This is a genomic window from Rhodoferax sp. GW821-FHT02C08 (assembly GCF_059421805.1).
In genome coordinates this window covers 55,396-111,562 of the sequence record NZ_JBWKVR010000013.1, presented here as the reverse complement: position 1 = coordinate 111,562, position 56,167 = coordinate 55,396, and the positions used below count along the sequence as shown (strand labels likewise).

Genomic DNA, 56,167 nt, shown 5'->3' with positions numbered 1-56,167 from the left:
GTTTGACGAACCCTTGTCCAATCTGGATGCCCGGCTGCGACGCTCCATGCGGGAAGAAATCCGCGGACTGCAGCAACGCCTGGGCCTGACCGTGGCCTATGTGACGCACGACCAGAGCGAGGCCCTGGCGGTCAGCGACCAGATCATCGTGATGGACCAGGGCCTGGTCGCGCAAGCCGGTACGCCTTCGGATCTGTACGAACGCCCCTGCAGCGAATTTGTGGCGGGCTTCATGGGCGAAGCGATGTTGTTTCCAGGCCAGGCATTGGCCGATGGCAGCGTCCAGGTGGGAACACTGCGCCTGAAAGCCCTGCACCCGGTCCAGCCAGGCCCTATCAAGGCAGCCATCCGGCCCGAAGCCTGGACGGTAGGCCAGCCCAGCGAAGGCGGACTGGCGGGCGTGATCGCCAAAAAAGCCTATCTGGGCAGCATCTACGAGCTGACGGTGGATACCGGCCTGGGCCCCATCTTTGTGGTTTCGTCGGACATCGTGTCGGACTGGAAGCTGGGCGATGCCGTGTCCCTGAGCCTGCCCGCCCGCGGCATCTCGGTCGTACCCGCCTGACGGCGCCAGCACACATCGGCTGAACATGCTTTATCCACGCCGGCGCACCATCGCGGCTTTGGCCGCCTGTTTCTCTGCACTGCTGTTGCCGATACCGGCGCAGTCCAAGCCCTCTACGGGCTTGGTGTTTGGTCTGATATCGCCCAGGGCCTCGGACGAAACGCGAACGCATTGGGAGCCGTTCGTGAAGCGACTGGGCCTGGCTGTCCAGCAAGCGATACAGCTCAAGATTTACGAAAGCCAGAGCGATATCGTCCAGGCCTTCATTGCCGGCGAAATCGACATTGCCTGGATGGGCAATTTCCCGGCGCTGGAGATCGTGGAAAGTGGTGTGGGCGAAATATTTGCCCAAATGGTCACGCAAGACGAAAGCGTTGGCTACAAGTCCATCTTGGTGGCGCAACGCGATAGCCCCGTGCAGACGCTAGAACAGGTGCTGCAGCAGGCCAAAAGCCTGCGCTTCGGTGACGGCGATGCCAAAAGCACCTCCGGCTATCTGGTGCCGCTGTACTTCGCGTTCCATAAAAGCGGAATCAACAACCCCAAGGCGATCTTCCGCTCCGTGGAAGTCGGCAGCCACCAGCAAAACCTGAAGAAAGTGGCCCAAGGGGAGGTCGATGTAGCCACGGCCAACAACGAGGAGCTGGCCTTTTTCCAACGCGACTTTCCAGCCTTGGCGCGCAAGCTGAAGCTTGTCTGGGAATCCCCGCTCATACCGCAGTCTCCCCTGCTCTGGAAAAGCCATCTGCCACCGGACTTGAAGAAAGCCATCCAGAAATTCGTGATCGGCTTTGGCTCCAACCCTGCGGAGAAGCAGATCCTGCTGGCCGTCAATGGTTTGTCCAGATTCAGGCTCTCCAGCAACCGGCAACTGGTACCCATCGCGGACCTGGAAATGTTCAAGACCCGCCAGGCCATTGAAAACGACAAGACACAGACCAACGGTGAGCGCCAACAGCGCATCAATGCGGCCATTGAACGCGGCTCCCACCTGGAACTCCGCCTCAAACAGATCAACCCCTAGGCTCTGCCAACCAGGAAACACCGCGATGTCCTCTGCACACACCTCTTACTCCTCGATTGCGCGCCGCCTGGGGCTTGGCTTTGCGGCCGTTCTGGCACTTTTACTGACGGTCGCGGTGGTCAGCGGGCTGGGCATGCAGAGCATGGCCCAACAGCTGGACCGCATCACCGAAGTGAACGCCAACAAGATCCGGCTGGCCCGGGACTTGATGGACAACATCAACGCCCTAGCCTTGCACGTGCGCAATGTCACCTTGTTCACCGACATGCAGCAGATCGACTCCGAAGTCAAACAAGTCGCCGAGGCCAAGTCGCGTTATGAGCAGACGCAGTCACACTTGGTCGCCGCCATGGCCACAGACGGGGAAAAAGCCGCCCTGCAAGAAGTTGTGCAGATCAGCCAGCAAGCACTCCCCTTGATCGACCAGGCCGTGAACCAAGGCAGCAGCGGCGACAGCACGGCGGCAGTCACCACCCTGACCAGCAAGGTGCAGCAAGAAGAAACGCTGTGGCGCCAAAAGGTGGCCCTGCTGGTGGATTTGCAGGACCAACTCTCTCTGGACGCATCCAGTCTGGCAAAAGCCCATCAACGCCATACGCTGATCACCATGCTGGTCCTGGTAGTGGTGTCGCTGGCTCTGGGCGGCGTGATTTCTTGGCGCATCACGCTCAGCGTGACAGCGCCTATCCAACGTGCAGTAGTGGTAGCCGAGCGGATTGCCCAATGCGATCTGACATCCTCCATCGATGTCAGCAGCGCAGACGAAACGGGGCGCTTGCTGGAGGCCATTCGTTTGATGCAAGACCGCATGAAGTCGCTGGTGAGTGAAATTTCGCACTCCGCAGACTCCATTCAAAACGCAAGTTCGGAGGTGGCCATCGGCACCCAGGATTTAAGCATCCGGACCGAGCAGACCTCCAGCAACCTGCAGCATGCCGCCGCGTCCATGGCCGAGCTGACCGACACGGTACGCCTGAGTGTGGACGCTGCCCACAGCGCCAATCAGTTGGCAAGCTCCGCGGCTACGCTGGCTGCTCGGGGCGGGTCGGCGGTGCTGCGCGTGGTCTCCACCATGGACGACATCCAAGCCAGCTCCCGCAAGATATCCGACATCACCAGCGTGATTGACGGCATAGCGTTCCAAACGAATATCCTGGCGCTCAATGCGGCTGTGGAGGCGGCCCGCGCTGGCGAACAAGGGCGGGGGTTTGCCGTGGTCGCCAGCGAGGTACGCAATCTTGCGGGACGCGCGGCGGAAGCAGCCAAAGAGATCAAGGGGCTCATTGCCGCTTCGGTGGAGAAGGTGCAAACGGGCACCACTCTGGTGGGCGACGCGGGTCACGCCATGCAGGACATCGTTGATTCCGTGCAGCGCGTCTCTCACATGATTGGCGAAATTTCAGCCTCGTCCAGCGCACAATCCGCGGGGATTGAACTCGTCAATGGCGCGGTGGCTCAGCTAGACCAGATGACGCAGCAAAACGCCGCGCTGGTGGAACAGTCCGCAGCGGCGGCCGAGTCCCTGCAAGAGCAGGCCCGCCACCTGACACGCATGGTGGGGCAGTTTCATCTTGGCGGCGAGTCCCATGCCCACCGCCCTGTACGGGCTCGTCTGGCGGCACCGGGTTGAAGCGCGCAATCGCAAATGCTATTTAATTAATAGCTGCCAGCGCAGCTAATATCTGCGCTAGAGCCATTTTTCTTATATGTCGTGCTCTGGCAGATATGAAAGGAGCCGACGCGTTTCTTCGGGGTAGTCTTGGCTTTTGTGACGATTAACGTAGTATCGAACCACATGGATGCCAAGCATCCCAACGGAGACAAACGATGACACGTGTTCGCGTTGAAGGCTTCACTATCTCGCTAGACGGATACGGCGCTGGTCCGCAGCAGGACATCCACAACCCACTGGGGTTGGGCGGAACCGAACTGCACCAGTGGCTGCTCCCTACCCGCACATTCCAGCGCGCCCTGTTCGGCAATGACGACGGCACGACCGGGGTGGACGAGGACTTCGCCGCCCGTGGCTTTCAAAACGTGGGGGCCTGGATTCTGGGACGGAATATGTTCGGCCCCATCCGTGGCGCCTGGCCGGACAACGACTGGAAGGGCTGGTGGGGAGACAGTCCGCCATACCACGTGCCCGTCTTCATCCTGACCCACCATGCGCGCGCGTCCATCACGATGCAAGGCGGCACGACCTTCCATTTCGTCACAGGTGGCATCCACGAAGCGCTCACCCGCGCACGCGAGGCGGCTGCCGGCAAGGACGTGCGGATCGGCGGTGGGCCAGACACCATTCGTCAGTATCTGCGTGAGGGCCTGATCGACGAACTGCACATCGCCATAACGCCGGTCCTGCTCGGCCGTGGCGAAGCGCTGTTCGCAGGTCTGGACTTGCGGAGCCTGGGGTACGCATGCGTTGAATCCGTGGCGTCGGAGAAAGCCACGCATGTCGTGCTGCGGCGCTTAAGCACTCACTGAAAGCGATGTCTCTGACAAGCCGCAGTTTTGGCTCGCACGTCGGTACCAGTTTTTCGAAATTTGCATTGCCGCTTTCGAGATTGGCGGAGGACGGCCATAGGCCCGAAGCCGATGTTCGCAGTTCTCGAAAGCAGTCGTTTATTTGCCCGCGCCTATGCTCACCAAAGGTCCAGTCGGTGAAATTGAAACCGGACAACATCGGCACCAGCCGGGACATCCCCGAAGTTAAAAACGAAGCCGTGCACCTGAACTAGGCCCTCAGTTTGGTCCATTACTTTGCCGCAACCGCGATACCCGGAGCTTCCGTGGCGCTCCAACCGCTCCGCACCAACCAGTGCCTTTTCGTCTACCGGCCAATCCTGCAGGTACGGAGACTCCAGTGCATCGACCATGACCGGATGCAGCAGGTTTGGAACTGCTTGGCCAACCGTATAGGAGCACTGAGAGCAGAAAGCCACTACCGTGCCCGCATCGCTGGCGAGTGTGACGTCGGCATCCTCGTTAGCGGCAAACCAGTCGATGCTCGAAATAGTGAGGTTATTCATCGAAGATGCCATTTATGGCTTGGTTGATGGCGTGCCCTAAACGACAGCTTTTGGCCGTATTCTGCCGTATCGGGTACGGCTGGCCAGGGCCCGCAACGGCCATGCTGCAAAACTTCCCTGCTCACGATTCGGAAATCCGAAACTCAAATTATGTGCAGAATGGAAGGCATTGGCCTTCCAGACTCACTTTCGCCTTATCCACCTGGGCTTTTGTGAGCGTACAAAGAAACCAAGCGGGCCGCCTCGCAATATCCCGCGGCGGCGGCACTAAAAACCCAATGAATTCCGATTGCAGATGCATTGAAACAAGGCGCGCAAACAGGTCGCCGTGCTGAAGAAGCATCTCTTCAAGAGATGGATAGCAAGCGGCCTCAAGTTCGGCATAGATGCCACAAGGAGAAGTAGGGTCCCCATCGTCCTCACTCTCTCGCTCTACAAAACTGCACCAGTAACTGCCAAATTTTTCGAGTATCTCGTTGTGAGACCATTCAATGCGATAGCCAGGGCTCCGCCTTTCGATAGAAGCTTTGCGACCCCATCCACTCCAATGTGTGCACACCAGCCCTATGTCAATTTTCTTTCCACCCACAAATATGTCTGGCATATCAATGTCCGCTGTTGGCCGCATTCTGCCGGATATCAGTAAACGCCTCCACACGGCAAAACATGGCTAGCAACGAGCTGAGAGGTGCCCATTCTCATAGTCAGGTTCACGCCCCCGAGGCCGCCATGCAATCACGCCTTCCGTTCGCGCACGCACCTCAGGAGTCGCCAAACAAGTTGCGACTGCCTCATAACCGACAGCACCTGGATAGGGTGCCACGCGAATCGGCGGGCTGTGATTGGCAGGGCAAAGAAGAATGGACCCTCCCGTACCAACGGAAGCTAAATCGAGGATGACAGCAGAACGTGTCATCAAGAAGAGCGGGCGCTCCACGGACATACGGCGACGCAGATGGGCAGACACCGCCTGTTGGGTGGGCGTATCCAGTCCGTGCTCAACCATGTCGACGACCAGAATGGTCGGCCCTTCGGCTTCCAGTCCGACCAGCAAAGCGGTTAGCGCCTCGGAGGCGACAGCGCCGTCTTCGACCAGCCAATCAATCGCGTGGTTGACGCGTAATCGTAGGTTCGAGTCGGCATCTAGGCGCGCCTTCGCATCACCTGCCGCAACCCGCTCTAGGCCAAGGAACGCCGCCGACGGCAAAACCTCGGCTAAGCGCAGGGCCAATCGCGTTTTCCCGCTGCCCAACGGACCCACGATGTAATTCAGGGGACGGATGTCGTGCAACTGGAAAAATTCACCGCCCCAGGGCCAGGGGAGTTCGAACTCGACGCTCAGCCCATTGGTCGGGACTTGCAAGCGCGTCAACTCTGTGACGGTTAGCTTGTGCCCTCTGTCCAACTTGGCTCGTAGACCACGAACACGTTCGATGGTGTCAGCCAGCCGACGCGCATCGCCTTCAAGCACGGTCTGATGTAAGACCAAGGCAGGTTCAAGTCCCTCGGCATCGCCTTCCAAGACGCTGGCCACTTGTGCAAGGCTCAGGCCCAGCGCACGAAGGGCCACAATTTCGTCGGCACGCTGCATCTCCGTTGGTCCGTAAGACCGCCAGCCGGCCTCGGTGCGCGTTGGCGTCATAAGACCACGTTGCTCGTAGATACGTAATGCCTTCACGGAGATGCCAAGCCTTCTAGCTGCCTCTGAAGGGCTCAGAAATCGCGTTCGACTGTTCACAAATTCACCTCTTCACATTTGGAAAGATGTTTTTATAAAGGTGGCCCTAAGGGTCGGGTCAAGCGAGTTTTGAAAAAAGAGCTCGAACGTCAGCTTCTGGCTCAACTGGAGCCAGGCTTCGAATGTCCGGAGTTGGCCGAGGCTGTGTGAAAACAGAAATCGTATCAGCGCATTCCGGCGGCTTGGCTGACACTGGTTCGGGTCAGTCCCCAAACTGCATGACAGCCAAACCACTGCCACTTACTTCTCCGCCTGCTTCACCGACTCCGCCATGTCGATAGAGATCTTGTTCAAGGCCTCGTCCACGCTCATCTCGCCCACGATGGCCTGGGTTACCCGGGTCACGGTGGGCAGCATGATGGCGCGGTTGTACTTGTAGCCCTGGAACTGGTAGGCGGCTGGGGACAAGCGGGGCACCTCGCTGGTGAACACACCCAGCGCCGCCTTCACCGCGGGCGAGGCGGTGTAGCTCACGCCTTTCTGGGCCAAGCCAGCGTGGGCCGGGATGTTCTCGGTCTTGGTGGTGAACTCGGCGTAGTTGGCCTCCTGGGCCAGAAAGTCCAAGAACTGGCCCACTTCCTTGGGCGACTTGGTGCCCTTGATGGCTACAAAAGCCGGCCCGCCTGGGATGCCGGTGCAGGCCGCCACGCCACAGGGGTTGGGCACGGCCACCCAGTCAAAACTCTTGCCGATCTGCGCCTCCATGCGGCGGATCTGCCAGGAGCCCGACAGATACACCACGATGCGGCCGTTCTTGAATTCCTCGAAGGCATCGCGGTAGGTCGAGCCGCCGGCGCCGCCCCACACCTCCTTGGGCATGGTGCCGTCCTTGTGCCAGGCGACAAACTTCTGCACCGTGCTCTTGTAGCCATCGTCCAGGGCCAGCTGGCCCTTGGCATCGAAAATCTTGGCGCCGTTGCTGATGGCCGCGCCCGCAAAGCGGTGGCCAGAGCGGTCCCAGGCCATGGAGGCCGGGGTTTCTGTGGCCTTGGCCACCTTGCGCGCGGCATCGGCCCAGGCGTCCCAACTGGCCTTGGGACCAGGCAACGGGATGTTGGCCTGCTCGAACAACGTCTTGTTCACAAAAGGGCCGGTCACGGTGAGCTGCGTCACCATGCCGTAAATGCCTTTGTCGCTGGCGTTAGGCCGCATCCACGGCAGGGTGCGGCCAAAGTTGCGCTCCCAGTAGGCGGGGTCTTTGACGTAGGGTCGGATGTCCAGGTAGTACTTGGACAGGCCCCCCAGATCCGCCACGCGCGCAATATCCGGCCCCTGGCCGGTGGCCAGCTGTACCGGCAGCTGCTCCACCACGGTCTTGTAGGGCACTTTGTCCAGGTTCACCTTGGTGCCGGGGTTCTGCGCTTCAAAGCGTTTAATGAGTTCAGCGGTGACGTCGCACTCGTTGCCGTCCTGGTAGCACTGGACCCGGATATCGGCAGCCGCCGCCACGCCGCCGGCACCGGCCAGCAATAGCGCTAGCAAGGAGGGGCGGAATGCGAACGCCATTGCAGCGCGAGAGCAACGAGGTGTATTCATGATGATGTGAAGAAAGGTGGGAGTAATACAAAAGAGAAGATCATCGCAGTTTGCAAAGTCTTGATTGCTTATATACAAAGACCTGGATTGCTCTAAGAACGTGTTCACGATGGGCCAAATCAAACCGACTAAAGTACAGGCCATGCATGAAGTTCCCCACGTAGTTCTGTGCGAAGGCTGCGATGCTGCGTACCCCCAGCCCCGGCTGCAACCGCAGCAGATCGCCCAGTGCCCGCGCTGCGGCACCGAGCTGGACCGCCACACCGGCAGCCAGTCGCAGCGCCTGCTGCCCCTGGCGATCGCCGGGCTGCTGATGTTTGCCGTGGCCAATCTATTCCCCATCGTCGAAATGGTGCTGGCCGGCCAACACAGCGAAACCACCCTGCTGGGTGCGGTCATGGTGCTCACCGGCGAAGACATGACCAGCGTGGCCCTGCTGGTGCTGGCCACCACCATGGTGTTTCCGCTGCTGCAATTGCTGATCCTGATTTATGTGCTGGTGCCGCTGGCGGGCCAGCGCAAGCCGCTGGGCTTTGCCTGGCTGGTACGCGTGCTGCAGTCGCTGCAGCCCTGGGGCATGGTCGAGGTGTTCATGCTCGGGGTGCTGGTGGCCATCGTCAAGCTCAGCAGCTCAGCCGAAGTGATCGTCGGCCCGGCCCTGGGTGCGTTTGTGGCGCTGACCGTGCTGCTCACCGCCCTGCTGTCGTTCCAGCCGCGCAATCTCTGGCACATGGCCTTTGCCGCAGCGGCGGAGCCGGACGCATGAGCGCACCCAGCACGCCCCCCACCGGCAGCAGCCTGGGCCTGACCGCCTGCCACCATTGCGGTACCGTGTGGAAGGATGCGAGCAACGGCAGCCGCTGCAGCCACTGCGGCACCGCCCTGCACCAGCGCAAAGCCCATAGCCTGCAGCGCACCTGGGCCCTGCTGCTGGCAGCGCTGGTGATGTACATCCCGGCGAATATGCTGCCGGTGATGGTCAGCAGCAGCCTGATCAAAACCCAGACCGACACCATCCTCAGCGGCGTGATCTACTTTTGGGTCACCGGCGCCTGGGGCCTGGCGGTGGTGGTCTTCGTGGCCAGTTTTATCGTGCCGCTGTTCAAGCTGGCGGCCTTGCTGCTGCTGGTCATAACCGCGCAACGCCGCAGCAATTGGCGGCGCAGCGAGCGCACCAAGCTGTACCGCATCGTCGAGCTGATAGGCCGCTGGTCCATGCTGGACGTGTTTGTGGTGACGCTGATGGCCGGTGTGGTGCGCATCGAAGGCTTTGCCGAAATCACCGCGGGCATAGGCATTGCTGCATTCGCCGCCGTGGTGGTGCTGACCATGCTGGCGGCACTCAGTTTCGACCCCCGCCTGATCTGGGACGGCTCGGATGCTCCAGCCCCAGCGGTACACATTTCAGAACCAATCCCCGCAGACAATCCACCGCATGGCCAACACTCCCAGTCCTGACACCCCGCCCGACCTGCCCACGCCCGTGGTGCGCCGCAGCCGCGAATGGCTGCCCTCGCTGATCTGGCTGATCCCCATCGTGGCCGCGCTGGTCGGCCTGACCCTTGTGGTCAAGACCGTGCTGAGCCGCGGGCCGCAAATCCAGATCAGCTTCGCCACAGCCGAAGGTCTGGTGGCTGGCAAAACCAAGGTCAAGTACAAAGAGGTGGACATAGGCGCCGTCACCGCCATCACCTTGGCCGAAGACCGCTCGCGCGTGCTCGTCACCGTGCAGCTGCAAAAGGAAGCCAAGAGCTTCACCGCCACCGACACCCGGTTCTGGGTGATACGCCCGCGCCTGGACGCGGCCGGCGTCAGCGGCCTGGGCACGCTGCTGTCGGGTGCCTATATCCGCGCAGATGCGGGTGCCTCGGACGACACCAGCAGCAAGTTCACCGGGCTGGAAGCGGCACCCATCGTGACCCGCGACTCGGCGGGCCGGCAGTTCGAGCTGCATGCCAGCAATATCGGTTCACTGGACGTCGGCTCGCCGCTGTACTTTCGGCGCATCAAGGTCGGCCAGGTGGCGGCTTACGCGCTGGACCCCGACGGCAAGGGAGTGACGCTGCGGGTGTTTGTGAACACGCCATATGAAAAGTTTGTGGGTGCCAACACCCGCTTCTGGCATGCCAGCGGCGTGGACGTGGAAGTCAACTCCAGCGGCTTCAAGGTGCGCACCCAGTCGCTGGCCACGGTGGTGACAGGCGGCATTGCCATGCAGGCGCCGGACGACCAGCCCGGCCCACAGGCCACAGAGAACACCAGCTTCGCCCTGGCCGAGGACGAAACCCACGCCATGAAGGCGCCAGACGGCCCGGCGCGCACCGTGCTGCTGCATTTCAACCAGTCCTTGCGCGGCCTGGCGCCCGGCGCGACGGTGGACTTCCGCGGCGTGGTGCTGGGTGAGGTCAAATCCATAGGCGTGGAGTTCAACAAGGCCCAGCGTGAATTCAGCATGCCGGTATTGGTCGAGGTCTACCCTGACCGGCTGCGCAGCGACGTCCAGGTCGACTCCGAGAAGCGCCTGCAAGAGCTGGTGGACAAGGGCCTGCGCGCCCAGCTGCGTACCGGCAACCTGCTGACCGGCCAGGTCTATGTGGCGCTGGACTTCTTCCCCAAGGCAGCGCCCGCCAGACTGCGGGTGGTGGATGGCACGGTGGAACTGCCGACCCAAGCCAACAGCCTGGACGAACTGCAGACCCAGATCGCGGAAATCGTCGCCAAGATCAACAAAGTGCCTTTCGAGCAGCTGAGCAATGACCTGCACAAAACCCTGACCAGCCTGGACGGCACGCTAAGCAATGCCGAGCAACTGGTGAAAAACCTGAACCAGGACGTGGCCCCCGAAATCACCGCCGCCATGAAGGACGTGCGCAGCACCCTGGCCACCGCCAACAAGGCGCTGGGCTCGGCCGACCGCGCGCTGTCCGACGACGCGCCGCTGCAACAAGACCTGCGCCAGACCCTGCGCGAGGTGAACCGCGCCGCCGCATCCGCGAAGGTGCTGACCGACTACCTGGAGCGCCACCCCGAGTCGCTGCTGCGTGGCAAATCCGAGGAAAAGAAATGAAGACGACCACCCTGCTGGCCCCGATGGCCATGGCAGCCGCGCTATCCGCCACCCTGGCAGGCTGCGCCAGCGCCCCGCCGGTGCACTACTACAGCCTGAGCGGCACACTGCCCGCCCCTACCTCGGCAAGCGGCAAGCCGCTGCTGGTCGAGCTGCAACCACTGGCCCTGCCTGAACGCCTGGCGCGACCGCAGATGGTGGTGCGCACCGCCAGCGGGCAGCTGGAGATACTGGACCAACACCGCTGGTCGGCACCGTTCAACACCGAGCTGCGCGACGCGCTGGCCGCCGGCATCACGCAGCCGCTGGGCGCCATCGACGTATCCAACGGCGGGCGCCTGGCCGGCCAGCCGGTGTACCGCGTGGCCGTGCAGCTACGCCAATGGGAGGCGGTGGAAAACAGCCGTATTGAGGCCAGCTTCAGCTGGACCATCCGCCGATCCGACGATGCCCGCAACCTGGCCTGCCAGTGGAGCCAGTCCGAACCCGTGGGCCTGGGCACCGAGGCCCTGGCACAAGGTGCACAACGCCTGACCGCGCGTGCCGCGCAAAGCATGGCAGCCGCCCTGGCGGCACTGGATGCAGACGCCAGTGCCAAATGCCCAACATAGCGCTTGCTATGCTTTAAATAGCTGCCTGCGCAGACAATATCTGCGCCAGCGGCCATTTTCATCACCAATACTATTACACCGACTCTGGCGGAAGCGAGCCCGCCAGGGCCAGCGTCAGGTGCTTTAAAAATGCCTGGGCCGCCTGTGACAAGCTGTGGCCCACGGCGGTTTGCACCTCCACATTGCGCAGGTCCAGGCTGCGGTCCCGGATGCGCACGCTGGCCAGCTCCTGGCGGGCCGCCTGGTACCGAACCGATATCTCCCCCGAGATCGTGACGCTGTCCGGATGGTGCCGCAAAATGCCCTCCAGGCTGCTGAAGTAGCTGCTGGTCACCACCGGCTCCACCCGCAAACCTTGCAGGCTGCAGGCCAGGTCGAACAGCTGGCGCACCGTGGTGTTGGACTCTGGCAGCACCAAAGGGTAGGCCAGTACCTGCGACAGACTGACGCTTTTGAACTGCGCCAGCGGATGGCCAAAACGCACGGCCGCCATCACGGGCGAGGGTTGCCTATGCTCCACCCGGATGCCACTTTCGGCCTGGCGGCTCATGGTGATGCCGATGTCGGCGTCCCCCAGCAGGATGCGGCGCGTGCATTCACTTGGAGGGTGCACCCCCAGGTGGAACTGGATGCCTGGGTGTTGCAGCAGAAATTCGCTGATCACCTTGGGTATGAATTCCGCTGCAAAGCCCTCGTTGCTCACCAGCCTGACGCGCCCACGCTGCATGCCCTGCAAGGCCTGTATGTCGTGCACCACGCGCTCCGAGTCATGGGCCAGCTTGAGGGCATGCACGGCCAGCACCTCGCCCGCAGCGCTGGGCACCATGCCGCGCGGATGGCGGTCAAACAGGGGGATGCCGAACAAGTCTTCCAGATGGGTGATCTGGCGGCTGATGGCCGAGCCGGCCACGTTCAGGCGCTGCGAGGCCTCGGCAATCGAGCCGGTGCGCACCACCTCCAGGAAATAGCGCAGCGCCGTGTCTTGCAACTGCTTGGCGATCAAAGGGGGGTGGTTCATGCGCATTGGTCCATTGCCATTTAGGCAACGGAATCATACGTAATCTATAAGGATTCGAATGCACCTGCGGTCTGCTTCTTGCACAAGAATGGGAAAACCAACCCACGCCACCAAGAAAGACTTTGAAATGAAGCAGTTAATCTCCACCATGGTGCATCACACAAGCCTGGCCCTCGCCATCGGCATCGCCAGCACGGCCGCGCATGCGGGCAAGGCCAACGATACCTTGGTCTACGCGTCAGACAACGAGGTTGAAAACGTGAGCCCGTACCACAACAATATGCGCGAGGGCGTGGTGCTGGCCAATATGGCGTGGGACACACTGATTTACCGCGACCCGGCCACCGGCGAATTCAAGCCCCAGCTGGCCACCGCGTGGAAGTGGGAATCACCCACGGCGATTTTGCTCACCCTGCGCCAGGGCGTGACCTTTCACAACGGCGATAAATTCAGCGCCGACGACGTGGCCTACACCTTCAATGTGGTGACCGCCCCGGAAGCCAAAATCGCCACCCGTCAAAACACCGGCTGGATCAAGAACGTAGACAAGCTAGGCGACTACCAGGTGCGCATCAATCTGAAGGCGCCCTTCCCGGCTGCACTGGACTACCTGGCCGGCCCCACGCCGATCTACCCCGCCGCCTATATGAAAAAGGTGGGCCTGGAGGGCTATAGCAAAGCCCCCATCGGCACCGGCCCGTACAAGATCTCCGCCGTGGTCCCCGGCCAGGGCGTCACCATGGTCAAGAACTCCAGCTACTTCAAGGACAGCCCGCTCGGCCAGCCCAAGATAGGCACCATCAAATTTGTGGTGATACGCGACCCCGAAGCGCGTGCCGCGCAGCTGATGACAGGCGCCGTGGACTGGATCTGGCGGGTGCCGTCGGACCAGGCCGAGTCGCTCAAGTCCATGCCCAACACCTCGGTGTTGAGTGGTGAAACCATGCGTATCGGCTTCTTGTCGATGAATGCCAACGGCACCACGCCCGAGGCCCTGCCGTTCAAAGATGTGCGTGTGCGCCAAGCGGTCAACCTGGCCATCAACCGCAAAGGCCTGGCCGAAAGCCTGGTGCGCGGCGGCAGCCAACCGGTGTTTGCGCCCTGCTTCCGCACCCAGTTTGGCTGCGATACCGAGAAAGTGGTGAAGTACAGCTACGACCCCGCCAAGGCCAAAGCCCTGCTGGCCGCGGCCGGCTACCCCAACGGCTTTGATACCGATCTGTGGGCCTACCGCGAGCGTGAATATGCCGAGTCGATGGTGGGTGACCTGCGCAAGATTGGCATCCGCGCCCGCCTGCACTTTGTGCAGTACCCGGTGCTGCGCACCGAGGTGTATTCGGGCCGCGCACCACTGACCTTCCAGGCCTGGGGCTCCTTCTCCATCAACGATGCGTCGGCCTTTGTGGGCAACTTCTTTGAAGGTGGCCCGGACGACACCAGCAAAGACCCGCAAGTGATTGCACTGCTGCAAACCGCCGATGCCTCCATGGACAAAGTCGAGCGCAAGAAAAAGTACGCGCAGGCCCTGCAGCGCATCAGCGAGCAGGCCTATATGGCGCCGCTGTTCTCCTACTCGACCAACTATGTGTTCACACAAGACCTGAAGTTCACCGCCCAGGCGGATGAGCTGCCCCGTTTCGTCCAGGCCAGCTGGAAATAAGCCGTACCCAGGCATGCCGCCGCCGGGGCGGGCCTGGTTTTGTGCCTCTATTCACACTTATCGGGCATACCCATGTTGCAATACATCTTTCGCCGCCTGCTGGTGGCCATGAGCGTCATGCTGACGGTCGCCATCGTCAGCTTCATGCTGCTCCATCTGTCGGGCGACCTGGCAGCCGCCATCGCCGGGCCGGAAGCGAACGCGGCCGCGATTGAAGAAGTCCGCATCCAGTATGGGCTGAACCGCCCCATCACCCTGCAATTTGTAGACTGGCTGTGGTCGGCGGCGCACCTGGATTTCGGGCGCTCGTTTTTCTTTCAGAACACCGTGATGGAACTCATAGGCGAGCGCCTGCCCATCACCCTGAAGCTGGGCGGCATTGCCTTGCTGCTGGCGGTGTCCGTCGCCATACCGCTGGGTGTGCTGGCCGCCGTCTACCGCGACACATGGATTGACCGACTGGCGCTGATGGTGGCCGTGGTGGGCCAGGCCATGCCGAACTTCTGGTTTGCGCTGACGCTGATCCTGGTGTTTGCCGTAGGTCTGCACTGGCTGCCGGTCGCGGGCAACACCACCTGGCAACACTTCGTGCTGCCTGCAGTCGCGCTGGGCTACTACGCCATGCCGTCGCTGATGCGCCTGACCCGCGCCGGCATGCTGGACGTGCTGGGCGCGGACTACATCCGCACCGCACGCGCCAAGGGCCTGAGCCCGGCACGCGTGATCTTCAAGCACGCGCTGCGCAACGCCATCATCCCCGTGGTGGCCCTGGCGGCGGTGGAGCTCGGCTTCATGCTGGGTGGCTCGGTGGTCATCGAGTCGGTGTACTCCATGCAAGGCCTGGGGCAGCTGGCCTGGGATTCCATCTCGCGCAACGACTACCCGGTGGTCCAGGCCGTGGTGCTGATCATTGCCGTGTTCTACATCGGCCTGACGTTTCTGGCCGACGTGTTCAACGCCGCGCTCGATCCCCGTATGCGTACCCGTTAGCCCCCAGAGGAACACAGCATGACATCCTCCACCCTTTCCGCTCCCGCCAAGGGACTGGCGCTGTCCTTGCCGCCCACACCCGCTTGGCGGCGCAGCCTGCAGCGCGTGCTGGGCCACCGGGGCCTGACACTGGGCAGCATCCTGCTGGGCCTGGCGGTGATTGCCGCCCTGTTTGCCCCCTGGCTCAGCCCGCACGACCCTTACGCCCAAGACGTCAGCCAGCGCCTGATACCGCCGTTCTGGCATGCCAAGGGCAGCTGGGAACATGTGCTCGGCACCGACAAGCTGGGCCGCGACTACCTCAGTCGCCTGTTGTTTGGCGCGCGGGTGTCGCTCACCATCGGAGTGGTCACCGCCCTGGTGGCGGGGCTGATAGGCACCACCATGGGCGTGCTGGCCGGCTACTTCGGTGGCCGTGTGGATGCCGTGGTGAGCTACATCATCACCACGCGCCTGGCCATGCCGGTGGTGCTGGTGGCACTGGCAACAGCCTCGCTGGTGGGCGGCTCGCTGCAGGTGGTCATCGTGTTGCTGGGGCTCTTGCTGTGGGACCGCTTTGCCATCGTCACGCGCTCGGCCACACAGCAGCTGCGCGATGCCGAATTCATCGCCGCCGCCAAGTCATTGGGCGCCTCCACACCCTACATCCTGCTGCGCGAGCTGCTGCCGAATCTGATGGGGCCGCTCACCGTGGTAGCCACCCTGGAGATGGCGCACGCGATTCTGCTGGAGTCCACCCTGTCGTTCCTGGGCCTGGGCGTGCAGCCGCCCACACCCTCCTGGGGCCTGATGGTGGCGGAAGGCAAGGCCTACATGTTCTTCCAGCCCTGGGTGATTCTGGTGCCGGGCGTGGTGCTGGCGCTGCTGGTGCTGGCCATCAACCTGGTGGGCGACGGCCTGCGTGACCTCACCGCCCCCGACGGTCGCAACTGAAGAAAGCCATCATGGAAACTCTGTTAGACGTTAAAAACCTGCGCGTGGACCTGCCCACCCCCAACGGCATGCTGCATGCCGTGCGTGGCATCGACCTGCAGGTGCAGCGCGGTGAAATGCTGTGCCTGGTGGGCGAATCAGGCTGCGGCAAGTCCATGACATCGCTGGCGCTGATGGGCTTGCTACCCCGCAAAGCCCAGCGCAGCGCCGACCACATCCGCTTCGATGGCATCGACCTGCAAACCCTGCCAGAGCGGCAGGTAGCCGCATTGCGCGGCGCGCGCATGTCCATGATTTTCCAGGAGCCGATGACCGCACTCAACCCCTCCTACACGCTGGGCGACCAGCTGTGCGAGGCCTTGCGGGCGCACCGCAATGTCAGCATGGCGCAGGCCCGCGAGCGCGCGGTCTACCTGCTGGAGCGGGCAGGCGTGCCGCAGGCGGCCGACCGCTTGCGGCAGTACCCGCACCAACTATCCGGCGGGCTGCGCCAGCGCGTGGTGATCGCCATGGCCCTGATGTGCGAGCCCGACCTGATCATTGCGGACGAACCCACCACCGCGCTGGACGTGACCATCCAGGCGCAAATCCTGCGCCTGATACGCGAGCTGCAAAAAGAGTTTGGCACCGCCGTGGTCTTTATCACCCACGACCTGGGTGTGGTGGCGCGCATTGCCGACCGCGTCGCCGTGATGTACGCCGGTGAAGTGGTGGAGACCGCGCCCGTCGCCGAACTATTTGCCCACCCCAGCCACCCCTACACACGCGGCCTATTGAACTGCATACCCGTGCGTGGCAAAACCCTGCCGGGCAGCCACCTGCAAGCCATTCCTGGCGTGGTGCCCAGCCTGGTGGGCGAGGTGCAAGGCTGCGCCTTTGCCAACCGTTGCCCCCAGGTCCAACCCGCCTGCAGCCACAACGTGCCCTACGCCCTGCTGCCGGGCCAGCACGCCGTGCGCTGCGTTACAGCCACGCCCTACCCCACACTGGCGGAGGCTGCATGATGCGCAAGACACCAACACCGCCCGTGACCGGCAGCGAAGACATTGCGCTGGAGCTGTGTGCGCTGAACCGCGTGTTCAAGCTCAAGCGCGGGTTGTTCAACACTCCCGGTGAAATCAAGGCCGTCAACAACGTATCGCTGCGCATACGCAAGGGTGAAACGCTGGGCCTGGTGGGTGAATCTGGCTGCGGCAAAAGCACCTTGGCCAAGATGCTGTTGGGGCTGATGGAGCCCAGCTCGGGCAACGTGCTGGTCAACGGCCGCGAAATCGACCCCAGCCAGCGCCGCGCCCTGGCCCGCCATATCCAGCCCATCTTCCAGGACCCGTATTCGTCGCTCAACCCGCGCCGCACCGTGGCCGACATCGTGCGCGTGCCACTGGCGTTGCACCAGGTAGGCAGCACGCAGGAGCAGGAGCGCAAGGTGCGAGACATGCTGGACCTGGTGGGCATGCCCGAGCGCACCCACAAGCAGTACCCCAACCAGCTCTCTGGTGGCCAGCGCCAGCGGGTGGCCATTGCGCGGGCACTGGTGTTGCGCCCGGATATTCTGGTGTGCGACGAACCCACGTCGGCGCTGGACGTATCGGTGCAAGCGCAGATTTTGAATCTGCTGCTGGACCTGAAAGCCGAGTTTGGCCTGACCTACTTCTTCATCAGCCACGACCTGGGCGTGGTGGAGCACCTGGTAGACCGCGTGGCCGTGATGCACAAGGGCTCCATCGTGGAGCTGGGCAGCCGCGAGCAAATTTTCAGCCGGCCCGAGCACCCCTACACCCGCATGCTGCTGGCCTCTGCGCTGACGCCAGAGCCCGGCCTGGGCATTCCCGACATCGCCCGCGAAGCCATCGCCTAACACCGCATTTGACCTACCCCCTACAGAAAGATTTCCCATGAGTCGCAACCAAGCCCTGGCACAAACGCTCGCCTATTTTGACGATGGACATTTCCAGAAAACGCTGGACCGCCGCGTCGCCTACAAGACCGAAAGCCAGGACGCAGCCAGCGGCCCCATCCTGCACGCCTATCTGCAAGAAGAGATCACCCCCACGCTGGAAAACATGGGCTTCAGCTGCCGCATCGTGGCCAACCCCTTGCCCGGCAAAAGCCCTTTTCTGTTCGCCGAACGCATCGAACCGGGCGCCAGCTGCACCGTGCTGACCTACGGCCACGGCGACGTGGTGCGCGGCTACGACGCACAGTGGCGTGCGGGCCTGAGCCCCTGGAAGATCGTGGTGGACGGCAACCGCTGGTATGGCCGTGGCACGGCGGACAACAAGGGGCAGCACACCATCAACCTCACCGCGCTGGAACAGGTGCTGGCCGTGCGCGGCGGGCGCCTGGGCTACAACGTCAAGATCATTCTGGAAATGGGCGAAGAAGACGGCTCGCCCGGCCTAAAAGAAGTCTGCGAACTGCACCGCGACGCCTTGGCCGCCGACCTGTTTCTCGCCTCCGACGGCCCCCGCGTGTCGGCCTCACGCGCCACCCTGTTCCTGGGTTCGCGTGGCGTGTTCAACTTCAACCTATCACTAAATCTGCGCGACGGCGGCCACCACTCGGGCAACTGGGGCGGCCTGCTGCGCAACCCCGGCATCCGGCTGGCGCATGCCATTGCCAGCCTGATAGACGCACACGGGCGCATCCTGGTGCCCGGACTGCTACCCAAAGAAATCCCCGAGAGCGTCAAAAAAGCGCTGCAAGACATCGAGGTCGGCGGCGGCCCGAACGACCCCGAAATTGACCCCCACTGGGGCGAGCCCGGCCTAAGCAGCGCCGAACGCGTGATCGGCTGGAACAGCCTGGAAGTGCTGGCCTTCACCACCGGCAACCCCGCCATGCCCGTGCACGCCATCCCCCACACAGCCCGCGCCCACTGCCACATCCGTTTTGTGGTGGGCAGCGATGTGGCCCACTTCCTGACGCATATCCAGAAACATCTGCTGGCCCATGGCTTTGACGATGTGGAAGCCACCCTGGGCGACGCCTTCATGGCAGCAACGCGACTGGACCCCGACAACCCCTGGGTGCGCTGGAGCATGGCCTCCATCGAGCGCAGCACCGGCAGCCGCCCGGCGCTGCTGCCCAACCTGGGCGGCTCGCTGCCCAATGACGTGTTCGCCGAGACACTGGGCCTGCCCACGCTGTGGGTGCCTCACTCCTACCCCGCCTGCTCACAGCACGCCCCAAATGAACACATCCTGGTGGACACCACCCGCGAATCGCTACAGGTCATGGCCGGCCTGTTCTGGGACCTGGCAGAACAAGGTGCCGACGTGATGCAGGAATGCGCATGAGCGGGCAAATGACCAACGCGGCCAACGCAGCAGTCGCCTGGCTCGCCGACCAGCGCCCCGCGATGCAGGCGGCCCTAGGCACGCTGGTGAATATCGACTCCGGCAGCTATGACAAGGCCGGTACCGATGCCGTAGCCCAAACCATGGCGGGCTGGCTGAACGCTGCGGGCATGGCCACCGAGCACCGCAGTGCCGTGGCCGACGGCGACGTGTTGCTGGCCCATCTGCCCGGCGCCAACCCCACGGCCGCACCGGTCGTGCTCATGGGCCACCGCGACACCGTGTTCCCCATTGGCACCGTAGCCCAGCGGCCATGGCGGGTCGAGGGCGATCTGGGTTACGGCCCAGGCGTGGCCGATATGAAGTCCGGCCTGGTGCTGCAGTGCTTTGTGATGATGGCGCTGCAAAAAATGCCGCCGCTGCCCTTCCCCTTGCGGGGTCTGTTCACGGCGGATGAAGAAATCGGCTCGCAAAACGGGCGCATCGCCATCGAGGCCCATGCGCGCGGTGCGCGTGCCGTGTTCAACTCCGAGCCCGGCCGCGTCAGCGGCAACCTGGTCACCGAGCGCAAGGGCGGCGCCACCTTTCTCATCGACGTCACCGGCCGTGCCGCGCATGCCGGGGTCAACCACGCCGACGGCGCCAGCGCCATCGCTGCACTGGCCCATCTGGTCATCGCGCTGCACGCACTCACCGACTACAGCACCGGCATCACCACCAATGTGGGCCTGGTCAGCGGCGGCATGTCTACCAACACCGTGGCACCCAGCGCCCAGGCCAAGCTGGATGTGCGCTTTCGCACCCTGGCCGAACGTGAAGCGGTGTTTGCCAAAATCCACGCCCTGGTTGCCCAGCCGCCCCAGGTACCCGACACCCAGGTGCGCATCACGCAAACATCGGAGTCCATGCCGTTTGAGCTGCACTCCAGCCAGGAGCTGATGCAGCGCTACCAGCACAGCGCCGCCCTCATCGGCTTCACGGTGGCCGGCGAGGCCACCGGCGGCTGCTCGGACGCGGGCCTGACCGGCTCGCTGGGCGTTCCCACCCTGTGCGGCGTGGGCCCGGTAGGTGGCAAGGCGCATACCGACGCGGAATACTGCCACCTGGACACGCTGGTGCCACGCGCCCAGGCGCTGGTCCACACCATCCTGGCTTTGGCAGAGTCCGCGTAACGCTACGCTTTTAATAGCTGCTTGCGCAGATAGTACCTGCGCCAGAGCCCAATTTGGCTATATAAATTGCTGAGCGACTCAGCCTTGCGGCGCCAGGCTGCGCGCCTTGCCAAACTCCACGATGCGCCAGACCACGGCGGTAAAGGCCAGCACCACCAGCAGCATGCTGGAATAGGCCCAGCGCACGCCAACCACGTCCGACAAGCTACCCACCAGCAGGCCCGCCAGCTGCGAGCCCACGCTGTAGCCAATCATCAGCAGGGCCGACAGCTTGGACGCCTGTGCCGGTATGCCGTCGATCATGATGGCCAGCATCACCGGGAACACCACGCCCACACCCACGCCGAACAGGAAGTTGCCCAGCCCGGCCGCCAGCCAGCCGCCCTGGCCGGCCAGCACCACGTTCATCGCCATGCCGGCCAGCGCCAGCAGGTTCAGGCGCCACAGCTTTTGCCGCAGCGGCCAGTTGCTATGCCAGAAAGCCTGCCACAGCCGCGCCCCCACCATGCCGGCCACAAAAAACTGCAGGCCCACCCGCGCCGCGTTCGCACTGAGCTGCTGGGCGTTGATGCCGTAGCTCACATACCAAAAGTTCTGCCCCCATTCCAGAAAACCGCTGAGCACACCGCCCACCACGGCCCAGAACACCACCGGGCGACGCAGCAGTTCCAGGTAGGACATGGAGGCACCTTGCTCCTCGGTATGGTGCGCGGGCGCCAGGTTTTCAAAGTGGCGGCGCGGCCAGAAGGCGAACAGCACCGTCAGCAGCGGCAGCAGGTACAGCGCATAGGGCATGCGCCAGGCGCTGCTGAACTGCTGGATGCCGATCACCGCCATGGGCGACACCAGGTTGCCCAGGCTGAAGGCCACATCCACCATGCTCAGCATGCGCGCGCGCACCTCGGCCTGGGGGTGGATGTTCGCCAGAATGCTGTGGGCCAAGGTAAACAGCGCGGTCTCGCACAGTGCCACGCAAAAGAAGCCGGCCATCAACACCGTGAAGTTGGGTGACAGCACGATCAACGAAATTGAGACCAGGGCCAAGCCGGTGTACGACAAAAACAGCGGCCGCGGCGCATAGCGCTGGGCCATGCGCCCGCCCTGCAAGGCGCCCAGCACACCACCGGCCGACCAGACCATCATCAACACGCCCAGCTGTTGGTAGTTGTCCAGCTCCTCACGCAACTCAGGCGTCACCGCGCCAAGAATGGCAGCAAAAATGCCAGCGCAGAAAGCGGTGTAGATCACCACCCAGGCCAGATAAGGAATGCTGGAGAGGAAGTCTTTGAGTTTCACGATGGGGCGCACAAAAAAGTACAGCCTGCAGGGCAATGGGCAGGCTGATTGGTCAGGATCGGGGGAAGACCCTATTGTCCAAGTTTTGTGTGACAAATGGTGAAGCCAGGCCCAATGGCACTGGCGCGCTGTCAACCATGCAGGTACCGAGCGCGTCTTAGGATGACCATGTTTCATTTTCACAAGGTTCCCATGCGCTCCATTGCCTCTGCCGCTTATGTTCTTTCCGCTGTCGTGCTGGCCAGCAGCCTCACGGCCTGCATGGTGGCGCCCTACCACCAGGCGCAACCCGTGGCCTACCCCGTGCAGCAGCAGCCCGCGCCCTACCCGGTCGCCCAGCCGGTACCGCGCTCCGAAGTGGGTCGGGTGACGAATATTGAACAAATGCAGACCGAGCAACGCCAGGGCCCCAGTGGCGCCGGTGCCGTGATCGGCGGCGTAGCGGGTGCGGTCCTGGGCCACCAGATCGGCGGCGGCTCAGGTAAAGACCTAGCCACCGTGCTGGGTGCCGTGGGCGGCGCCGTTGCCGGCAACCAGATCGAGAGCAATAACCAGGCAGCCCAGGTGCGCATCAGCTACCGGGTCACCGTGCAGGGCGATAACGGCGCCATTCGCCAGTTCGACGTGCCCAACCCCGGCCAGTTGCGCATCGGCGAACGGGTGCGCATGGCAAACGGCCAGCTCTATCCGTTCTAAAGCCCTCTAGCGCAGGTAATACCTGCGCTAGCAGCTACAAATATTAGAGCAAATCGCCAGCTGCAGCCACCACGCCGCCAGCGACCTGCCAAGCCTGGGCATAGCCCAGCTGGCGCAGGCGCTGCAAAGCCTGGCTGCTGCGCCGGCCGGTACGGCAAAACAGCAGCACCGGTCGCGGCTGGCGCAGCCAGACCGCCAAGGACGAGGTCAGCTCAGCCAAAGGAATATTGCTGGCCGCTCGACCAAAGCGTTGCAACTGCGTGTCCGCCGCATGTTCATGGGCCTCGCGCACATCGACCAGCAAGGCATCCGGATGCTGCCGCCAGAATTCCGCCAGCGCTGCAGGCGGCAAACTGCACGCCGGGTCTTCCCCAAGCGCGGGGCCCAAACGCAGCGACTCCAAGGTCTCATCCGGCAACATTTCCATCGGCGGGCGTTGTAACCGCAGCGCTTCGCCGCAGCGAACAATGCGCGCGCAAGCAGCGTCAATGAATGCTGCGTCTGCCAGCGCGCCAAAAGACAGCCGCACCGCAGATGCAGCCTGCCATTCCGGCAAGCCCATGGCTTGCAACACATAGCTGGGCGCCGCCTTTTTCGCCGAACAGGCACTGCCCGCGCTGACACGTACACCGGCAGCATCCAGCACATCCACCAGCACGCTGCTAGGCACCCCGGGGACGGAGAAGTTCAAGGTGGTCGGCAGTGCGTATTCCACCGCGTTGAAGACAATATCGGGCCACGCTGCACGCAGACTCTTTGCCAGCAGCTCTCGAAACTGTAGCATCTGCATGGGGCTACAAAAACTGCCGCCCTCTTCCAGCGCCTGCAATACCGCGCCCAGCGCAGCAATGCCCGCCATGTTCTCGGTACCAGAGCGCAAGCCTTGCTCCTGTCCACCGCCTGCCATCAGCGGAGTGAACGGCACACCTTCACGCACATATAGCAGGCCTATACCCTTGGGGGCATACAGCTTGTGGCCGGAAAAAGGTGCGTAGTCGATACGCGTCTGCGCCAACTGCAAAGGCAGTTTGCCCAGAGCCTGTACGCAATCCACCAGCCAGTAGGCCTGTAGCGCAACCTCGTTCAGCACGGACTCTATGCCCGCCAGGTCGGACACCACGCCGGTTTCGTTGTTGGCGGCCATGGTGCAAACCAGCGCCGCCCGGGGCGCCCAGGCACGTAGGGCTGCCAGATCGTGCCGGCCATGGTTGTCCACCGGCAATGCGCGCAACTCCATTTGCAAACCCAGGACCTGGTTCCAGTGCGCCAGACTTTCCGGCACGGCCTTGTGCTCGGTGGCGCCATACAGCAGCAGCGGCCCCACATCCGCCCCCCGGGCTCGCTGCGCGCGCACGGCACACAGGGCTGACAACACCGCCGTCTGTATACCCTCGGTCGCGCCGCTGACAAACACCACGTCACCAGCGCCAGCGCCCAGCACCCGCGTGGCGCGGGCTCGCACCGCATCCACCACTTGGCGCGCCTGCAATCCGCTGACATGGGTGCTGCTTGGGTTGCCGTACAGCGCGCCCATAGCATGTTGCGCAGCGGCCAAGGCAGCGGGAAGCACGGGAGTGGTGGCGTTGCAGTCCAGGTAAATATCAGTCGGCATGGTGGTCAGTAAGCTAGCTGAAAGAGCGCCATGCTACCCACGAGATTCCAAACATACATTTCAAATTCGAGCAATAAATCGCAAAATCAAGAATAAAACACGCATATAACTTAAAATAACAGCATGAATTCACTAGATCGCTTGGACTACGCTATCCTGGGTGCCCTGCAACTGGATGGTGATCTGTCTGTGGCCGCGCTGGCCGAACGCGTGGGCCTGTCCAGCACGCCCTGCTGGAAACGCCTCAAGCGCCTGGAAGACGAGGGTTACATCACCGACCGCGTGGCGCTGGTGCACGGAAAAAAAGTAGGCCTGCCCGTCACGGCATTCGTCAGCGTGCGCATCCAGCAACACGATGAAAAATGGGTCAAACAGTTCACGACCGCCGCCTCCGCGTTACCCGAAGTACTGGAACTGCACCGCATGAGCGGTGACGTGGACTATCTGCTCAAAGTCGTAACGACCGATATCGACGGTTACGATCGCTTCTACAAAAAACTCATCCAGACCATGCCGCTCAGCGGCGTGTCCAGCGCCTTTTCCATGGAACAGATCAAGTCCACCACGGCGCTGCCGCTGGATCTGGTGTCCTTTGGCGCATCCAAAACCTAGAAAGAAGAAAACAACATGCCCATCCAATGGTTCCCCGGTCATATGCATCTGACCAAGAAGGCCATCACCGAGCGCCTGAAGGAAACCGATGTGGTGATCGAGTTGCTGGACGCGCGTCTGCCCGGCTCCAGCGCGAATCCCATGCTGGCCGAGCTGATCGGCAACACGCCCACGCTCAAAGTACTGAACAAGCAGGACATTGCCGACCCGGTGCGCACTGCGTTGTGGCTTGACCATTACAACGCCCTGCCCGGCACCCGTGCCATCGCCCTGGACGCCAGCGAAACCGCGCCAGCCCAGCGCCTGATACCCGCCTGCCGGCTGCTGGCGCCCTTACGCGGCGGCATGGTCAAGCCCATGCGGGTGCTGATATGCGGCGTGCCCAACGTGGGCAAGTCCACCCTGGTTAACACTTTGAAGGGCAAGCGCGCCGCAAAAACCGGCGACGAGGCCGGCATCACCAAGCTGGAGCAGCGTATCGTACTGGCCGACGACTTCTACGCCTACGATACGCCCGGCATGCTGTGGCCTCGCATCATCGTCGAGCAAAGCGGCTACCACCTGGCCGCCGCCGGCTCGATTGGCCGCAATGCCTTTGACGAAGAAGAGGTAGCACTGGAGTTGCTGCTGATCCTGCAAAAACACTATGCCGGCCAGGTCGAAGAGCGCTACAAGCTCGACCCCATCCTGGGCCTGACCGACGTGGCCCTGCTCACCGAAATCGCCCGCAAGCGCGGCGGCCTGCTGGGCAAGGGCAAAGTCAATCTGCAAAAAGCCGCCGAAATCGTGCTCACCGAATTCCGCGCCGCCACGCTAGGCCGCATCACCCTGGAAACACCGGAAGAGTTCGCCCAATGGCTGGCCGCCGGCCAAGCCCTGGATGCCGCCCGCCAGGCAAAGAAGGACGCGCGCAAGAACAAGAAGGGGCCGGCCGCCGAGTAATCGCAATCGTCCGCTCTAGTTTTGATAGCAGCCATCACAGAAGTCATCTGCGCCAGCAGCCTGAAAAAGTAAAAAAGCCGCTGGGTTTGCACCCAGCGGCTTTTATCAGCTTGATCTAAGCCAGCCCATAAAGGCTGGCGTTACATCAGAACTTGTGGCGAACGCCAACGGCGAACAGGCTTGTCGTGCTGTCAACCAATTGCGTGTGCTTGGTGCTGACATACGACGAATACAGCGTGGTGCGCTTGCTCAGGTCATACAGAACTTCCAGGTCGAAGCCCTTGCTCTTGTTGTCTGCGAACAGAATGTCGCCCTTGGACTGAGCGTATTCGGCGCGCAGCGTGAAGGCACCCACGGGAGCGGAAGCACCCACAGCGAATTCCTTGTTCTTGGCGTCGTACGTGCCAACTTCCAGCTTTGCAATGTTGTAGTCGGCGTAAATCTTGGCAACACCGAAGTCATAGTAAGCACCGAACAACGTGTTCTTCAGATCGCTATCACCGGTTGCCGACTTTGCCAAGACTTCATCTTGGTAAGCGATCAGCAGACCAACAGGTCCATTATCATAACGGGCAGCCAACGACAGGGTGTGGGTTGCACCCGCGGTAGCGGACTTGTTCTCACCCAGACCGTACACAGCGGAAGCGCGGAAACCAGCATAGTTGTTGGTTTGGAACTTGATGCTGTTGTCAACGCGGGAGTTGTAGCCAATCCATGAGCCGACGTTGCCAGCAAACGAGCTGGAACCATTCACAGCACCAAGGTAGGCCGTTTGCAGAGCAGTGGTCTTGGTTGCTGCGCCGTTGTAAGCTGCCAATGTAGCAGCGTTCGCAGCGTTAATGCCAGGGCCGTTGGTGGCATCCGCGCTGTTGTGTGCGGAAGGCAGGAAGTCACCAATGGCGTCATCCAGGGAGGTGTCGTGGCGACCGAAGGTCAGCGTACCGAAACCGCCGCTGAAACCGACGAAAGCATGGCGACCGAACAGCAGACCACCTTGTGCGCTGCTACCAGTGTCAACGTTGAAACCGCTTTGCAGATCGAACACAGCATTCAAACCGCCGCCCAGATCTTCAGAGCCCTTCAAGCCCCAACGGCTGCCGTTTTGCAGGCCGGAAGCCATACGGTTTTGCGACAGGCTGGTGCTGGTGAAGGTCGTTGGGGTCGAACCGGCAGCCAGAGTAGGAGCCTTGTAGTTTTGCAGGCTGACATCGATCAAACCGTACAGGGTCACGGTGGACTGAGCCATGGCGGCGCCGGAAGCGGCGAGTACAGCCAGGGCGATCAGGGATTTTTTCATGGAAAGGTTCTCCAAAGATTAAAAGATGTCGGGTTCACAGTCAGGCTGTAACCTCAACCCCACTCCTTGTTTCAGAAGCTGATGGGATTAAAGCAGACGACCTCGGACAAAGCAGTGACGTTTTCAGAATAAACATATGATTTGTTGACTAAAAACAACGTTTTGGGCATGCAAGAATACCTCGGGCTCCAGCGCCCCACACTTGGCAATCCGTATATTCCACATGAATCAGGCTGTTTCGCAAACCCCAATTACAAAGAGTCACGAAACTACATAAAAAATTTACACCAGTCAGTGCCGCACGGAATGTGTAACTTTGCTCGGCTTTTTCGAGCCCCGTCCAGGAACTGGCAGCGCCGGCTCTGCTGCTAAGCCCAGGCCACTTTAACAATAGCAACCGAGGAACAATGTGAAAAAAAGCACTTTGCTGGCTACGACGATCTTGCTCACGGACATGGCGACCGTCGCTGCGGCACAAGAAGCGCCAACCAGCAGCGTCGTACTTTACGGCATCGCCGACGTGGGTCTCAACCACGTCACCGGATTGAAGCAAGGCACGGTCACACAGCTGGCCAGCGGCATCATGGAAGGATCACGTTGGGGTCTGAAAGGCAACGAAGACTTGGGTGGTGGCATGCGCGCCCTGTTTACGCTGGAAAGCCGGTTTGAAATCGATACCGGTGCGGTTTCCAATATTCCTGCATCTGGAGCCCAGGTACCAGACCGTTTGAACACAGCCACGCTGATGGGGCTTCCCGCCACGGCGCAGCCCTTGGTGAATGCGGTTGCGGGCGCACTGGGATCGCGGCTCGGCGTCAATACTACGGACAAAAACCTGTTTGACCGCCAGGCCTTCATGGGACTGGTCACACCTGTGGGCGCGATCATGGCGGGCCGCCAGTACACCCCTGGCTATGTAGTGTCGGCGACTTTTGATTCCATGCACGGTGAATCCAGCCTGGCCCTGGGTCAATTGGTGTCGGTCCCCGCTTCGTTCACCATCCGCACCAGCAATGCCTTGCAATACGCCGTCCAGGCCGGCGGACTCAGCGCCAGCCTGATGGTGGCAGCCGGTGAAGTGGGGGGCAGCAACTCGGCAAACCGGCTCCTGGGCGCCATGGCCACCTACAAAGGCACAGGCTTCTCCCTGGGTGCGGGCTACAACACGCAGAACAACGAACTGGGCGAAAAAGCGCTGACGAACGCCATCCTGGGCGCTTCGGTAGATATCGGTCCCGGCAGTTTGAGCACCATGTACGCCACCATCAAGGACGACCATCCCGCCGATCTGTCCAGCGTGGCGGCCTTGCTGGTCTCCAAAGGCGCCAGTGCAAGCAGCGCCGCAGCCGTGCAAAACGCCTTCATCCGGGCGGTGCAACAAGACGCGCGCCTGCTGCATATTGGCTACCGCATCCGCAGCGGCCCGCACACCTTCACCGTGGCCTATAACACCATGAACGACAGGACAGCCAACAACGCCGACCGCGACTCCTATGGGGCAGCCTACACCTATGCGCTGTCCAAGCGCACCGATCTGAACGCCGTGTTGACGCGCTTCAATAACAGCGGTGCATCCCAGTTGGCACCGGGCGGCAACGGCTTTCTGGGGGGCGTCACCGCCAGTGCGGGCACCGATTCGAACGGCTTGGCGTTGGCCCTGCGCCACCGCTTCTGACACAAGAACAAGCCCTCTGTCCACGGGGGCGTGCGCCCCAGGCCGCATAGGGTAGCCGCACTGATTTACAGTGAAGCCCTGTTTGCCCAATTACACGCACCGCATGTCGCTACCCAACCCGCCTTCACTTGACCAGATCTGCCGCGTCGCAGACTCTGCGCTGCGCACCATCTTCACCCGCCCGCATGGCAACCGTGCCTGCCCCACGGTGCCGGAACATACGCATGAACTAAGCGCCGAGGAGAAAACCCACGCCGCCGCACTGATGCGCGTCAACCACGTGGGCGAGGTGTGCGCGCAAGCCTTGTACACGGCCCAGTCTCTGGTCACGCCCACTCCCGCACTACGCGCGCATTTTGAACATGCCGCCGCCGAGGAAACCGACCACCTGGCCTGGACGCACCAACGGCTGGACGAGTTAGGAGGCCGGCCCAGCATGTTGAATCCACTGTGGTACGCCGGTGCCTTCGGCCTGGGGCTGGCGGCTGGCAAGCTGGGCGGTGACCGCTGGAGCCTGGGCTTTGTTGTGGAAACCGAAAACCAGGTGTCGGCCCACCTGCAAAGCCACTTGCAACGCCTACCGAGCAACGACCATGCATCCAAGGCCATCGTGGTGCAAATGAAGGATGACGAAGAGCGCCATGCCCACGAAGCCAAGATCCAGGGAGCGATCGATTTGCCGGCTCCCATCAAAACCATGATGCGCATGGCAGCCAAGGTCATGACGACCGTGGCCCACAGGATTTAAATCTTAGGCAGCTTCGACCAAGTCAAAGCTGGTGGTGATCTCGGCCGTCTTGCCCAGCATGATGGTGGCGGAGCAGTATTTGTCATGGCTCATGGCAATTGCACGCTCAACGGCAGCCGCGGGAATGCTTTTACCAGTCACGGTGAAATGCATATTGATCTTGGTGAACACCTTGGGGTCGACCTCGGCGCGGTCGGCAGACAGCTTGACCGAGCAGCCGCGCACATCATGGCGGCCACGCTTCAGAATTAGTACCACATCGTAGGCCGTGCAGCCGCCGGTACCGGCCAGCAAAGTTTCCATGGGGCGGGGCGCCAGGTTCTGGCCGCCATTCTCGGGTTTGGCGCTGTCAGGCGCTCCATCCATGGTCAAAGTGTGGCCACTGCCGGTCTCGGCCACAAAACCCATGCCGGAGCGGGTACCCGCTGCGCCGGTCCAACTGACTGTGCATTCCATGCTGCGTATCTTTCTGAGGCAAAGCCTAATTATGAGAACAAGACCGATTTTGCCTAGCAGCGCGCATTAATTCACGATTTAAGCAACACATGGATGCTGCAACGCAGCAAGACCTAGGGAAAACGACTACAATAAATCCATCGCACACATTTAACCCGTGTGCACCGTTTGTCTCCTCCACCCTCTGAAAAGGTGGATTTAAGCCCCGAGTCGCAAGACTTGGGGCTTTTTTTATGCCCTTAGCAGGCCGCGCAAGCGCATACAGGCCGGCCCCTTATGATCTCCCTCCCAGGAGAACCCATGACGACCGCACCCGCCAAAGCCCCCAAGGCCCAGAAACCAACCAAAGCGGCCAAGCCGCTGACCCCCGCCGACTATCTGAAAAAGATTCTGACCGCCCGCGTCTACGACGTCGCTATCGAATCCGCCCTGGAGCCCGCGCGCAACCTCAGCCGCCGCCTCGGCAACACGGTTCTGCTCAAGCGAGAAGACACACAGCCCGTGTTCAGCTTCAAGCTGCGCGGCGCCTACAACAAGATGGCGCACCTGACGCCACAGCAGCTCAAAAAGGGCGTAATTTGTGCCTCCGCGGGCAACCACGCCCAGGGCGTGGCCATTAGCGCCCGAAAACTTGGCGTGCGCGCCATCATCGTCATGCCCACGACGACGCCACGAATCAAGGTGGATGCAGTACAGACATTGGGTGGCGAAGTGGTGCTGCATGGCGAAAGCTATTTCGACTCGTACAACCATGCACTCCAACTGCAAAAAAAGCAGGGGCTAACCTTTGTGCACCCATTTGACGACCCGGACGTCATCGCCGGCCAGGGCACGATCGCCATGGAAATTCTGCGCCAGCTACAAGGCCTGGGCTCGCAAAAGCTGGACGCCATCTTCGTCGCCATTGGCGGCGGAGGCCTGATCTCTGGCGTAGCCAACTACATCAAGGCCGTGCGACCTGAGATCAAGGTGATTGGCGTGCAGATGAACGACTCAGATGCCATGCTGCAGTCAGTTACGGCCAAAAAGCGCATCACACTTCCCGATGTGGGCCTATTCGCAGATGGCACAGCCGTCAAACTAGTAGGAGAAGAGGGTTTTCGAATCGCCAGCGAGCTGGTCGATGGGTACATCACCGTGGACACCGACGCCGTCTGCGCCGCCATCAAGGACGTGTTCGTGGACACGCGCAGCATTGTCGAGCCCTCGGGCGCCATGGCCGTGGCCGCCATGAAGCAATACGTGGCCAAGCACAAGAAAAAAGGCGAAACCTACGCCGCCATCCTGTGCGGCGCGAACATGAACTTCGACCGCCTGCGCTTCGTCGCCGAGCGCGCCGAAGTGGGCGAGGAGCGTGAAGCCCTGTTCGCCGTCACCATCCCCGAAGAGCGCGGCAGCTTCAAGCGCTTCTGCGAAGCCATAGGCCAGCTGCCCGGCGGACCGCGCAATGTGACCGAGTTCAACTACCGCATCAGCGACGCGGCCAAGAGCAACGCCGCCCATGTGTTTGTCGGCCTGACCACCACGGCCAAGGGCGAATCGCAGAAAATCGCCAGCAACTTCAGCAAGCACGGCTTCAAGGCGCTGGACCTGACCCACAACGAGCTGGCCAAAGAGCACATCCGCCACATGGTGGGTGGGCAGTCGGCACTGGCGCAGGACGAGCGCCTGCTCAGTTTTGTGTTCCCCGAGCGGCCCGGCGCGCTGATGAAGTTCCTGAGCCTGGTGCGTCCGGGCTGGAACATCAGCCTGTTCCACTACCGCAACCAGGGCGCGGACTACGGCCGCATCCTGGTCGGCCTGCAAGTGCCCAAGACCGATGCCAAGGCTTTCGACAAATTCCTGGCCACGCTGGACTACCCCTACGTCGAAGAAACCAACAACCCCGTCTACCAACTGTTTCTGCAGAGCTGACGCGTTTGGCCTTCGTCCGCCACTACCTGCTGGCCGTCCAGTTCTTCACTCGCATCCCCATCACGGGGCGGCTGGCGGCCTGGGTGGGCTATAGCCCGGCCATGCTGCGGGCCAGCGCGGCGCACCTGCCCGGTGTGGGCTGGCTGGCGGCGGCCCTGGCCTGCGGCGTGGCGGGGGCCGCCATGACGCTGCTGCAGCAACGCCCAGGCAGCGCGCTGGTGGCTGCAGTGCTGTGCACCGTGGCCACGGTGCTGCTCACCGGCGGCTTCCATGAAGACGGCCTGGCCGACGTGGCAGATGGCCTGGGCGGCAGCGCCGACCGGGCCCGCGCGCTGGAGATCATGAAGGATTCGCGGGTCGGCGCTTTCGGTGCCATGGCCCTGGTGCTGGCCTTGCTGTCCAAGGTGGCGCTGCTGGCCCTGCTCGGCAGCTACAGCAGCCACGCCCTGCTGTCAGCCCTGCTCGGCGGCCATGTCTGGTCGCGCTTTTGCCCACTGCTGCTGGTGCGCCTGCTGCCCCATGTGGGCGACGCGGCCACCTCCAAAAGCAAACCCCTGGCGGGCCAGATCAGCGGGACGGCACTGGTCGTTGCGTTGCTATGGTGTTTTATGCCGTTAGCGCAGGTATTATTTGCGCAAGGTGCTACATTTTTAATAGCAAGCCTGGCCGCCAGCAGTCTGGCGTTTTTATGGATGAAGCGCCTGTTCGCCCGGTGGCTACAAGGTTTTACCGGCGACTGCCTGGGCGCCACGCAGCAAGTCTGCGAGATTGCCTTCTATCTGGGCGCCGCCGTGGCCCTGCCATGAAGCTTTGGCTGGCCCGCCATGCCCGTCCGCTGGTGGCGCCTGGCGTTTGCTACGGCGTGCTGGATGTGGCAGCTGACACCTTGGCGACACAGACCGCTGCCGCCCGTCTGGCCGCCACCCTGCCCGCAGACATGGTTGTTTGCAGTTCCACGCTACAAAGATGCGAGCAGCTTGCGCAGGCACTGTCTGCGCTGCGGCCCGATTTGACGCTGAAATTTGATGCGCGGCTGCGCGAGATGGATTTTGGCCAATGGGAAGGCCAGACCTGGGAAGCCATCGGCCCAGCCGCACTGGACGCCTGGACCTCCGACTTCGCCCACTACCGCCCGGGCGGTGGCGAATCCGTACATGGCTTCATGCAGCGGGTGGGCACAGCCTGGGACGCTGTGGGGCCTCAGCCCATGCTGTGGATCAGCCATGCGGGCGTAGCGCGGGCCTGCAACTTGCTGGCCGCCGGTGTCCGCACGCTTCACCGCGCCGACCAATGGCCGCAGGCAGCACCCGCCTACGGCGAATGGACTACTTTCTGACGGGCAATTCCAACGCAAAAGCGGCCGGCCCGTCCATGCTGGGTGCCAGCTCCGCGCGGCGCGGGCCCACCGACTGCAGCAGCAAAGCCCCATCGACCAGGCTGCCCACCCGGTAGGGCTTGGGCGCCTTGCCGTCCACGGCGATCAGGGCTGCCCCCTGGCGGCCTGGCTCGGCAATCACGCCCGACAGCACAAAGCGCGTGGACGGGTTGACAGCCGCCACTGGCATGGGCCCTACACTGCCCAGCACATGCGCCACCGCCGCCGCGTCTACGGGCACAGCCCCCGGCCCGGCCACGGCGGCCTGCGGACCACTGGGTGCGGCCGTGGCCTTTAAGCCCCAGTACGCCACGCTGGCCAGGGCCAGAGCCCAGACCACAAAGGCCACCAGGCGGGGAGTCCAGCGTTCCATTACAGAATCAGATGCATTGATTAACATGCATTGATTATCATCGCAGCCCATGACACTCCACAGCCCCCTTCACCCCCTTTACCGCCGCGTGCGTAATATGCGTAATGCCGGCTTCACCCTGATCGAATTAATGGTGGTGCTCGTCATCATCGGCGTGCTGGCCGCGCTGATCGTGCCCAACGTGCTGGACCGCGCAGACGACGCCCGCGCCACCGCCGCCAAGACCGATGTCCACAACCTGATGCAGGCACTGAAGCTCTACAAGCTGGACAACCAACGCTACCCCACCGCCGAGCAAGGCCTGCAAGCCCTGGTCGCCAAGCCCAGCACCAACCCGGTGCCGCCCAACTGGAAGCCGTATGTGGAAAAGCTCCCCAACGACCCCTGGGGCCGCCCCTACCAGTACCTGAACCCCGGCGTGCAAGGCGAGATCGATGTGATGTCCTTCGGCGCCGACGGCCAACCAGGTGGCGAAGGCAAAAATGCCGACATCGGCAGCTGGCAGTAGCCTTCTGATCCGATTCAGTGCCTTCGTGCGCCGAGCGGCAACCCTGCGGCCAATGCAACAGCCGTGCTCTTTTCCAGGGAACCCGTGGAACCGGCTTTGCCGGGCCACTGGGTTCGCCCCCTTGAGGGGGAGGCGCCGCAGGCGCATCGGGGGGGAGCCATTCCGGGGCTTCACGCTGCTTGAACTGCTGGTCGTCGTCGCCATCATCGCCATAGCCAGCGCGGGCGTTGCCTTTGCCCTGCGCGACAACAGCCAGACCTTGCTGGAGCGCGATGCGGCGCGGCTGGCCGCCCTGTTTGAATCGGCGCGGGCCCAGTCGCGGGCGACCGGTGTGCCGGTGCGCTGGAGCAGCACGCCGGACGGCTTCCAGTTCGACGGTCTGCCGCCCCATACCCTGCCCGAACGCTGGCTGGGCAACGACACCGTGGCGCGCAACACCAGCCCGGTCGTGCTGGGCCCCGAACCGGTGATTGGCCGCCAGGAAGTTGTGCTGCAGTCCATCAGCCAGCCCAACGAACTGCTGCGCATTGCCACCGATGGCGCGCGCCCCTTCACCGTGCAGCCAGTCACACCGTGAAGGCCCGCACCCGTCTATCCATCGTCCGTGGCTTCACCCTGATCGAGGTGCTGGTTGCGCTGGGCATTGTGTCGATTGCGCTGATCGCCGGCCTGCAAGCCACCCAGGCGTTGACCACCAATGCCACCCGCCAGACCGATGTGCTGCTGGCACATATGTGCGCCGAAAACGAGCTCATCAAAATGCGCCTGTCCACCCAAATGCCCGGCGTGGGCGACTCCGACATCAACTGCGAACAGGCCGGCCACAGCTACCTGGTACGGCTCAGCGTGCTGCCCACCCCCAACCCCAGCTTTCGCCGGGTGGATGCACAGGTGTTTGCCGCCAACGCGCCCATCCTGCGCCTCTCCACCATCGTAGGGCGATTTTGATGAACACCCCCAGGCTTGCCCGCTGCGCGTGGCCTCCAACCCCCTTGCAGGGGGCGACGTCTATGGCCCGGCAAAGCCGGTTCCATGGCGTCTCTGGAAGGGAGAAAAAATCGCTTGGCTTCACCCTGGTCGAACTGCTGGTGGCCCTGATGGTCATGGCGCTGCTGGCCGTGCTGAGCTGGCGCGGGCTGGACGGCATGCAGCGGGCACAAACCCGCACCCAGCAACGCGCCGACGAGGTGCTGACGCTGCAGGCCGGCCTGAGCCAATGGAGCGCCGACCTCAACGCCCTGCTGCAACTGCCCAACATCAGCACCATCGACTGGAATGGCCGCAGCCTGCGCCTGGTGCGGCGCAGCACCGAACCCAACGCCGCCGGCCCGCTGGTCGTGGCCTGGTCGCTGCGCAATGTGGACGGCACCGACCAGTGGCTGCGCTGGCAGTCGCCCGTGGTACGCAACAACGCGGCACTGACCCAGGCCTGGAACAATGCCGCACTCTGGGCGCAGAACCCGGGTGACGAGGCGCGCCGCGCCGAGGTGGCACTCACCCCGCTGAGCGACTGGCAGGTGTTCTATTACCGCGACGGCGCCTGGAGCAACCCGCAATCCAGCAGCGCCACCACGGCGACGGCCCCCAGCAGTACGGCATCCAGCGCAGCATCCACCGACTCCAGCATCCCCGATGGCGTGCGCCTGGTGCTGACCCTGCCGCCCGGCCAGGCTCTGAGCGGTGTGCTGACGCGCGACTGGATACGGCCGACGGTAGGTGGAGGCAAGTCATGAGCCCGCGCCGCTATTTACATAAAAAATCGGCCTCTGGCGCTGCTAATACCTGCGCAAGCAGCTCTCAAATAAATAGCAAACACAACCAACACGGCGCAGCACTGCTGCTCGCCATGCTGACCGTCACCCTGGTCGCCACACTGGCCGCCGCCTCGCTATGGCAGCAGTGGCGCAGCGTAGAGGTGGAAGCGGCGGAACGCCAGCGCGTGCAGTCGGCCTGGATACTCACCGGCGCACTGGACTGGGCGCGGTTGATACTGCGCGAAGACGCCCGCTCTGGCGGAGCCGACCACCTGGCCGAACCCTGGGCCGTGCCACTGCAGGAGTCGCGCCTGTCCACCTTTCTGGCGGCCGACCGCAACAACACCGGCGGCATGACCAGCGACGAGGAGGTAGACGCGTTTCTGTCCGGGCAAATCACCGACATGCAGTCACGCATGAACATCATGAATCTGGTGGAGAACAACAAGATCTCCGAAGTCAGCCTGGCCGCCTTCGGCCGTTTGTTCGAAGAGCTCAAGCTGTCGCCCCAGGAGCTGACGCAGATGAGCAGCCAGCTGCAGTTGGCGCTGGACAGCACGCAGACCAACAGCGACAACCCAAGCATCCCACTGGTGCCACGGCGCGCCGAAGACCTGGGCTGGCTGGGCCTGAGCCCCAGCAGCGTGGCCGCGCTGCGACCTTATGTGTCGGTACTGCCCGTGCATACCGCCGTCAACCTGAACACCGCCAGTGCCGAGGTGTTGGTAGCCAGCGTGCCCAATCTGTCCATGGCCGATGCGCAGAAGCTGGTCAGCGCCCGCGCCAGCAAATACTTTCGCAGCACGGCCGATGCCAGCACCCTGCTGAACCAGCCGGGCATCAGCTTCAGCGAATCCGAGCACGGCGTGGCCACCCGCTATTTCGAAGTGCTGGGCCGGCTGCGCATGGGCGCCACTACGGTGCTGGAGCGCTCACTGGTGCAGCGTGACGGCATCAATGTCAGCACCCTGTGGCGCGAGCGTGCGGTGGCCGATCCGTCCGGCAAGGCACCGCTGTGAAGCAGGGTCTTTGCCAACGGGGACCGTCACAGTCTCTACATACAATGGCCGGCCTGAGTTTCGTCTGCCGTACGCAGGGCGCCCCAGCGCATGCAAGTTGTTCCACGTTGTCACGCCCATGAGTACCCTGATCGTTCTACTCCCTCTTGAATCTACCGGCAGCGCAGGCCCGCTGGACTACGTGCTGACGCCGGACGGCCACAGCGTGGGATCGCACGACCGAGCCCCCGCCGCCCTGCTGCCCGTGGCCACCGCCACCGAACTGGTGGCCGTGGTGCCCGCTCAAGCCCTGTCCTGGCACCGCGTCGAGCTGCCCAAGGGCAGCCTGCAGCGCAGCGCCCTGGGCCGTGCAGCCGACACGCCCCGCCTGCGCGCCCTGCTGGAAGGCCTGCTGGAAGAACGCCTGCTGGAAGAGCCATCCGAGCTGCACTTCGCCGTCCAACCCGATGCGCCCAGCGAAGGCCCGGTCTGGGTTGCCGCCTGCAATCGCGCCTGGCTGCGCAGCGCCCTGGCGGTGCTGGAGGCCAGCCAGCGCACAGTGGCGCGCATCGTGCCCGAATTCAGCCCCCTACCCGAGGGTAGCGACAGGGTGCACATCCTGGGCACGCCCGAGGCGGCGCAGATCGTCCACGCCGGACCCCAGGGTGTCCACCTGCTGCCGCTGAACCACGCCACACTGGCAATGGCCCTGGGAGGCGCAGCCGACACGCTGGAGATCGTCGCCGAGCCCGCCGTCGCCAGCATGGCCGAAGAGCTGGCACAGCGCCCGGTCACCCTGCAGCACAGCGCCGAACGCTGGCTGGCCTCGGCCCATGGCCGCTGGGACCTGGCGCAATTTGACCTCACCAACTCCGGCAGCAGCCGCGCCTGGAAGACCCTGGCCGGCCACGCCGAACGCATACTGCAAGCCCCCGCCTGGCGCCCCGCGCGCTGGGGTGTGGGCTTGCTGCTGCTGGCCCAGCTGATCGGCCTGAACGCCTGGGCGTGGAAGGAAAGCAATAGCCTGGAAGCCAAGCGCAAGGCCATCCGCGACAGCCTGACGCAAACCTTCCCCCAGGTAAAGCTGGTCGTGAATGCACCGGTGCAAATGGCGCGCGAGTTGGACCTGCTGCGCCAAAGCGTAGGGGCCACCTCGGCACGTGACCTGGAGCCCATGCTCAGCGCGCTCGGTGCGGTGTTGCCGCCGCAAACTTCTGCCAGCCAGCTGGACTTCAGCCCCGGCGAAATCCGGCTCAAGGGCCTGGACCCGGCACCCGGCCCCGACGCTATCGCCAGCCTGCGCAGCAGCGGCTACAGCCTGCGCAGCGAAGGCAACTTGCTGGTACTGCAAACCGCCAACGGAGCCACACCATGAAGACTCCGTCCTTCCTGCTGCAATTGCAGCCCCACTGGGCCGCCCTGGCGCCGCGCGAGCGCCGCAGCATGCTGGCCGCAGGAGCCCTGGTCGGCCTGGCCCTGCTGTGGTGGCTGGCCCTGAGCCCCGCCCTGCAAACCCTGCGTGCTGCCAACGCACAGCACCGCGAACTCGATGCCCAGCTGCAGAACATGCACCGCATGCAGGCCGAGGTACAGGCCCTGAAAAGCCAGAGTGCACTCGGCTTTGACGAGGCCCTGCGCAGCGTGCAGGCCTCGGCCAAGACCGATTTATCCGGCACCGCGCAGATCAATGTGCTGGGCGAACGCGTCAGCGTCACCCTGAAGAACACCCCTGCCGATGCGCTGACCCGCTGGCTGGCGCAGGTACGCATCAATGCCCGCGCCCTGCCCACCGAGGCCAAGCTAGTGCGCAGCCCCGCCAGCACCGCAGCCAATGCGTCCCAGCCCGCTTGGGACGGCAGCCTGGTCCTGGCACTGCCCAAGCGCTAGAACGTGGCTCTGAAACCTTCAACTTCCCCCGCTCGCACCGCGCCTTGGCGCTGGGCCTGGGCGGGCGCCTGCCTGGGCCTGGCCTGGGCCCTGCTGGTATTTGCCCCTGCACGCTGGCTGGCCGCCGCACTGAACCAGGCCAGCCAAGGCCAGGTGCAGCTGGCAGACCCGTTGGGCACGGTATGGGACGGTTCGGCCCAACTGGTGCTGTCGGGCGGCAAGGACAGCCGCGACCAGGCCGCCCTGCCCGAGCGACTGCGTTGGCGCCTACGCCCCTCCTTCAGCGGCGTGTCCGCCGACATCCTGGCCGAATGCTGCATGGCCCAGCCGCTGCAGCTGCGGGCCGCGCCGCACTGGGGCGGTGGCGAGCTGACGCTGGCCGACAGCCAATCCCACTGGCCGGCCGCCTGGCTGGCCGGCCTGGGCGCCCCCTGGAATACCTTGCAGCCCGAGGGCACGCTAACGCTGGCCACCCAGGGCCTGGTCGTGGACCTGAACAGCGGGCGCATGCAACTCAGCGGCCGGGCCCAGCTGGAGGCTATCGACATCGCCTCGCGCCTGTCCACCCTCAAGCCCATGGGCAGCTACCGGGTCACACTGGCCGGCGGCAATCCGAACACCTTGCAGCTGGAGACCCTGAAGGGCAGCCTGCAGCTGACCGGCAGCGGCCAGTGGGTCGGCACCCGCCTGCATTTCGACGGAGTGGCCACCGCCGCCCCGGATCGTATCGACGCTTTGTCCAATCTTCTCAACATCATCGGTCGGCGCGACGGCGCGCGTGCCATCATCAAAGTAGGTTAATGGAATGACCCCAGCCCGCACACCCACGCTGTCTTCGCGCTTTCCTAAAGCTATTATTTCAATAGCTATCACCGCAGGATTCACCTGTGCTACCGGCCTTTTTTCTATAAACGCACTGGCCCAGGGGCCGGCAAGCGACAAGGCCAGCACGGCCAAGCGCGGCGAGCCCATCACGCTGAACTTTGCCAACGCGGAGATTGAATCGGTGGCCCGCACCATGGCCGTGATCACCGGCCGCAACGTGGTGGTGGACCCGCGCGTCAAGGGCACCATGACGCTGAGCACCGACCACCCGGTCAACCCCACCGTGGCCTACAGCCAGTTCCTGGCGGCGCTGCGCCTACAAGGCTTTACCGTGGTCGAGTCCAGCGGGCTGGACAAGATCGTGCCAGAGGCCGATGCCAAACTGCAGCCCGGCCCGGTGACCATTGGCGAGAACAATGCCGCCGTGGGCAGCCAGATCGTGACGCAGATCTTCAAGCTGAACTACGAAAACGCCGCCAACCTGGTGCCTGTGCTGCGCCCGCTGATCAGCCCGAACAACACCATCAACCTGAACCCCGGCAACAACTCGCTGGTGATCACCGACTATGCCGACAACCTGCGCCGCATCGGCCGCATCGTGGCGGCCATGGATGTGTCCAACGCGTCGGACGTGGAAATCATCCCGCTGAAATACGCCATCGCCAGCGACCTGGTGCCGCTGGTAACCAAGCTGGTCGAGTCCGGCAGCACCACCGGCGCAGCCCCCGCCGCCGGGCAGACAGACAGCTCGTTCAAAACCACGCTGCTGGCCGAGCCGCGCAGCAATGCGATCATCCTGCGCGCGGCGAATCCGGCGCGGGTGTCCCTGGTCCGCTCGCTGATCGCCAAGCTGGACCAGCCCACGGTCAACACCGGCAACGGCGAGGCCGGCAACATCTATGTGGTCTACCTGAAGAATGCCGACGCCACCAAGCTGGCCACCACGCTGCGCGCCGCCATGAGCGGCGAGGCGCGCGGTAGTTCCAGCAGCTCCGGCAGCGGCAGTTCGGGCAACAGCTCCAGCATGTCCAGCGGGCTCAGCCCCACCAGCTCCGGCAGCAGTAGCAATAGCAGCTCAAGCAGCAGTTCGTCCAACTCCAGCAGCACGGGCAGCAGCGGCGCCTTGAGCGGCACCACCAGCAACCAGCCGTCCACCGGCGGCCAGATACAGGCCGACCCGTCGACCAACTCGCTGATCATCACCGCGCCCGAGCCGCAGTACCGCCAGCTACGTGCTGTCATCGACAAGCTCGACGGCCGGCGCGCCCAGGTGTTGGTGGAGAGTCTGATCGTTGAGGTCAGCAGCAACAAAGCGGCCGAATTCGGCATCCAGTGGCAGGGCGTGCTGGGCAGCGTGGGCCTGGGCACCAACTTCGGCTCCGGTAGCAGCAACCTGGCCACGCTGGCCACCAGCATCGCCACTGGCAGCACCAGTACTACCCTCAGCCCGGGACTGAACCTGGGCGTGGCCACCAAGATCGGGGGCACCTATGTGCTGGGTGCACTGGCCCGGCTGATGGACCAGACCGGCACCGGCAACGTGCTGTCCACGCCCAACCTGCTGACCCTGGACAACGAAGAAGCCAAGATTGTCATCGGCCAGAACGTGCCCTTCGTCACCGGCACCTACACCACCAACAGTGCCACCGGCACGTCCAACCCCTTCCAGACCGTTGAACGCAAAGACGTGGGTCTGACCCTGCGCGTACGCCCACAGATCAATGAGAACGGCACGGTGAAGATGGCCATCTACCAGGAGGTCTCCAGCGTGGACGCCTCCACCAAAAGCAACACCAATGGGCCGACCACCAACAAACGCTCCATCGAGTCGAATGTGCTGGTAGACGACGGCTCCATCGTCGTGCTGGGCGGCCTGCTGCAAGACGACTATTCGGGCAATGTGGAAAAGGTGCCCGGGCTGGGCGATCTGCCCTTCCTGGGCAACTTCTTCAAGAGCGAAACCCGTACCCGCAACAAGACCAATCTGATGGTGTTCCTACGGCCCATCGTGGTACGTGACGCCGGCACCAGTGATGCGTTGGCGGTGGACCGCTACGACATGATGCGCGGCCAGCAGCAGGACGTGAACCCGGTGCCACGCGTCGGCCTATCCGCCGTGCCGGATGCCTCGGTGATCCCCGTCCTGCCGGCCTCCGACAAAAAAGTGGACGTGCCCAAGCCTCTGACCACGCTGCCCCTGGCCATGCCATCTCTGGCTGCGCCAGCATCGACGAACACCACGACTACCCCGTAAGCGATGCGCCACCCCCTGCCCTACGCCTTTGCTCGCACCCAGCAGTTGCTGCTGGAAGAGAACCTGGGTGAGTACACGCTCTGGCTGCACCCGGCGTCCACGCCCTCGGCACTGAGCGAGGTAATGCGCAAATACCCGGTGCGCCAGATCGAAACCCTCAGCGCCGAGGCCCTGGCCCAGCGTATCAGCGCCGCCTACGCCCAGGGCGAGTCCAGCGCCGCATCGGTGGTCAGTGAAGTCGAGAGCGATGCCGACCTGTCGCGCATGATGCAAGAGCTGCCGGCCGTGGAAGACTTGCTGGAGATGAGCGACGACGCGCCCATCATCCGCATGCTCAACGCGCTGCTGACCCAGGCCGCACGCGACGGTGCCAGCGACATCCATATCGAGCCGTATGAGCGCCATTCCAGCGTGCGCTTCCGCGTGGACGGTACGCTGCGCGAGGTGGTGCAGCCCAATCGCGCCCTGCACGCGGCACTGATCTCGCGCCTGAAGATCATGGCGGATCTGGACATTTCCGAAAAACGCCTGCCGCAGGACGGCCGCATTTCCTTGCGCATCGGCACCCGAGCGGTGGACGTGCGGGTCAGCACCCTGCCCAGCGCCCATGGCGAACGTGCCGTGCTGCGCCTGCTGGACAAGAGCGGCGCCAAGCTGACGCTGGAATCGGTAGGCATGCAGGGCGACGTGCTGGACAAGCTGCAAAACCTGATCAACCAGCCGCACGGCATCATTCTGGTGACCGGCCCCACCGGCTCGGGCAAGACCACTACGCTGTACGCCGCCCTGAGCCGCCTGGACGCCGGCAGCAGCAACATCATGACGGTGGAAGACCCGATCGAATACGAGCTACCCGGCGTCGGCCAGACCCAGGTCAACGCCAAGATCGACCTGACGTTTGCCAAGGCCCTGCGCGCCATCCTGCGGCAAGACCCGGACGTGATCATGATCGGCGAAATCCGCGACTTCGAGACCGCGCAGATCGCCATCCAGGCGTCCCTCACCGGCCACCTCGTGCTGGCCACGCTGCACACCAACGACGCCGCCAGCGCGGTCAACCGGCTGATCGATATGGGCGTGGAGCCGTTCCTGCTGAGCAGTTCGTTGCTGGGCGTATTGGCCCAGCGCCTGGTACGTAAGATGTGCCCCGTGTGCCACGGCAAGAACTGCGAAGCCTGCAGCCACACCGGCTACCACGGCCGCACCGGTATCTTCGAGCTGCTGGTCACCGACGACGCCATCCGCGCCCAAATCCACAACCGCGCCGCCGAAGCCGACATCCGCACCGCCGCGCGCGCCGCCGGCATGCTGCTGATGCGCGAAGACGGCGAACGCCTGGTGCTGGCCGGCGTAACCTCGCGCGAAGAGCTGCTGCGCGTGACGCGGGACTAAATAAAGACTATATTCAGCCCATGCTTACCGCCTCCCACATCAAACCCATCAGCTATCTCAAAGCCAATGCCGCCCAGGTGCTACGTGATCTGGCAGAGCAGCGCGAGCCTATGGTCATCACCCAAAATGGCGAAGCCACGGCCGTGTTGCAAGACATTGCCAGCTACGAACAAGACCAGCAAACCCTGGCCCTGCTTAAAATACTGGCACTGGGCAACCAGCAAATTGAGCAAGGCCGCACCGTACCAGCCGCCAAAGCCATCGGCGATATACGCCAACGCCTATCGTCCAAAACCCCATGACGCAGACCTATCGGGTGGAGCTGACCGAGAACGCGCAGACGGATTTGAATGAACTGGTGGACTTCATCGCGCAACACGATGCTCCGCTCAAAGCCCTGCACGTTCTGGAGCAAATTGAAGGAGTTCTGACCTCCTCGCAGACATTCCCCGAACGTGGTGCCTTTCCCAAAGAGTTGCTCGCCTTGGGCAACCGTGAATACCGCGAAACCTATTTCAAACCCTACCGCATCATCTACAAAGTGTCTGCTGACATTGTGTTTGTCTATGTGATTGCAGACGGCAGACGCGATCTGCGCAACCTGCTGTCGCGCCGAATGCTGCAAGCCTAAGCCCACCCCATGCCCGCCTATTCCTTCGAAGCCGTAGACGCCCAGGGCCAGTCCCGCAAAGGGGTGATGGAGGCCGACACGGCCAAAGCCGCGCGAGCCTTGCTGCGCGCCCAGGCGCTGGTGCCGCTGGCGGTAACCCCCGTCAACGCCAGTGGCGGCAATGCATCGGCCGGCACCGGCCTGCGCACCACACTGTTCGAGACAAAAGTCTTCAATGCCTCCGGCCTGACCATCTGGACCCGGCAGGTCGCCGGCCTGGTGTCCAGCGGCCTGCCGCTGGAGCGGGCACTGACCGCACTGACCGACGAGGCCGAGGACGAGCGCCAGCGCAATCTGCTGGCATCCTTACGTGCCGAGGTGAATGCCGGCGCCAGCTTTGCCAAGGCGCTGGGCCAGCATCCGCGCGAATTCTCCGGCATCTACACCGCCGTGATCGGCGCGGGCGAGCAAAGCGGTGCGCTGGGCGGGGTGCTGGAAAGCCTGGCCACCGACCTGGAAGAACGCCAGGCCCTGCAGTCCAAGCTGATCGGTGCAGCACTCTATCCGGCCATCGTGACCCTGGTGGCGATTGCCATCGTGCTGTTCCTGGTCGGCTATGTGGTGCCGCAGGTGGCCAACGTGTTTGCCGGCAGCAAGCGCGCGCTGCCGTTTTTGACGGTGGCCATGCTGGCCATCAGCGACGTGGTGCGCAACTACGGTTGGGCCATGTTGATTGCTATTATTTTTGCAGCTATCGGCGCACGTATCGCCTACGCTAACACCCTGATTCGTCAAAAATTCGACGCCGCCTTTTTGAAGTTGCCGCTGGTGGGCACACTGGCACGCGGCTACAACGCGGCGCGCTTTGCCAGCACCTTGGCGATGTTGGCCGCAGCCGGCGTACCCATTCTGAAAGCCCTGCAGGCCGCCGCCGAAACCCTGAACAACACCGCCATGCGCGCCGATGCACTAGACGCGCTGGTGCTGGTGCGCGAAGGTGCGCCGCTGGCATCGGCCCTGGCGCAGAAGAAACGCTTCCCCGGCCTGCTGGCCATGTTCGCCCGCCTGGGCGAGCAGACCGGCCAGCTGCCGCTGATGCTGCAGCGCGCCGCCCGCCAGCTGGGCACCGAGGTACAGCGCCGCGCCATGGCCCTGGCCACCATCCTGGAGCCACTGCTGATCGTGGCCATGGGCCTGGTGGTGATGCTGATCGTGCTGGCTGTACTCATGCCCATCATCCAACTTAACCAGTTCGCGAAATAGTGCCCCCCCCCCAGGCTTGCCCACTGCGTGTGGCCTCCTCCCCCTTGCAGGGGGCAATACCAGCGGCCCGGCGAAGCCGGCTCCGCGGTATTTCTGGAGTGAGACAGGCTCGTTTGGATGTCCGGGGGAACCTGGCAACATACGCACTGGCTTAACGAGAACACTTATGGCTCTGACCCTAGACGACAAATTGGTGGTGGCGATTTCATCGCGCGCCCTGTTCAACCTGGAAGAAGAAAACCGCCTGTTCGACGCGGGCGACGACAAAGCCTATATGCAGCTGCAGTACGAGCGGCTGGACATCACCGCCAAGCCGGGTGTGGCGTTTTCGCTGGTAAAAAAGCTACTGGCCTTCAACGCCGATGGCGTGAAGCGGGTCGAGGTGGTGATACTGTCGCGCAACGACCCGGTCAGCGGTATGCGCATCTTCCGCTCCAGCCAGGCCAGCAATTTGCAGCTGGAGCGCGGTGTGTTCACCCAGGGCCGCGCGCCCTTCGGCTACCTGCGGGCGCTGGGCGCGCACCTGTTCCTGTCGGCCAATGAAAAAGACGTGCGCGAGGCGCTGAACCTGGGCTTTCCCGCAGCACGGGTGTTGACCGAATCGGCCCAGGCCGGCGACAGCAACCCGCATGAAGTGCGCATCGCCTTCGACGGTGACGCCGTGCTGTTCAGCGATGAGGCCGAGCGCATCTACCAGTCCGATGGCCTGCCCGCCTTCCAGCAGCACGAGGTCGAACATGCCTCCATACCGCTGCCCGACGGCCCGTTCAAGCCACTGCTGGCCGCGCTACACCGCCTGCAAAAGGCCAGCACCCCGAATATGCGCATACGCACGGCCCTGGTCACGGCCCGCAGCGCACCGGCGCATGAGCGCGCCATCCTCACCCTGATGCGCTGGAACATTGCTGTGGACGAGGTGATGTTCCTGGGCGGGCTGGAGAAAGGCCCGTTCCTGCGCGAATTCGAACCCGACTTCTTCTTCGACGACCAGACCGGTCACGTCACTTCCGCCGCGCAGCACGTACCGGCCGGCCATGTGAGCAGCGGCGTATCCAACCCCGCGAACTAATCCGCGCCGCAGCAGTCCATCTGCGGGCTTGTCCACTCTACCTACGTCACACACCCATGAGTCTTGCTTCGCGCTTTTCCAATCTGAAAGCCCAGACCGCCAAAGTCTGGGCTTTGTCGATTCCGTACTTCAAATCCGAAGAAAAATGGAAGGCCCGCGCCCTGCTGGCCGCCATCGTGGCGCTGAACCTGCTGGGCGTTTACCTGCTAGTGCTGCTGAACGAGTGGAACCAGGTGTTCTACGACGCGCTGCAAAACAAGAACGCTGCCGTGTTCTGGCAGCAACTGGGGCGCTTTACCTACATCGCCTTCGCGCTGATCATCCTGGCGGTCTACAAGTTCTACCTGACCCAGCTGTTGGAAATGCGCTGGCGCGCCTGGATGACCGAGCACTACCTGGCCCGCTGGCTCAGCAACCAGTCGTTCTACAAGATGGAACTGGCCCGCTTTGCCAAGACCGATGCACTCGCCACCCCGGACAACCCCGACCAGCGTATCCAGCAGGACCTGAACCAGTTCACCAGCCTGACCATCGACCTGTGCATGGGCGTGCTGAACGCGCTGGTCACCCTGGTCAGCTTTGTCGGCATTCTGTGGGGCTTGTCAGGCAACTTCTCGTTCCGCCTGGGCGGTAGCGAATACTTTATCCCCGGCTTCATGGTCTGGATGGCCGTGCTGTACTGCCTAGCCGGCAGCGTCATCACCTACTGGATTGGCCGCCCGCAGATCAAGCTGAACTTCCAGCAACAAAAAGTCGAGGCCGACTTCCGCCACCACATGGTGCGGGTGCGGGAATACAGCGAATCGATCGCACTGGACCGTGGTGAGGCTGCCGAAAAAGCCCATTTGGACCTGCGCTTCAAGGCCGTGCTGGCCAACTACCTGAAGCTGCTGAAGGCGCAGAAAAGCCTGATCTGGTTCAACAGCTTTTTCGGCCAGGCGGCGGTGGTCTTTCCCTTCATCGTTGCGGCACCGCGCTTTTTCAGTGGCGCCATCCAGCTGGGCCAGCTGATGCAGATTTCATCCGCCTTTGGCCGGGTGCAGGATTCGCTGAGCTGGTTTGTAGACAACTACAGCAGCCTGGCCGCCTGGCGCGCCACCACCGACCGCTTGACTTCGTTTGAAGAACAAATTCAGGCCCTGGCGCAGGTAGAGTCTGCGCAAGCAGCTATCAATTCTGCAGCGCCCGATACGCTGAATGTCCATGGGCTGACCCTGCGCCTGCCGAATGGCCAAGTCTTGTTGCAAGGGCAAAACCTGCATGCAGCGCCTGGCGACAGCATTCTGCTTAACGGCCCCTCGGGCAGCGGCAAGTCCACGCTGTTCCGTGCGCTGGCGGGCATCTGGCCGTTTTCCAGCGGGCAAGTCGCGCAGCCGCAAGATGCGATGTTCATCCCCCAGCGGCCGTATTTCCCGGACGGCAAGCTGCGCGATGCCCTGGCCTACCCCTCGGCAGCCGACCAATACGACGACGCACAGCTGCGCCAAGCGTTGGCAGATGCCTTGCTGCCTGACCTGGGTGAACAGCTGGACGTGGAAGCCGCCTGGAGCCAAAAACTCTCGGGTGGCGAGCAGCAGCGGCTGGCAATTGCACGCGTTCTGCTGAAGAAACCCCGCTGGATTTATGCCGACGAAGCCACCAGCGCACTCGACGCCCCCACCGAAGAAGCCGTCTACAAACGGCTGCTAGCGCAGGTAAAACAAGCGCAAGGAGCTATTATTTCAATAGCTCACAGACCCGCCATCGGCGCATTCCACAGCACGCGCTGGACGCTGGAGCCACAGGCCGAAGGCGCTGCGGCTCGCTACCACTTGGTGCAAAGCCAGGGCTGAAACAACAAGGGCCCCGTCGGGGCCCTTTAAAAATACCTTGGCGGTTTAAACGCTGCTGCTGGTCTTTTTCACGATGGTGGGGTCGGAATAAGTCAGCGGACCTTCAGATTGCTTTTCAGAATTCAAAACCTGGTTGGTCGCCTGGTTGGTCACGTCCACCGCATTGCCACCGGCGCGCCACAGGGCCTGCAAAAAGTCCAGCAACTTCTTTGACAGGGGTTCGGGCGGCGGGTTTTCCACCTTTTTATCGGAGGCCTGGGGCGTGGTGGTCCAGTCTTTGGACGGCTCGTTTTCAGTCGTCGTGGGCTGGTTCGGGCCTGGCTCCTTGCCGGCATCGACAAGTTTGGCGGTCTTGGCGGTATCTTCGGGTGCTGCGCTTTGAACCGGGTCTTGTGTCTTCTTGGTCTCGACAGCGGCTGCCGAGGCCGCCGCAGTTGCCACGCTGGCCGCGGTACTGGCTACACCGGCCACTGCTTTGATGCCACCGGCTTCGTCGGCTTTTTCCTTGGCCGCCGGCTGGATGGACGCTCGCAAGCGTGCCGCAGCCTCTAGCGCGGCAATCTCTTGCTGGGTGGTGGAGATATCCACTTTCGTGGAAGGTTCGGGCTTGGACGCCGCCTCTACCTTGGCGGTCGCTTCCTGAATCAATGCGGACTCGGCCTTGGGGGCCGCCGCACCGATGCCCGAATGCGTACCGGCGGCAGTCGACGGCCAGCTAGCGGTTCGTTCAACAGAGGGCAGTTGCATAGCGTTCACCAGGTTAGAGGGCGATGGAATACTTTTTCCACACCACGTATCTTGGTTAACGGCAGAAATGGAGGCTTATTTAGGGCTATTTCTTAAAAAAGATAAAAATCTTTACAAAGAAACATTTTCCCGGCCCTCAAGTTTTCAAAGGAAGCGCTCCAGCAGGCGGCGCGAGGCGCGGTCCAGGGACAGTATGTCGCGCACGCGGAACTGCACGCCCGCCCCGCCAGCGATCAGCAGGCCGGTCCGGCCCAGACGGCGGATGTCTTCCTCGGTCTTGAGCACGAACTCGGTGTCGCCCCGATCGGTCTCCACCGTCCACACGCTGGGGGTGGAAAAGGTGGACACGGTCTTTAGCCGCCGGATCTCGGGCACAAACTCGCGGTTGGCCAATTCTTCAGACAACAGCGCCCACACCGCTGGCGGCAGGCTGCTGGTTTGCGCTACCCACACCAGCTCGCGGCCTTCGGTGCCAACCAGGGACAAGCCCTCTTCAGGCGACGTAATGGGAAATGCCCGTACCGGCAGCACGCCCTCGTGGCGCTCACCGCTGGCAAGCACCAGCACCAGACGCCCAAAAGCGTCACGTTCCAGTTGGAAATCAGGGGTCAACACAGCCATCATGGATTACCTGCAGGGTGGGCCGAATGGGCTATCGGCATGGAGGCGGACAAACTTAAACCCTCGTCTTCGGCTTCAGTGCGGCGCAACTGGGCCTGGTAGAGGCGCCAGTACGCCCCCTGGCGCTCCATCAATTCCTCGTGCGGGCCGACCTCGACCACCCGACCGCGGTCCATCACCACCAGGCGGTCTGCCTTGCGCAAGGTGGACAAACGGTGGGCGATGGCGATGGTGGTGCGGCCCTGCACCAGGTTGTCCAGCGCCTTCTGGATCTCGTTCTCGGTCTCGGTATCCACCGATGAGGTGGCCTCGTCCAGGATCAGGATGCGCGGGTCGATCAGCAAGGCCCGGGCGATGGAAATGCGCTGGCGCTCCCCGCCCGACAGGCCCTGGCCACGCTCGCCCACCAGCGAGTCATAGCCCTGGGGCAGGCGCAGGATGAACTCGTGCGCATGCGCGGCGCGCGCGGCCGCCACGATCTCGGTGCGGCTGGCGTCTGGCCGGCCGTAGGCGATGTTCTCGGCAATCGTGCCGAAGAACAGAAAGGGCTCTTGCAGCACCAGGCCGATGTGGCGGCGGTAGTCGGCCACGGCAAAACGGCGGATATCGGTACCGTCCACCTGGATAGAGCCGTCTGTGACATCGTAAAAGCGGCAGATCAGGTTCACCAGGGTGCTCTTACCCGAGCCGCTGTGGCCCACCAGGCCGATCATTTCACCCGGGCGTATCACCAGATCCATGTCACGGATGACCGAGCGGTTGCCGTAGCGGAAGCCAATGCCTTTCATCTCGATCTGGCCGCGCACCTGCACCGCGCCGGGCATGCCCGAGCCGACCACCACGGGTTGGGTGGGTTCCGGCACATTCGATACATGGTCCAGGATGTCAAAAATGCGCTTGGCGCCAGCCGCCGCCTTCTGCGTGACCGACACAATGCGGCTCATCGAGTCCAGCCGGGTGTAGAAGCGGCCGATATAGGCCACGAACGCGGTCAACACACCCACGGTGATCTGCTGCTTGGAAACCAGCCAGATACCGAAGGCCCAGACCACCAGCAGGCCGACCTCGGTCAACAGCGACACTGTGGGCGAAAACAGCGACCAGACCTTGTTCAACCTGTCATTGGCTTCCAGGTTGTGTTTGTTGGCCGAGCGGAAACGCTGGGCTTCGCGCTTTTCCTGGGCGAATGCCTTGACCACGCGGATGCCGGGGATGGTATCAGCCAGGACATTGGTTACTTCAGACCAGACCCGGTCGATCTTCTCGAAACCGGTGCGCAGCCTGTCACGCACGATATGGATCATCCATGCGATGAAGGGCAAGGGAATCAGTGTCACCAGCGCCAGCAGCGGGTTTTGGTAGAACAGGATCACCGCCGTCATGGAAATCATCAGCACGTCGGTGGCGAAATCCAGCGCATGTAACGACAAAAAGACGCAGATGCGGTCGGTTTCCGAGCCGATGCGCGACATCAGGTCGCCAGTGCGTTTGCCACCAAAGTAGTCCAGCGACAGCTGCAGCAGGTGGTCGAAGGTGGCGGTACGCAGGTCGGCGCCAATGCGCTCCGACACCAGCGACAAGATATAGGTACGCGCCCAGTTCAGCCCCCAGCCCAGCAAGGCGGCACCCAGCAGCCCGCCCAGGTACACCACCACCTTATGCGGTTCGATGGTCTGGCCGTTCTGGAACGGGATCAGTATCTCGTCCATCAAGGGTATCGCCAGGTAGGGCGGGATCATGGACGCTGCGGTGGACGCCAGCGTCAGACCGAAGCCCGCCGCCAGCTGCTTGCGGTAAGGCTTGGCAAAGCGCCACAGGCGCAGCAGCACCCAGGTGGACGGCGGCGTATGCAGCTCGCGCTGGCAGACGCTGCACTCGTCGCTATCGGGCGGCAACGGGGAATGGCAGGTGGGGCACAGGCCAGGGTCGTCGGCCACCGCCAGTGGGTCGATTGGTACCAAGCGTTGCTCGAACAGCTTGAGCAGGCGCAGCGCCTGCGGATCGGCAGCCAGGGTGTAGCGCCAGCTGGCCAAACGGGTGTGGCTGTTGTGCAACTCCAGCGTACCCACGCCAGCATGGTCGAAATGGCGCAGGGCCAGATCTGAAGCCAGCGGCCAGTTGGTCCACACGCCATCCTGGCAGGCCAGCAGGCGCTGGTTGGTCAAGGCCAGCAGGCCGGGCACAAAACGCAGCTGGGTATCCAGGTCAACGGACAGGCTGGCTACGACGTTCTCGTGGGCAAGGAGCTGCTTTTGCAGCCCAAGGGAAATATCGACTGTATGGTGTTCTTGCATTTTTTTGACCCCGCGATCTCATACTTGGTGCCAGATGGGCCAGCGCCTCAGCGGGGCCTCAGATTCTCGCCGATGGCGCCTTCATTTCTCACTACCATATAGCAAAGTGCACAATAGCCACCCGCAGCCGGGGTGCCCGGCCACAACACCCCCGAAGAACATGAGCCCCAAGGACGATATCCAACTTCTGCGCATCAACTACCTGCGCGGCCCCAACATCTGGACCTACCGACCGGCTCTCGAAGTCTGGCTAGACCTGGGGGAACTCGAAGACTACCCCTCCAATCTCCTGCCAGGTTTTACCGACCGCCTGGTCGCCATGCTGCCCGCCCTGGTGGAACACCACTGCGGCGTTGGCGAACGCGGTGGCTTCCTGCAACGTCTGGTGGAAGGCACCTGGGCCGGCCATATCCTGGAGCACGCAGTGATCGAGCTGCTGAACCTGGCGGGCATGCCCACCGGTTTTGGCCAAACCCGCAGCACCTCCCAGCGCGGCGTCTACCGCATGGTGTTCCGGGCGCGTGACGAGCAGGTTGCCCGTACCGCCCTGGCCCAAGGCCACCGGCTGCTGATGTCGGCCATCAACGATGTTCCGTTTGACGTAGCCGCCGCCGTGGCCGCCGTGCGCGCCGAGGTGGATGACTGCTACCTGGGCCCCAGCACCGCCTGCATCGTGGCCGCCGCCACCGACCGGGGCATTCCGCACATCCGCCTGAACGACGGCAACCTGGTGCAACTCGGCCATGGTGCCCGCCAACGCCGCATCTGGACGGCAGAGACCGAGTTCACCAGCGCCATCGCCGAAGGCATCGCGCATGACAAAGACCTGACCAAGACCCTGCTGCAGTCCTGCGGTGTGCCCGTGCCCGAGGGAGTGGCCGTGGACAGCCCGGCCGCCGCCTGGGAAGCCGCGCAAGACATCGGACTGCCCGTGGTGGTGAAACCATCCGACGGCAACCATGGCCGCGGCGTCACCCTGGACCTGAGCAACCAGGCCGACATCGAAGCCGCCTACCTGGTGGCCGAAAAGCACGGCAGCGAGGTGCTGGTGGAGCGCTTTGTGCGCGGCAACGAGCACCGCCTGCTGGTGGTCGGTGGCCGCGTGGTCGCCGCCGCACGCGGCTCAGTGGCCTGGGTCACCGGCAACGGCCATTCCACCGTGGTGGAGCTGGTTGATACCCATATCAACACCGACCCGCGCCGGGGCACCCACGAAGACGCACCATTGGGCCTGATCGACACCCGTGGCGACGAAGCCGTGCTGCTGGACCTGCAGCGCCAGGGCCTGACGCCCGACTCGGTACCCGCCGCTGGCCGCCAGGTGCTGATCCAGCGCAACGGCAACGTGGCGATCGACTGCACCGACCAGATGCACCCCGAGGTGGACCACATCGTTTCGCTGGCGGCTCGTATCGTGGGCCTGGACATTGCTGGTGTGGACGTGGTGGCCGAGGACATCTCCAAGCCGCTGAGCGCCCAAGGCGGCGCCATCGTCGAAGTGAATGCCGGCCCCGGCCTGCTGATGCACCTGAAACCGGCCGAGGGCGCCCCCCGCCCCGTGGGTCGAGCCATCGTGGACCACCTGTTCTCCGAGCATGAAACCGGCCGCATCCCGGTGGTTGGCGTAGCCGGCACCCAGGCCACACACACCATTTCGCGCCTGGTCGCCTGGCTGCTGCACTTGAGCGGCCTGCGCGTGGGCCTGGCCTGCCGCGACGGCCTGTTCCTGGACACCCGCCGCATTGAATCCACCGATTGCGCCCACTGGGCTCCGTCGCACCGCCTGCTGATCAACCGCTCCATGGAAGCCGCGGTGATTGAAAACGGCGCGGCCAGCATCCTGCGCGACGGCCTGGCCTACGACCGCTGTGCCGTGGGCATCGTCACCGACATGGGCGGCGCAGACAAGCTGGCTGAATTCGACATCACCGAGGAAGACCAGCTCTACAAAGTGCTGCGTACCCAGGTAGACGTAGTCTTGCCCGAAGGCGTGGCCGTGCTGAATGCGGCCAACGCGCGCGTGGCCCAGATGGCCGAACTCTGTGACGGCAGCTCCATCCTGTATGGCCTGGACCCGCAGTTGGAAGCCACCGTGGCCCACCGCGCCACCGAAGGCCGTGCCGTGGTGGTCAACAAGGGCTACATCATGCTGGCCACCGGCAGCTCCGAAGCACCATTGGTGAGCCTGGACATCCTGTCTGCCGTCTGGCAGCGCGAGGTGCCGCTGGAACCCATCCTGGCCGCGATTGCCGCCGCCTGGGCCATGGACATCTCGCCCGACCTGATCGTCGCCGGCCTGAAGACCTTTGAGCTGGACCTGCCTACCGCGCGCACCGTACTCCCCGCCGTGCCCACAGCAGCGCCCTACCGTACCGAACAAGAAGATAGAAAGACCGACTGATGGAAGTCTCACGCATTCGGGCCCTGCGTGGCCCCAATCTCTGGAGCCGCCACACCGCCGTCGAAGCCGTGGTTTCGTGCGTGGAAAACGAACGTGCCATCGGCCAGTTGCCCGGCTTCGAGGCCACCGTACGCGCACTGTTCCCCGCCATAGGCCCGCTGCGCCCCAACCGCGAACACGCCTCGGTATCCCTGGCCCATGTGCTGGAAGCCGCCACCCTGGCCCTGCAAGCCCAGGCCGGCTGCCCTGTGACCTTCAGCCGCACGGCCTCCACACCGCAAGCGGGCACCTACCAGGTCATCGTGGAATACAGCGAAGAGGCTGTTGGCCGCCAGGCACTCGAACTCGCCCAGGCGTTGATCCAGGCCGCCCTGAGCAACACCACATTCGACGTGGACAGCGCCATCGCCCAGCTGCGCGAAACCGATGAAGATGAACGCCTGGGCCCCAGCACCGGCGCCATCGTGGACGCGGCCGTAGCCCGCGGCATTCCCTACCGCCGCCTGACCAAGGGCAGCATGGTGCAATTTGGCTGGGGCTCGCGCCAACGCCGCATCCAGGCGGCTGAGTTCGACGCCACCAGCGCTGTCTCCGAGGCGATTGCCCAAGACAAAGACCTGACCAAAAAACTGCTGCACGCCGCCGGCGTACCCGTGCCTCTGGGTCGCCCCGTCAATAGCTTGGATGAAGCCTGGCAAGTCGCCCAGGAAATCGGCCTGCCCGTCGTGGTCAAGCCGCAAGACGGCAACCAGGGCAAGGGCGTCACCGTGAACATCGTGGACCGCCCGCACCTGGAAGTGGCCTATGCCGCCGCCGCCGAGATTGGCGAAGTCATGGTGGAAAAATTCCTGCCCGGCAGCGACTTCCGCCTGCTGGTGGTGGGCAACAAACTGGTGGCTGCAGCCCGCCGCGACCCGCCCCAGGTGCTGGGCGACGGCGTGCACACCGTGCGCGAGCTGGTGGACATCGTCAACTCCGACCCCAAGCGCGGCGAAGGCCATGCCACCTCGTTGACCAAGATCCGCTTTGACGACATCGCCATCGCCCGCCTGGCCTTGCAAGGCCTGCAGCCAGAATCGATTGCCGAAAAAGGTCGGCGCATCATTCTGCGCAACAACGCCAACCTGAGCACCGGCGGCACCGCCACCGATGTGACCGACGACGTGCACCCCGCCGTCGCGGCCCAGGCCGTGGCCGCCGCGCAAATGATTGGCTTGCACATCTGCGGCGTGGACGTGGTCTGCGAAAGCATGCTCAAGCCGCTGGAAGACCAGCACGGCGGTATCGTGGAAGTGAACGCCGCGCCCGGCCTGCGCATGCACATCTCGCCCTCCTTCGGCAAGGGCCGCAATGTGGGCGAAGCCATGGTCAGCAACCTGTATGCGCCCGGCGAAGACGGCCGTATCCCGGTGGTCGCCGTCACCGGCACCAACGGCAAAACCACCACCGCCCGCCTGATCGCCCATCTGTTCACCAGCAGCGGCATGCGCGTAGGTATGACGAATACCGACGGCGTGTACGTCAACGGCCGCCAGATCGACAGCGGCGACTGCTCGGGCCCGAAAAGCGCGCGCAATGTGCTGATGCATCCCGACGTGGATGCGGCCGTGTTCGAAACCGCGCGCGGCGGCCTGCTGCGCGAGGGCCTGGGTTTCGACCGCTGCCAGGTCGCCGTGGTGACCAATATCGGCGCCGGCGACCACCTGGGCCTGAACTACATCACCACGGTGGAAGACCTGGCCGTGCTCAAGCGCGTGATCGTGCAAAACGTGCAGGCCACCGGCTATGCCGTGCTGAACGCCGCCGACCCCATCGTCGCGGCCATGGGTGCCTCCTGCCCCGGCAACGTGATCTTCTTCACCGCCGACCGCCACCACCCGGTGATGGCCACACACCGGGCCCAAGGCCGGCGCACGGTGTATGTGGATGGCGACCACATCGTGGCGGCCGTGGGTTCCTGGCGCGAACAGATCGCCTTGCGCGATGTGCCGTTGACCCGTGCCGGCACCATTGGCTTCCAGGTGGACAACGCCATGGCCGCCGTGGCTGCCGCCTGGGGCGTGGGCCTGAACTG

53 protein-coding genes (2 of these 53 running past the window's edge) are annotated in these 56,167 nt (G+C 63.3%); 40 read left to right on the top strand and 13 right to left on the bottom strand.

Going from position 1 to position 56,167, the window contains the following annotated elements; all coding sequences use genetic code 11:
• The 4 genes from AC07VY_RS16735 to AC07VY_RS16720 all read left to right on the top strand — a co-directional run.
• A protein-coding gene (locus AC07VY_RS16735; protein ID WP_495098423.1) for an ABC transporter ATP-binding protein crosses the window boundary here: on the top strand, positions 1 to 565 show its 3' portion. The gene continues 482 nt to the left of window position 1, outside the view; the window shows 565 of its 1,047 coding nt (coding positions 483-1,047); the start codon falls outside the window, past its left edge; it ends in the stop codon at positions 563 to 565.
• A 25-nt stretch (positions 566 to 590) separates the two neighbouring features.
• On the top strand, positions 591 to 1,589 hold the full coding sequence (gene phnD / locus AC07VY_RS16730; protein WP_495098422.1) for a phosphate/phosphite/phosphonate ABC transporter substrate-binding protein: 999 nt from the start codon (positions 591 to 593) through the stop codon (positions 1,587 to 1,589).
• A gap of 25 nt (positions 1,590 to 1,614) precedes the next feature.
• The gene (locus AC07VY_RS16725) at positions 1,615 to 3,219 is read left to right on the top strand and encodes a methyl-accepting chemotaxis protein (RefSeq protein WP_495098421.1); all 1,605 of its coding nucleotides are present in this window, start codon (positions 1,615 to 1,617) and stop codon (positions 3,217 to 3,219) included.
• A gap of 197 nt (positions 3,220 to 3,416) precedes the next feature.
• Positions 3,417 to 4,073, top strand: coding sequence for a dihydrofolate reductase family protein (locus AC07VY_RS16720; RefSeq protein WP_495098420.1), 657 nt, complete (start codon positions 3,417 to 3,419; stop codon positions 4,071 to 4,073).
• 158 nt (positions 4,074 to 4,231) lie between these two features.
• Here the strand turns inward: AC07VY_RS16720 and AC07VY_RS16715 are convergent, their stop codons facing one another.
• The 4 genes from AC07VY_RS16715 to AC07VY_RS16700 all read right to left on the bottom strand — a co-directional run bounded on the left by AC07VY_RS16715 (position 4,232) and on the right by AC07VY_RS16700 (position 7,892).
• Entirely contained in the window at positions 4,232 to 4,630 is a 399-nt protein-coding gene (locus tag AC07VY_RS16715; RefSeq protein ID WP_495119493.1) for a hypothetical protein, read from the bottom strand.
• A gap of 136 nt (positions 4,631 to 4,766) precedes the next feature.
• Positions 4,767 to 5,222: a hypothetical protein gene (locus tag AC07VY_RS16710; protein ID WP_495098418.1), complete on the bottom strand. Its 456-nt coding sequence runs from the start codon at positions 5,220 to 5,222 to the stop codon at positions 4,767 to 4,769.
• Between the two features lie 66 nt (positions 5,223 to 5,288).
• On the bottom strand, positions 5,289 to 6,356 hold the full coding sequence (locus tag AC07VY_RS16705; protein ID WP_495098417.1) for a MerR family transcriptional regulator: 1,068 nt from the start codon (positions 6,354 to 6,356) through the stop codon (positions 5,289 to 5,291).
• A 240-nt stretch (positions 6,357 to 6,596) separates the two neighbouring features.
• On the bottom strand, positions 6,597 to 7,892 hold the full coding sequence (locus AC07VY_RS16700; RefSeq protein ID WP_495098416.1) for an ABC transporter substrate-binding protein: 1,296 nt from the start codon (positions 7,890 to 7,892) through the stop codon (positions 6,597 to 6,599).
• A 142-nt stretch (positions 7,893 to 8,034) separates the two neighbouring features.
• On the opposite strand from AC07VY_RS16700, the gene AC07VY_RS16695 reads away from it, so the two are divergent.
• From AC07VY_RS16695 to AC07VY_RS16680, 4 genes are read left to right on the top strand one after another with little or no spacing between them, the layout of a single operon-like run.
• Positions 8,035 to 8,658 (top strand): paraquat-inducible protein A, encoded by a 624-nt coding sequence (locus tag AC07VY_RS16695; protein ID WP_495076013.1) that lies wholly within the window; start codon positions 8,035 to 8,037, stop codon positions 8,656 to 8,658.
• Positions 8,655 to 9,350, top strand: a complete 696-nt coding sequence (locus tag AC07VY_RS16690; RefSeq protein ID WP_495098415.1) for a paraquat-inducible protein A — start codon at positions 8,655 to 8,657, stop codon at positions 9,348 to 9,350. Before AC07VY_RS16695 ends, AC07VY_RS16690 begins: the two co-directional genes overlap by 4 nt.
• Positions 9,328 to 10,959, top strand: a complete 1,632-nt coding sequence (locus tag AC07VY_RS16685; RefSeq protein WP_495098414.1) for a PqiB family protein — start codon at positions 9,328 to 9,330, stop codon at positions 10,957 to 10,959. Before AC07VY_RS16690 ends, AC07VY_RS16685 begins: the two co-directional genes overlap by 23 nt.
• Complete coding sequence (locus tag AC07VY_RS16680; protein WP_495076016.1) at positions 10,956 to 11,570, top strand: PqiC family protein; 615 nt, start codon at positions 10,956 to 10,958, stop codon at positions 11,568 to 11,570. The genes AC07VY_RS16685 and AC07VY_RS16680 overlap by 4 nt, the downstream gene beginning before the upstream one ends.
• Positions 11,571 to 11,643: 73 nt before the next feature.
• Here AC07VY_RS16680 and AC07VY_RS16675 read toward each other — a convergent pair whose 3' ends face one another.
• Positions 11,644 to 12,588, bottom strand: a complete 945-nt coding sequence (locus AC07VY_RS16675; RefSeq protein WP_495098413.1) for a LysR family transcriptional regulator — start codon at positions 12,586 to 12,588, stop codon at positions 11,644 to 11,646.
• A 127-nt stretch (positions 12,589 to 12,715) separates the two neighbouring features.
• Between AC07VY_RS16675 and AC07VY_RS16670 the strand changes: the two genes are divergently transcribed.
• The 7 genes from AC07VY_RS16670 to AC07VY_RS16640 all read left to right on the top strand — a co-directional run bounded on the left by AC07VY_RS16670 (position 12,716) and on the right by AC07VY_RS16640 (position 20,642).
• Entirely contained in the window at positions 12,716 to 14,248 is a 1,533-nt protein-coding gene (locus tag AC07VY_RS16670; RefSeq protein ID WP_495098412.1) for an ABC transporter substrate-binding protein, read from the top strand.
• A 72-nt stretch (positions 14,249 to 14,320) separates the two neighbouring features.
• Positions 14,321 to 15,238, top strand: coding sequence for an ABC transporter permease (locus tag AC07VY_RS16665; protein ID WP_495098411.1), 918 nt, complete (start codon positions 14,321 to 14,323; stop codon positions 15,236 to 15,238).
• An 18-nt stretch (positions 15,239 to 15,256) separates the two neighbouring features.
• Entirely contained in the window at positions 15,257 to 16,171 is a 915-nt protein-coding gene (locus AC07VY_RS16660) for an ABC transporter permease (protein WP_495098410.1), read from the top strand.
• Positions 16,172 to 16,182: 11 nt separating this feature from the next.
• Positions 16,183 to 17,175: an ABC transporter ATP-binding protein gene (locus tag AC07VY_RS16655; RefSeq protein ID WP_495098409.1), complete on the top strand. Its 993-nt coding sequence runs from the start codon at positions 16,183 to 16,185 to the stop codon at positions 17,173 to 17,175.
• On the top strand, positions 17,172 to 18,029 hold the full coding sequence (locus tag AC07VY_RS16650) for an ATP-binding cassette domain-containing protein (protein ID WP_495111339.1): 858 nt from the start codon (positions 17,172 to 17,174) through the stop codon (positions 18,027 to 18,029). The genes AC07VY_RS16655 and AC07VY_RS16650 overlap by 4 nt, the downstream gene beginning before the upstream one ends.
• Before the next feature lie 37 nt (positions 18,030 to 18,066).
• Positions 18,067 to 19,470: a M20 family metallopeptidase gene (locus tag AC07VY_RS16645; RefSeq protein WP_495098407.1), complete on the top strand. Its 1,404-nt coding sequence runs from the start codon at positions 18,067 to 18,069 to the stop codon at positions 19,468 to 19,470.
• The gene (locus AC07VY_RS16640) at positions 19,467 to 20,642 is read left to right on the top strand and encodes a M20 family metallopeptidase (protein WP_495098406.1); all 1,176 of its coding nucleotides are present in this window, start codon (positions 19,467 to 19,469) and stop codon (positions 20,640 to 20,642) included. The genes AC07VY_RS16645 and AC07VY_RS16640 overlap by 4 nt, the downstream gene beginning before the upstream one ends.
• Positions 20,643 to 20,720: 78 nt before the next feature.
• On the opposite strand, the gene AC07VY_RS16635 is transcribed toward AC07VY_RS16640, so the two are convergent.
• Entirely contained in the window at positions 20,721 to 21,938 is a 1,218-nt protein-coding gene (locus tag AC07VY_RS16635; protein WP_495098405.1) for an MFS transporter, read from the bottom strand.
• A 192-nt stretch (positions 21,939 to 22,130) separates the two neighbouring features.
• On the opposite strand from AC07VY_RS16635, the gene AC07VY_RS16630 reads away from it, so the two are divergent.
• Entirely contained in the window at positions 22,131 to 22,634 is a 504-nt protein-coding gene (locus AC07VY_RS16630) for an outer membrane lipoprotein (protein WP_495076026.1), read from the top strand.
• A gap of 43 nt (positions 22,635 to 22,677) precedes the next feature.
• Here AC07VY_RS16630 and AC07VY_RS16625 read toward each other — a convergent pair whose 3' ends face one another.
• Positions 22,678 to 24,246, bottom strand: coding sequence for an aminotransferase class V-fold PLP-dependent enzyme (locus AC07VY_RS16625; protein ID WP_495098404.1), 1,569 nt, complete (start codon positions 24,244 to 24,246; stop codon positions 22,678 to 22,680).
• A 123-nt stretch (positions 24,247 to 24,369) separates the two neighbouring features.
• On the opposite strand from AC07VY_RS16625, the gene AC07VY_RS16620 reads away from it, so the two are divergent.
• Together AC07VY_RS16620 and ylqF are read left to right on the top strand one after the other, a co-directional pair.
• Positions 24,370 to 24,858: an Lrp/AsnC family transcriptional regulator gene (locus AC07VY_RS16620; protein ID WP_495076028.1), complete on the top strand. Its 489-nt coding sequence runs from the start codon at positions 24,370 to 24,372 to the stop codon at positions 24,856 to 24,858.
• Between the two features lie 15 nt (positions 24,859 to 24,873).
• Complete coding sequence (gene ylqF / locus AC07VY_RS16615; RefSeq protein WP_495098403.1) at positions 24,874 to 25,800, top strand: ribosome biogenesis GTPase YlqF; 927 nt, start codon at positions 24,874 to 24,876, stop codon at positions 25,798 to 25,800.
• A gap of 145 nt (positions 25,801 to 25,945) precedes the next feature.
• Here the strand turns inward: ylqF and AC07VY_RS16610 are convergent, their stop codons facing one another.
• Positions 25,946 to 27,097, bottom strand: a complete 1,152-nt coding sequence (locus AC07VY_RS16610) for a porin (RefSeq protein ID WP_495098402.1) — start codon at positions 27,095 to 27,097, stop codon at positions 25,946 to 25,948.
• Between the two features lie 409 nt (positions 27,098 to 27,506).
• Between AC07VY_RS16610 and AC07VY_RS16605 the strand changes: the two genes are divergently transcribed.
• A complete protein-coding gene (locus tag AC07VY_RS16605) occupies positions 27,507 to 28,772 on the top strand; it encodes a porin (RefSeq protein WP_495098401.1) in 1,266 nt (421 codons plus the stop codon).
• Between the two features lie 103 nt (positions 28,773 to 28,875).
• The gene (gene coq7, locus AC07VY_RS16600; RefSeq protein WP_495076032.1) at positions 28,876 to 29,520 is read left to right on the top strand and encodes a 2-polyprenyl-3-methyl-6-methoxy-1,4-benzoquinone monooxygenase; all 645 of its coding nucleotides are present in this window, start codon (positions 28,876 to 28,878) and stop codon (positions 29,518 to 29,520) included.
• Between the two features lie 3 nt (positions 29,521 to 29,523).
• Here coq7 and AC07VY_RS16595 read toward each other — a convergent pair whose 3' ends face one another.
• Complete coding sequence (locus AC07VY_RS16595) at positions 29,524 to 29,976, bottom strand: OsmC family protein (RefSeq protein WP_495076033.1); 453 nt, start codon at positions 29,974 to 29,976, stop codon at positions 29,524 to 29,526.
• Between the two features lie 300 nt (positions 29,977 to 30,276).
• Between AC07VY_RS16595 and ilvA the strand changes: the two genes are divergently transcribed.
• The 3 genes from ilvA to AC07VY_RS16580 are packed head-to-tail and all read left to right on the top strand — an operon-like array spanning position 30,277 to position 33,226.
• Positions 30,277 to 31,890 carry a threonine ammonia-lyase, biosynthetic gene (gene ilvA, locus AC07VY_RS16590; RefSeq protein ID WP_495098400.1) on the top strand — a complete coding sequence of 538 codons (1,614 nt, stop codon included), beginning with the start codon at positions 30,277 to 30,279 and terminating at the stop codon, positions 31,888 to 31,890.
• A 5-nt stretch (positions 31,891 to 31,895) separates the two neighbouring features.
• Positions 31,896 to 32,696 (top strand): adenosylcobinamide-GDP ribazoletransferase, encoded by an 801-nt coding sequence (locus AC07VY_RS16585; RefSeq protein WP_495098399.1) that lies wholly within the window; start codon positions 31,896 to 31,898, stop codon positions 32,694 to 32,696.
• A complete protein-coding gene (locus AC07VY_RS16580) occupies positions 32,693 to 33,226 on the top strand; it encodes a histidine phosphatase family protein (RefSeq protein WP_495098398.1) in 534 nt (177 codons plus the stop codon). Before AC07VY_RS16585 ends, AC07VY_RS16580 begins: the two co-directional genes overlap by 4 nt.
• Here the strand turns inward: AC07VY_RS16580 and AC07VY_RS16575 are convergent.
• A complete protein-coding gene (locus AC07VY_RS16575; protein WP_495098397.1) occupies positions 33,216 to 33,638 on the bottom strand; it encodes a type II secretion system protein N in 423 nt (140 codons plus the stop codon). The genes AC07VY_RS16580 and AC07VY_RS16575 overlap by 11 nt on opposite strands.
• A 49-nt stretch (positions 33,639 to 33,687) precedes the next feature.
• Here AC07VY_RS16575 and gspG point away from each other — a divergent pair, with 49 nt between their 5' ends.
• The 15 genes from gspG to AC07VY_RS16500 all read left to right on the top strand — a co-directional run bounded on the left by gspG (position 33,688) and on the right by AC07VY_RS16500 (position 48,030).
• Complete coding sequence (gene gspG, locus AC07VY_RS16570) at positions 33,688 to 34,146, top strand: type II secretion system major pseudopilin GspG (RefSeq protein WP_495098396.1); 459 nt, start codon at positions 33,688 to 33,690, stop codon at positions 34,144 to 34,146.
• Between the two features lie 121 nt (positions 34,147 to 34,267).
• Complete coding sequence (locus AC07VY_RS16565) at positions 34,268 to 34,723, top strand: prepilin-type N-terminal cleavage/methylation domain-containing protein (RefSeq protein ID WP_495098395.1); 456 nt, start codon at positions 34,268 to 34,270, stop codon at positions 34,721 to 34,723.
• On the top strand, positions 34,720 to 35,094 hold the full coding sequence (gene gspI / locus AC07VY_RS16560) for a type II secretion system minor pseudopilin GspI (protein WP_495098394.1): 375 nt from the start codon (positions 34,720 to 34,722) through the stop codon (positions 35,092 to 35,094). Before AC07VY_RS16565 ends, gspI begins: the two co-directional genes overlap by 4 nt.
• Positions 35,095 to 35,156: 62 nt before the next feature.
• Positions 35,157 to 35,879: a PulJ/GspJ family protein gene (locus AC07VY_RS16555; protein ID WP_495098393.1), complete on the top strand. Its 723-nt coding sequence runs from the start codon at positions 35,157 to 35,159 to the stop codon at positions 35,877 to 35,879.
• A gap of 113 nt (positions 35,880 to 35,992) precedes the next feature.
• A complete protein-coding gene (gene gspK / locus AC07VY_RS16550) occupies positions 35,993 to 36,919 on the top strand; it encodes a type II secretion system minor pseudopilin GspK (RefSeq protein WP_495098392.1) in 927 nt (308 codons plus the stop codon).
• A 118-nt stretch (positions 36,920 to 37,037) separates the two neighbouring features.
• Entirely contained in the window at positions 37,038 to 38,273 is a 1,236-nt protein-coding gene (gene gspL, locus AC07VY_RS16545) for a type II secretion system protein GspL (protein WP_495098391.1), read from the top strand.
• Positions 38,270 to 38,785: a type II secretion system protein M gene (locus AC07VY_RS16540; RefSeq protein ID WP_495098390.1), complete on the top strand. Its 516-nt coding sequence runs from the start codon at positions 38,270 to 38,272 to the stop codon at positions 38,783 to 38,785. The genes gspL and AC07VY_RS16540 overlap by 4 nt, the downstream gene beginning before the upstream one ends.
• 3 nt (positions 38,786 to 38,788) lie before the next feature.
• Positions 38,789 to 39,586: a type II secretion system protein N gene (gene gspN, locus AC07VY_RS16535; protein ID WP_495098389.1), complete on the top strand. Its 798-nt coding sequence runs from the start codon at positions 38,789 to 38,791 to the stop codon at positions 39,584 to 39,586.
• 4 nt (positions 39,587 to 39,590) lie between these two features.
• Entirely contained in the window at positions 39,591 to 41,864 is a 2,274-nt protein-coding gene (gene gspD / locus AC07VY_RS16530) for a type II secretion system secretin GspD (RefSeq protein ID WP_495098388.1), read from the top strand.
• 3 nt (positions 41,865 to 41,867) lie between these two features.
• Positions 41,868 to 43,256 carry a GspE/PulE family protein gene (locus tag AC07VY_RS16525; RefSeq protein WP_495098387.1) on the top strand — a complete coding sequence of 463 codons (1,389 nt, stop codon included), beginning with the start codon at positions 41,868 to 41,870 and terminating at the stop codon, positions 43,254 to 43,256.
• A gap of 20 nt (positions 43,257 to 43,276) precedes the next feature.
• Positions 43,277 to 43,558, top strand: coding sequence for a type II toxin-antitoxin system Phd/YefM family antitoxin (locus AC07VY_RS16520; protein WP_495098386.1), 282 nt, complete (start codon positions 43,277 to 43,279; stop codon positions 43,556 to 43,558).
• Positions 43,555 to 43,887: a type II toxin-antitoxin system RelE/ParE family toxin gene (locus tag AC07VY_RS16515; RefSeq protein WP_495098385.1), complete on the top strand. Its 333-nt coding sequence runs from the start codon at positions 43,555 to 43,557 to the stop codon at positions 43,885 to 43,887. The genes AC07VY_RS16520 and AC07VY_RS16515 overlap by 4 nt, the downstream gene beginning before the upstream one ends.
• 9 nt (positions 43,888 to 43,896) lie before the next feature.
• Positions 43,897 to 45,129, top strand: coding sequence for a type II secretion system inner membrane protein GspF (gspF, locus tag AC07VY_RS16510; protein WP_495098384.1), 1,233 nt, complete (start codon positions 43,897 to 43,899; stop codon positions 45,127 to 45,129).
• A 166-nt stretch (positions 45,130 to 45,295) separates the two neighbouring features.
• On the top strand, positions 45,296 to 46,198 hold the full coding sequence (locus AC07VY_RS16505) for a 5'-nucleotidase (protein WP_495098383.1): 903 nt from the start codon (positions 45,296 to 45,298) through the stop codon (positions 46,196 to 46,198).
• 56 nt (positions 46,199 to 46,254) lie between these two features.
• Entirely contained in the window at positions 46,255 to 48,030 is a 1,776-nt protein-coding gene (locus AC07VY_RS16500; RefSeq protein ID WP_495098382.1) for an ABC transporter ATP-binding protein/permease, read from the top strand.
• A 45-nt stretch (positions 48,031 to 48,075) separates the two neighbouring features.
• On the opposite strand, the gene AC07VY_RS16495 is transcribed toward AC07VY_RS16500, so the two are convergent.
• The 3 genes from AC07VY_RS16495 to AC07VY_RS16485 form a co-directional block, all read right to left on the bottom strand.
• Positions 48,076 to 48,777 carry a hypothetical protein gene (locus AC07VY_RS16495; RefSeq protein WP_495098381.1) on the bottom strand — a complete coding sequence of 234 codons (702 nt, stop codon included), beginning with the start codon at positions 48,775 to 48,777 and terminating at the stop codon, positions 48,076 to 48,078.
• A 144-nt stretch (positions 48,778 to 48,921) separates the two neighbouring features.
• Positions 48,922 to 49,401: a cyanophycin metabolism-associated DUF1854 family protein gene (locus tag AC07VY_RS16490; protein ID WP_495098380.1), complete on the bottom strand. Its 480-nt coding sequence runs from the start codon at positions 49,399 to 49,401 to the stop codon at positions 48,922 to 48,924.
• Complete coding sequence (locus AC07VY_RS16485) at positions 49,398 to 51,692, bottom strand: cyanophycin metabolism-associated ABC transporter (protein WP_495098379.1); 2,295 nt, start codon at positions 51,690 to 51,692, stop codon at positions 49,398 to 49,400. The genes AC07VY_RS16490 and AC07VY_RS16485 overlap by 4 nt, the downstream gene beginning before the upstream one ends.
• A gap of 160 nt (positions 51,693 to 51,852) precedes the next feature.
• Here AC07VY_RS16485 and AC07VY_RS16480 point away from each other — a divergent pair, with 160 nt between their 5' ends.
• Entirely contained in the window at positions 51,853 to 54,093 is a 2,241-nt protein-coding gene (locus AC07VY_RS16480) for a cyanophycin synthetase (RefSeq protein WP_495098378.1), read from the top strand.
• A protein-coding gene (cphA, locus tag AC07VY_RS16475) for a cyanophycin synthetase (RefSeq protein WP_495076056.1) crosses the window boundary here: on the top strand, positions 54,093 to 56,167 show its 5' portion. 493 nt of this gene lie beyond the right edge of the window; only the first 2,075 of its 2,568 coding nucleotides appear in the window; its start codon is at positions 54,093 to 54,095; its stop codon lies beyond the right edge, outside the window. The genes AC07VY_RS16480 and cphA overlap by 1 nt, the downstream gene beginning before the upstream one ends.

What these genes read in the sequence shown, in the direction of transcription:
- phnD (WP_495098422.1), top strand. Translation starts at nt 591, where the DNA reads ATGCTTTATCCACGCCGGCGCACCATCGCGGCTTTGGCCGCCTGTTTC.
- AC07VY_RS16725 (WP_495098421.1), top strand. Translation starts at nt 1,615, where the DNA reads ATGTCCTCTGCACACACCTCTTACTCCTCGATTGCGCGCCGCCTGGGG.
- AC07VY_RS16720 (WP_495098420.1), top strand. Translation starts at nt 3,417, where the DNA reads ATGACACGTGTTCGCGTTGAAGGCTTCACTATCTCGCTAGACGGATAC.
- AC07VY_RS16715 (WP_495119493.1), bottom strand. Translation starts at nt 4,630, where the DNA reads ATGGCATCTTCGATGAATAACCTCACTATTTCGAGCATCGACTGGTTT.
- AC07VY_RS16710 (WP_495098418.1), bottom strand. Translation starts at nt 5,222, where the DNA reads ATGCCAGACATATTTGTGGGTGGAAAGAAAATTGACATAGGGCTGGTG.
- AC07VY_RS16700 (WP_495098416.1), bottom strand. Translation starts at nt 7,892, where the DNA reads ATGAATACACCTCGTTGCTCTCGCGCTGCAATGGCGTTCGCATTCCGC.
- AC07VY_RS16695 (WP_495076013.1), top strand. Translation starts at nt 8,035, where the DNA reads ATGCATGAAGTTCCCCACGTAGTTCTGTGCGAAGGCTGCGATGCTGCG.
- AC07VY_RS16690 (WP_495098415.1), top strand. Translation starts at nt 8,655, where the DNA reads ATGAGCGCACCCAGCACGCCCCCCACCGGCAGCAGCCTGGGCCTGACC.
- AC07VY_RS16685 (WP_495098414.1), top strand. Translation starts at nt 9,328, where the DNA reads ATGGCCAACACTCCCAGTCCTGACACCCCGCCCGACCTGCCCACGCCC.
- AC07VY_RS16680 (WP_495076016.1), top strand. Translation starts at nt 10,956, where the DNA reads ATGAAGACGACCACCCTGCTGGCCCCGATGGCCATGGCAGCCGCGCTA.
- AC07VY_RS16675 (WP_495098413.1), bottom strand. Translation starts at nt 12,588, where the DNA reads ATGAACCACCCCCCTTTGATCGCCAAGCAGTTGCAAGACACGGCGCTG.
- AC07VY_RS16670 (WP_495098412.1), top strand. Translation starts at nt 12,716, where the DNA reads ATGAAGCAGTTAATCTCCACCATGGTGCATCACACAAGCCTGGCCCTC.
- AC07VY_RS16665 (WP_495098411.1), top strand. Translation starts at nt 14,321, where the DNA reads ATGTTGCAATACATCTTTCGCCGCCTGCTGGTGGCCATGAGCGTCATG.
- AC07VY_RS16660 (WP_495098410.1), top strand. Translation starts at nt 15,257, where the DNA reads ATGACATCCTCCACCCTTTCCGCTCCCGCCAAGGGACTGGCGCTGTCC.
- AC07VY_RS16655 (WP_495098409.1), top strand. Translation starts at nt 16,183, where the DNA reads ATGGAAACTCTGTTAGACGTTAAAAACCTGCGCGTGGACCTGCCCACC.
- AC07VY_RS16650 (WP_495111339.1), top strand. Translation starts at nt 17,172, where the DNA reads ATGATGCGCAAGACACCAACACCGCCCGTGACCGGCAGCGAAGACATT.
- AC07VY_RS16645 (WP_495098407.1), top strand. Translation starts at nt 18,067, where the DNA reads ATGAGTCGCAACCAAGCCCTGGCACAAACGCTCGCCTATTTTGACGAT.
- AC07VY_RS16640 (WP_495098406.1), top strand. Translation starts at nt 19,467, where the DNA reads ATGAGCGGGCAAATGACCAACGCGGCCAACGCAGCAGTCGCCTGGCTC.
- AC07VY_RS16630 (WP_495076026.1), top strand. Translation starts at nt 22,131, where the DNA reads ATGCGCTCCATTGCCTCTGCCGCTTATGTTCTTTCCGCTGTCGTGCTG.
- AC07VY_RS16625 (WP_495098404.1), bottom strand. Translation starts at nt 24,246, where the DNA reads ATGCCGACTGATATTTACCTGGACTGCAACGCCACCACTCCCGTGCTT.
- AC07VY_RS16620 (WP_495076028.1), top strand. Translation starts at nt 24,370, where the DNA reads ATGAATTCACTAGATCGCTTGGACTACGCTATCCTGGGTGCCCTGCAA.
- ylqF (WP_495098403.1), top strand. Translation starts at nt 24,874, where the DNA reads ATGCCCATCCAATGGTTCCCCGGTCATATGCATCTGACCAAGAAGGCC.
- AC07VY_RS16610 (WP_495098402.1), bottom strand. Translation starts at nt 27,097, where the DNA reads ATGAAAAAATCCCTGATCGCCCTGGCTGTACTCGCCGCTTCCGGCGCC.
- coq7 (WP_495076032.1), top strand. Translation starts at nt 28,876, where the DNA reads ATGTCGCTACCCAACCCGCCTTCACTTGACCAGATCTGCCGCGTCGCA.
- AC07VY_RS16595 (WP_495076033.1), bottom strand. Translation starts at nt 29,976, where the DNA reads ATGGAATGCACAGTCAGTTGGACCGGCGCAGCGGGTACCCGCTCCGGC.
- ilvA (WP_495098400.1), top strand. Translation starts at nt 30,277, where the DNA reads ATGACGACCGCACCCGCCAAAGCCCCCAAGGCCCAGAAACCAACCAAA.
- AC07VY_RS16580 (WP_495098398.1), top strand. Translation starts at nt 32,693, where the DNA reads ATGAAGCTTTGGCTGGCCCGCCATGCCCGTCCGCTGGTGGCGCCTGGC.
- AC07VY_RS16575 (WP_495098397.1), bottom strand. Translation starts at nt 33,638, where the DNA reads ATGGAACGCTGGACTCCCCGCCTGGTGGCCTTTGTGGTCTGGGCTCTG.
- gspG (WP_495098396.1), top strand. Translation starts at nt 33,688, where the DNA reads ATGACACTCCACAGCCCCCTTCACCCCCTTTACCGCCGCGTGCGTAAT.
- AC07VY_RS16555 (WP_495098393.1), top strand. Translation starts at nt 35,157, where the DNA reads ATGGCCCGGCAAAGCCGGTTCCATGGCGTCTCTGGAAGGGAGAAAAAA.
- gspK (WP_495098392.1), top strand. Translation starts at nt 35,993, where the DNA reads ATGCTGACCGTCACCCTGGTCGCCACACTGGCCGCCGCCTCGCTATGG.
- gspL (WP_495098391.1), top strand. Translation starts at nt 37,038, where the DNA reads ATGAGTACCCTGATCGTTCTACTCCCTCTTGAATCTACCGGCAGCGCA.
- AC07VY_RS16540 (WP_495098390.1), top strand. Translation starts at nt 38,270, where the DNA reads ATGAAGACTCCGTCCTTCCTGCTGCAATTGCAGCCCCACTGGGCCGCC.
- gspD (WP_495098388.1), top strand. Translation starts at nt 39,591, where the DNA reads ATGACCCCAGCCCGCACACCCACGCTGTCTTCGCGCTTTCCTAAAGCT.
- AC07VY_RS16525 (WP_495098387.1), top strand. Translation starts at nt 41,868, where the DNA reads ATGCGCCACCCCCTGCCCTACGCCTTTGCTCGCACCCAGCAGTTGCTG.
- AC07VY_RS16520 (WP_495098386.1), top strand. Translation starts at nt 43,277, where the DNA reads ATGCTTACCGCCTCCCACATCAAACCCATCAGCTATCTCAAAGCCAAT.
- AC07VY_RS16515 (WP_495098385.1), top strand. Translation starts at nt 43,555, where the DNA reads ATGACGCAGACCTATCGGGTGGAGCTGACCGAGAACGCGCAGACGGAT.
- gspF (WP_495098384.1), top strand. Translation starts at nt 43,897, where the DNA reads ATGCCCGCCTATTCCTTCGAAGCCGTAGACGCCCAGGGCCAGTCCCGC.
- AC07VY_RS16505 (WP_495098383.1), top strand. Translation starts at nt 45,296, where the DNA reads ATGGCTCTGACCCTAGACGACAAATTGGTGGTGGCGATTTCATCGCGC.
- AC07VY_RS16500 (WP_495098382.1), top strand. Translation starts at nt 46,255, where the DNA reads ATGAGTCTTGCTTCGCGCTTTTCCAATCTGAAAGCCCAGACCGCCAAA.
- AC07VY_RS16495 (WP_495098381.1), bottom strand. Translation starts at nt 48,777, where the DNA reads ATGCAACTGCCCTCTGTTGAACGAACCGCTAGCTGGCCGTCGACTGCC.
- AC07VY_RS16490 (WP_495098380.1), bottom strand. Translation starts at nt 49,401, where the DNA reads ATGATGGCTGTGTTGACCCCTGATTTCCAACTGGAACGTGACGCTTTT.
- AC07VY_RS16485 (WP_495098379.1), bottom strand. Translation starts at nt 51,692, where the DNA reads ATGCAAGAACACCATACAGTCGATATTTCCCTTGGGCTGCAAAAGCAG.
- AC07VY_RS16480 (WP_495098378.1), top strand. Translation starts at nt 51,853, where the DNA reads ATGAGCCCCAAGGACGATATCCAACTTCTGCGCATCAACTACCTGCGC.